54 protein-coding genes (1 of these 54 running past the window's edge) are annotated in these 57671 nt (G+C 69.9%); 22 read left to right on the plus strand and 32 right to left on the minus strand.

Going from position 1 to position 57671, the window contains the following annotated elements; translation table 11 throughout:
• Both Amac_RS53630 and nagZ read right to left on the minus strand, forming a co-directional pair.
• The coding region (locus tag Amac_RS53630; protein ID WP_170322476.1) for a 13E12 repeat family protein at positions 1 to 1018 on the minus strand (1018 nt) is incomplete at its 3' end.
• A 709-nt stretch (positions 1019 to 1727) separates the two neighbouring features.
• Positions 1728 to 2846, minus strand: a complete 1119-nt coding sequence (gene nagZ / locus Amac_RS14180; RefSeq protein WP_246268329.1) for a beta-N-acetylhexosaminidase — start codon at positions 2844 to 2846, stop codon at positions 1728 to 1730.
• On the opposite strand from nagZ, the gene Amac_RS56105 reads away from it, so the two are divergent.
• Complete coding sequence (locus Amac_RS56105; RefSeq protein ID WP_246268330.1) at positions 2812 to 3147, plus strand: hypothetical protein; 336 nt, start codon at positions 2812 to 2814, stop codon at positions 3145 to 3147. The two genes, nagZ and Amac_RS56105, sit on opposite strands and share 35 nt — an antisense overlap.
• Positions 3148 to 3474: 327 nt before the next feature.
• Here the strand turns inward: Amac_RS56105 and ptsP are convergent, their stop codons facing one another.
• Genes ptsP through Amac_RS14210 form a run of 6 tightly spaced genes read right to left on the minus strand, consistent with a single transcriptional unit; the run spans position 3475 to position 7849 of the window.
• Positions 3475 to 5166 carry a phosphoenolpyruvate--protein phosphotransferase gene (ptsP, locus tag Amac_RS14185; RefSeq protein ID WP_155354828.1) on the minus strand — a complete coding sequence of 564 codons (1692 nt, stop codon included), beginning with the start codon at positions 5164 to 5166 and terminating at the stop codon, positions 3475 to 3477.
• A 1-nt stretch (position 5167) separates the two neighbouring features.
• Positions 5168 to 5431, minus strand: coding sequence for an HPr family phosphocarrier protein (locus tag Amac_RS14190; protein ID WP_155354829.1), 264 nt, complete (start codon positions 5429 to 5431; stop codon positions 5168 to 5170).
• Between the two features lie 13 nt (positions 5432 to 5444).
• A complete protein-coding gene (locus Amac_RS14195) occupies positions 5445 to 6095 on the minus strand; it encodes an HAD family hydrolase (RefSeq protein ID WP_246268331.1) in 651 nt (216 codons plus the stop codon).
• On the minus strand, positions 6086 to 6532 hold the full coding sequence (locus tag Amac_RS14200; RefSeq protein ID WP_155354886.1) for a PTS sugar transporter subunit IIA: 447 nt from the start codon (positions 6530 to 6532) through the stop codon (positions 6086 to 6088). Before Amac_RS14200 ends, Amac_RS14195 begins: the two co-directional genes overlap by 10 nt.
• Before the next feature lie 11 nt (positions 6533 to 6543).
• Entirely contained in the window at positions 6544 to 6780 is a 237-nt protein-coding gene (locus Amac_RS14205; RefSeq protein WP_155354830.1) for a PTS sugar transporter subunit IIB, read from the minus strand.
• Between the two features lie 34 nt (positions 6781 to 6814).
• Positions 6815 to 7849: an SIS domain-containing protein gene (locus Amac_RS14210; RefSeq protein ID WP_155354831.1), complete on the minus strand. Its 1035-nt coding sequence runs from the start codon at positions 7847 to 7849 to the stop codon at positions 6815 to 6817.
• Between the two features lie 109 nt (positions 7850 to 7958).
• Between Amac_RS14210 and Amac_RS14215 the strand changes: the two genes are divergently transcribed.
• The 4 genes from Amac_RS14215 to Amac_RS14230 all read left to right on the plus strand — a co-directional run bounded on the left by Amac_RS14215 (position 7959) and on the right by Amac_RS14230 (position 12517).
• On the plus strand, positions 7959 to 8690 hold the full coding sequence (locus tag Amac_RS14215; RefSeq protein WP_155354832.1) for a GntR family transcriptional regulator: 732 nt from the start codon (positions 7959 to 7961) through the stop codon (positions 8688 to 8690).
• 26 nt (positions 8691 to 8716) lie between these two features.
• Complete coding sequence (locus Amac_RS14220) at positions 8717 to 10039, plus strand: PTS transporter subunit EIIC (RefSeq protein WP_155354833.1); 1323 nt, start codon at positions 8717 to 8719, stop codon at positions 10037 to 10039.
• A gap of 35 nt (positions 10040 to 10074) precedes the next feature.
• Positions 10075 to 11868 carry an AfsR/SARP family transcriptional regulator gene (locus Amac_RS57315; protein WP_155354834.1) on the plus strand — a complete coding sequence of 598 codons (1794 nt, stop codon included), beginning with the start codon at positions 10075 to 10077 and terminating at the stop codon, positions 11866 to 11868.
• 193 nt (positions 11869 to 12061) lie between these two features.
• Positions 12062 to 12517, plus strand: a complete 456-nt coding sequence (locus tag Amac_RS14230; protein ID WP_155354835.1) for an Rv3235 family protein — start codon at positions 12062 to 12064, stop codon at positions 12515 to 12517.
• Positions 12518 to 12564: 47 nt separating this feature from the next.
• On the opposite strand, the gene secA is transcribed toward Amac_RS14230, so the two are convergent.
• A complete protein-coding gene (gene secA, locus Amac_RS14235) occupies positions 12565 to 15366 on the minus strand; it encodes a preprotein translocase subunit SecA (RefSeq protein ID WP_155354836.1) in 2802 nt (933 codons plus the stop codon).
• 250 nt (positions 15367 to 15616) lie between these two features.
• Between secA and Amac_RS14240 the strand changes: the two genes are divergently transcribed.
• Positions 15617 to 15934: a hypothetical protein gene (locus tag Amac_RS14240; RefSeq protein WP_155354837.1), complete on the plus strand. Its 318-nt coding sequence runs from the start codon at positions 15617 to 15619 to the stop codon at positions 15932 to 15934.
• 79 nt (positions 15935 to 16013) lie between these two features.
• Positions 16014 to 17354 (plus strand): winged helix-turn-helix domain-containing protein, encoded by a 1341-nt coding sequence (locus tag Amac_RS14245; protein WP_246268332.1) that lies wholly within the window; start codon positions 16014 to 16016, stop codon positions 17352 to 17354.
• A 199-nt stretch (positions 17355 to 17553) separates the two neighbouring features.
• Here the strand turns inward: Amac_RS14245 and Amac_RS14250 are convergent, their stop codons facing one another.
• The 6 genes from Amac_RS14250 to mtrA form a co-directional block, all read right to left on the minus strand.
• Positions 17554 to 18267 (minus strand): response regulator, encoded by a 714-nt coding sequence (locus Amac_RS14250; RefSeq protein WP_155354838.1) that lies wholly within the window; start codon positions 18265 to 18267, stop codon positions 17554 to 17556.
• A 175-nt stretch (positions 18268 to 18442) separates the two neighbouring features.
• Positions 18443 to 19111, minus strand: a complete 669-nt coding sequence (gene hpf / locus Amac_RS14255; protein WP_155354839.1) for a ribosome hibernation-promoting factor, HPF/YfiA family — start codon at positions 19109 to 19111, stop codon at positions 18443 to 18445.
• Positions 19112 to 19656: 545 nt separating this feature from the next.
• A complete protein-coding gene (locus Amac_RS14260) occupies positions 19657 to 20367 on the minus strand; it encodes a ComF family protein (RefSeq protein WP_155354840.1) in 711 nt (236 codons plus the stop codon).
• Positions 20368 to 20400: 33 nt separating this feature from the next.
• Complete coding sequence (locus Amac_RS14265) at positions 20401 to 22161, minus strand: LpqB family beta-propeller domain-containing protein (protein ID WP_155354841.1); 1761 nt, start codon at positions 22159 to 22161, stop codon at positions 20401 to 20403.
• Positions 22151 to 23920: an MtrAB system histidine kinase MtrB gene (gene mtrB / locus Amac_RS14270; protein ID WP_155354842.1), complete on the minus strand. Its 1770-nt coding sequence runs from the start codon at positions 23918 to 23920 to the stop codon at positions 22151 to 22153. Before mtrB ends, Amac_RS14265 begins: the two co-directional genes overlap by 11 nt.
• Before the next feature lie 10 nt (positions 23921 to 23930).
• Positions 23931 to 24608, minus strand: a complete 678-nt coding sequence (mtrA, locus tag Amac_RS14275; RefSeq protein ID WP_061299380.1) for an MtrAB system response regulator MtrA — start codon at positions 24606 to 24608, stop codon at positions 23931 to 23933.
• A gap of 307 nt (positions 24609 to 24915) precedes the next feature.
• On the opposite strand from mtrA, the gene Amac_RS14280 reads away from it, so the two are divergent.
• The 5 genes from Amac_RS14280 to Amac_RS14300 are packed head-to-tail and all read left to right on the plus strand — an operon-like array spanning position 24916 to position 30166.
• Positions 24916 to 26133, plus strand: coding sequence for a DUF7847 domain-containing protein (locus Amac_RS14280; protein WP_155354843.1), 1218 nt, complete (start codon positions 24916 to 24918; stop codon positions 26131 to 26133).
• Positions 26130 to 26750 (plus strand): DUF4129 domain-containing protein, encoded by a 621-nt coding sequence (locus tag Amac_RS14285; protein ID WP_155354844.1) that lies wholly within the window; start codon positions 26130 to 26132, stop codon positions 26748 to 26750. The genes Amac_RS14280 and Amac_RS14285 overlap by 4 nt, the downstream gene beginning before the upstream one ends.
• Positions 26747 to 27871, plus strand: coding sequence for a DUF4350 domain-containing protein (locus tag Amac_RS14290; RefSeq protein ID WP_155354845.1), 1125 nt, complete (start codon positions 26747 to 26749; stop codon positions 27869 to 27871). The genes Amac_RS14285 and Amac_RS14290 overlap by 4 nt, the downstream gene beginning before the upstream one ends.
• Entirely contained in the window at positions 27868 to 28836 is a 969-nt protein-coding gene (locus tag Amac_RS14295) for an AAA family ATPase (protein WP_155354846.1), read from the plus strand. The genes Amac_RS14290 and Amac_RS14295 overlap by 4 nt, the downstream gene beginning before the upstream one ends.
• A gap of 7 nt (positions 28837 to 28843) precedes the next feature.
• Positions 28844 to 30166 (plus strand): DUF58 domain-containing protein, encoded by a 1323-nt coding sequence (locus Amac_RS14300; RefSeq protein ID WP_155354847.1) that lies wholly within the window; start codon positions 28844 to 28846, stop codon positions 30164 to 30166.
• Between the two features lies 1 nt (position 30167).
• On the opposite strand, the gene Amac_RS14305 is transcribed toward Amac_RS14300, so the two are convergent.
• Positions 30168 to 31160, minus strand: coding sequence for a stage II sporulation protein M (locus Amac_RS14305; protein ID WP_155354848.1), 993 nt, complete (start codon positions 31158 to 31160; stop codon positions 30168 to 30170).
• A 27-nt stretch (positions 31161 to 31187) separates the two neighbouring features.
• On the opposite strand from Amac_RS14305, the gene Amac_RS14310 reads away from it, so the two are divergent.
• The gene (locus tag Amac_RS14310) at positions 31188 to 32174 is read left to right on the plus strand and encodes an RDD family protein (RefSeq protein ID WP_246268333.1); all 987 of its coding nucleotides are present in this window, start codon (positions 31188 to 31190) and stop codon (positions 32172 to 32174) included.
• 256 nt (positions 32175 to 32430) lie between these two features.
• Here the strand turns inward: Amac_RS14310 and Amac_RS14315 are convergent, their stop codons facing one another.
• Complete coding sequence (locus tag Amac_RS14315) at positions 32431 to 33843, minus strand: LVIVD repeat-containing protein (RefSeq protein ID WP_155354849.1); 1413 nt, start codon at positions 33841 to 33843, stop codon at positions 32431 to 32433.
• A gap of 228 nt (positions 33844 to 34071) precedes the next feature.
• On the opposite strand from Amac_RS14315, the gene Amac_RS14320 reads away from it, so the two are divergent.
• On the plus strand, positions 34072 to 34740 hold the full coding sequence (locus tag Amac_RS14320) for a DUF305 domain-containing protein (protein WP_246268334.1): 669 nt from the start codon (positions 34072 to 34074) through the stop codon (positions 34738 to 34740).
• Positions 34741 to 34887: 147 nt separating this feature from the next.
• The gene (locus Amac_RS14325) at positions 34888 to 36036 is read left to right on the plus strand and encodes a PLL family lectin (protein WP_155354850.1); all 1149 of its coding nucleotides are present in this window, start codon (positions 34888 to 34890) and stop codon (positions 36034 to 36036) included.
• Positions 36037 to 36130: 94 nt separating this feature from the next.
• On the opposite strand, the gene Amac_RS14330 is transcribed toward Amac_RS14325, so the two are convergent.
• Positions 36131 to 36775: an NADPH-dependent F420 reductase gene (locus tag Amac_RS14330; RefSeq protein ID WP_155354851.1), complete on the minus strand. Its 645-nt coding sequence runs from the start codon at positions 36773 to 36775 to the stop codon at positions 36131 to 36133.
• Between the two features lie 98 nt (positions 36776 to 36873).
• On the opposite strand from Amac_RS14330, the gene Amac_RS14335 reads away from it, so the two are divergent.
• Positions 36874 to 37251, plus strand: coding sequence for a winged helix-turn-helix transcriptional regulator (locus Amac_RS14335; protein WP_174900170.1), 378 nt, complete (start codon positions 36874 to 36876; stop codon positions 37249 to 37251).
• A gap of 50 nt (positions 37252 to 37301) precedes the next feature.
• Here the strand turns inward: Amac_RS14335 and Amac_RS14340 are convergent, their stop codons facing one another.
• Together Amac_RS14340 and Amac_RS14345 are read right to left on the minus strand one after the other, a co-directional pair.
• Positions 37302 to 38588 carry an ArsB/NhaD family transporter gene (locus Amac_RS14340; protein ID WP_155354853.1) on the minus strand — a complete coding sequence of 429 codons (1287 nt, stop codon included), beginning with the start codon at positions 38586 to 38588 and terminating at the stop codon, positions 37302 to 37304.
• 172 nt (positions 38589 to 38760) lie between these two features.
• The gene (locus Amac_RS14345; protein ID WP_246268346.1) at positions 38761 to 39273 is read right to left on the minus strand and encodes a CBS domain-containing protein; all 513 of its coding nucleotides are present in this window, start codon (positions 39271 to 39273) and stop codon (positions 38761 to 38763) included.
• Positions 39274 to 39468: 195 nt separating this feature from the next.
• Here Amac_RS14345 and Amac_RS14350 point away from each other — a divergent pair, with 195 nt between their 5' ends.
• Together Amac_RS14350 and Amac_RS14355 are read left to right on the plus strand one after the other, a co-directional pair.
• Positions 39469 to 40437: a HAMP domain-containing sensor histidine kinase gene (locus Amac_RS14350; protein ID WP_218041063.1), complete on the plus strand. Its 969-nt coding sequence runs from the start codon at positions 39469 to 39471 to the stop codon at positions 40435 to 40437.
• Entirely contained in the window at positions 40434 to 41084 is a 651-nt protein-coding gene (locus Amac_RS14355; RefSeq protein WP_155354855.1) for a response regulator, read from the plus strand. Before Amac_RS14350 ends, Amac_RS14355 begins: the two co-directional genes overlap by 4 nt.
• On the opposite strand, the gene Amac_RS14360 is transcribed toward Amac_RS14355, so the two are convergent.
• Entirely contained in the window at positions 41081 to 42313 is a 1233-nt protein-coding gene (locus tag Amac_RS14360; protein WP_155354856.1) for an adenosylhomocysteinase, read from the minus strand. The genes Amac_RS14355 and Amac_RS14360 overlap by 4 nt on opposite strands.
• A gap of 44 nt (positions 42314 to 42357) precedes the next feature.
• Positions 42358 to 43785: an adenosylhomocysteinase gene (ahcY, locus tag Amac_RS14365; protein WP_155354857.1), complete on the minus strand. Its 1428-nt coding sequence runs from the start codon at positions 43783 to 43785 to the stop codon at positions 42358 to 42360.
• A gap of 105 nt (positions 43786 to 43890) precedes the next feature.
• Here ahcY and Amac_RS14370 point away from each other — a divergent pair, with 105 nt between their 5' ends.
• Positions 43891 to 44223: a MerR family transcriptional regulator gene (locus Amac_RS14370; RefSeq protein WP_155354858.1), complete on the plus strand. Its 333-nt coding sequence runs from the start codon at positions 43891 to 43893 to the stop codon at positions 44221 to 44223.
• Here Amac_RS14370 and Amac_RS14375 read toward each other — a convergent pair.
• The 5 genes from Amac_RS14375 to Amac_RS14395 are packed head-to-tail and all read right to left on the minus strand — an operon-like array spanning position 44206 to position 48201.
• Positions 44206 to 45141, minus strand: coding sequence for a cation diffusion facilitator family transporter (locus tag Amac_RS14375; RefSeq protein WP_155354859.1), 936 nt, complete (start codon positions 45139 to 45141; stop codon positions 44206 to 44208). The genes Amac_RS14370 and Amac_RS14375 overlap by 18 nt on opposite strands.
• A 33-nt stretch (positions 45142 to 45174) precedes the next feature.
• Positions 45175 to 46260 (minus strand): SIS domain-containing protein, encoded by a 1086-nt coding sequence (locus Amac_RS14380; protein WP_155354860.1) that lies wholly within the window; start codon positions 46258 to 46260, stop codon positions 45175 to 45177.
• Positions 46257 to 46430, minus strand: a complete 174-nt coding sequence (locus Amac_RS14385) for a Trm112 family protein (protein ID WP_155348309.1) — start codon at positions 46428 to 46430, stop codon at positions 46257 to 46259. The genes Amac_RS14380 and Amac_RS14385 overlap by 4 nt, the downstream gene beginning before the upstream one ends.
• Positions 46427 to 47779, minus strand: coding sequence for a phosphomannomutase/phosphoglucomutase (locus Amac_RS14390; protein WP_155354861.1), 1353 nt, complete (start codon positions 47777 to 47779; stop codon positions 46427 to 46429). Before Amac_RS14390 ends, Amac_RS14385 begins: the two co-directional genes overlap by 4 nt.
• Before the next feature lie 56 nt (positions 47780 to 47835).
• On the minus strand, positions 47836 to 48201 hold the full coding sequence (locus tag Amac_RS14395) for a DUF3499 domain-containing protein (protein ID WP_155339014.1): 366 nt from the start codon (positions 48199 to 48201) through the stop codon (positions 47836 to 47838).
• Positions 48202 to 48328: 127 nt separating this feature from the next.
• Between Amac_RS14395 and Amac_RS14400 the strand changes: the two genes are divergently transcribed.
• A complete protein-coding gene (locus tag Amac_RS14400) occupies positions 48329 to 48757 on the plus strand; it encodes a metallopeptidase family protein (RefSeq protein ID WP_155354862.1) in 429 nt (142 codons plus the stop codon).
• Here Amac_RS14400 and Amac_RS14405 read toward each other — a convergent pair whose 3' ends face one another.
• From Amac_RS14405 to Amac_RS14425, 5 genes are all read right to left on the minus strand, one after another.
• Positions 48758 to 50170 (minus strand): DUF5719 family protein, encoded by a 1413-nt coding sequence (locus Amac_RS14405; RefSeq protein WP_155354863.1) that lies wholly within the window; start codon positions 50168 to 50170, stop codon positions 48758 to 48760.
• Positions 50167 to 52959 carry a glycosyltransferase family 2 protein gene (locus tag Amac_RS14410; protein ID WP_246268335.1) on the minus strand — a complete coding sequence of 931 codons (2793 nt, stop codon included), beginning with the start codon at positions 52957 to 52959 and terminating at the stop codon, positions 50167 to 50169. The genes Amac_RS14405 and Amac_RS14410 overlap by 4 nt, the downstream gene beginning before the upstream one ends.
• Positions 52960 to 53189: 230 nt before the next feature.
• On the minus strand, positions 53190 to 53432 hold the full coding sequence (locus tag Amac_RS14415; RefSeq protein WP_155339096.1) for a WhiB family transcriptional regulator: 243 nt from the start codon (positions 53430 to 53432) through the stop codon (positions 53190 to 53192).
• A 204-nt stretch (positions 53433 to 53636) separates the two neighbouring features.
• Complete coding sequence (locus Amac_RS14420; RefSeq protein WP_155354864.1) at positions 53637 to 55241, minus strand: MFS transporter; 1605 nt, start codon at positions 55239 to 55241, stop codon at positions 53637 to 53639.
• Between the two features lie 191 nt (positions 55242 to 55432).
• Entirely contained in the window at positions 55433 to 55630 is a 198-nt protein-coding gene (locus Amac_RS14425; protein ID WP_155354865.1) for a hypothetical protein, read from the minus strand.
• On the opposite strand from Amac_RS14425, the gene cofD reads away from it, so the two are divergent.
• Together cofD and Amac_RS14435 are read left to right on the plus strand one after the other, a co-directional pair.
• Positions 55629 to 56582 (plus strand): 2-phospho-L-lactate transferase, encoded by a 954-nt coding sequence (gene cofD / locus Amac_RS14430; RefSeq protein WP_155354866.1) that lies wholly within the window; start codon positions 55629 to 55631, stop codon positions 56580 to 56582. The genes Amac_RS14425 and cofD overlap by 2 nt on opposite strands.
• A gap of 107 nt (positions 56583 to 56689) precedes the next feature.
• Positions 56690 to 57671, plus strand: the 5' portion of a protein-coding gene (locus Amac_RS14435; RefSeq protein ID WP_155354867.1) for a coenzyme F420-0:L-glutamate ligase. Its footprint extends 296 nt past the window's final position; 982 of the gene's 1278 nt are visible here — the first part of the coding sequence; its start codon is at positions 56690 to 56692; its stop codon lies beyond the right edge, outside the window.

Here is a 57671-nt window from a genome sequence, read left to right on the forward strand (position 1 = left end):
GCCGGGCGTAGGCGGCCAGGAACTCGCGCAGGCGGGCGCCGGCCTCCCGGGGCAGCCGGAACTCCCCCTCCACGCCGCCCGTACTGGACGGGCGGACCAGCAGGGAACGGGTGGCGTAGTCGGTTTCGGCGTCATCGGCCAGGGTGCCCGGGTCCAGCAGCTCACGCAGGTACCGCCCGGCCTTGAGAATCTCGGCCGGGGAGGCGCTGTCGGCCAGGTCCAGCAGGATCGGCTCGGCCAGCGCCGCCTGCGCGTCGTCCAGGTGGGTGGTGACCTGGCTGATCGCCTCGGCCGACCCCTCGGCGAGAGTGCCGCGCGCCAGCCGGTCCCGGACGACAGGCAGGCGGGCCAGCTGGGTGGCCAGCCGGATCAGACGAGAGGCACCCGCACCGCTCATCCCCGCCAAGGCGCGCAGCCAGGCACCGGTCGAGGCGTGCCCACCACTGCCGGCACTCCTGGCCTCACCGGTGGCATGGACGCGCCCCACCCGGGCGGCGATCGCCGAGCTCAGCCGGTCCTGGGCGAACAGCAGATCCTCCGTCTCGCCCACGCACAACCCGGCATCCTCCGGCAGGTCGGTCACCGCAATCCGGGACGCGAGCTGCCGGAACTCGGCCACCAGCACCCCCGAACCCACCGACTCGCCCCAGGCCTCCGGCCCCGCCGAGCGGCCAGCGTCAGCCGAGCGGCCAGAGTCGGGGGAACGACCGGCGCCGGCCGAGCGGCCAGGATCGGGGGAACGACCGGCGCCGGCCGAGCGGCCAGGATCGGGGGAACGACCAGAGTCGGGGGAGCGGCCGTGGAGGAACTGCTGCCGTGCGTTCTGCTGCGGAATGTTCTGCTGCCCTGCGTCGCCGTATGTGTCGCTGTGCGCGTCGCCGTATGTGTCGTCGGCGGAACGCTGGGGCGGGACGTAGCCAGGATCCAGCACGGTGCCCTTCAGGAACGCGGGCAGCTCGCGTCCGCGGACGCCCTCCGCGCGGGAGGGATCCAGCACCTCGATCGGAGAACCGAGCATGAAGGCGCCCCCCTTTCGCTTCGGCGGATCCGAACAACCACCCTCACGCTATCCAGCGGCTACGACAAAACCTGGCCTTGATCCACAATAAAACCGCAGGTCAAGCACCCCATGAAAAGATCTACCTACCCACCGGCATCCGAAGATCCATCCGCCACACCCGATCAGGAGCAGCACACCAACCCGCAGACCCTCAACCCGCGAAAAACGACCGGTGCAAGATCCGGACCGCTTCAGCTCCATCGATCCTCGCGATCATGCGCGGCTACGCGATCGGCGCGCTGGGCCCGCTCAACTTCACCAACATGGCTGACGAACCCACTGTGCCCGCGACGACTTTCATGACCCGCTGATCGCTCTCGGTCTCACGATCTGAGAACTCCTTCAGCCCTGGCCACAGCACGGCGGTTATCCCACCCCACTCACCGACCCGCGCCCGCGTAGCCCTGCCCACCCGCTACGGCTCTCGACCACCGCACGGCACCCGATTGATTGCCGTGGAACTCCCACCCGCCCAGCCCTTTGGTTTCCCCTCGGGCTCCGCCCGACCCCGTCATCGCCGTGGCTCCCACACGAAAGAACAGCCAAAGCACGGCGGTTATCCCACCCACACCGCACTCACCGACCCGCGCTCGCGTTGCCTGACCACGGATGATCCGGTGCTCAACCGGCCGGTGTCGAGACAGTCAACCGGGCTGAGTGGAGATGGTCAGCCTTTTGAGGTGAGGTGGGTGGCTTTTTGGCGGTGTTCTGGGGTTTTGATTAGGGAGGGGGCTTTGTTAGGGGGTGGGAAGAAGTTTTTGTTGTAGAGGGAGCGGTTGGATTTCAGTTTGAGGATTCGGCGTACAGATTGGTCTAAGCGGGTTTGGGTTATGCGGCCGGAGTTTATGGCGGTGAGGATGGCTTCGTAGGCTGTGGGGAGGTCGGGGGGCATGAGGAGGATGTCGGCGCCGGCGAGGATGGCGCGGACGGCTACTTCGGAGTCGCCGTATTTTGCGCGGACGCCTTCCATGTTGAGGGCGTCGGTGGAGATGACGCCTTTGAAGCCGAGTTCGTTGCGGAGGAGGCCGGTGAGGATCTTCTTGGAGAGGGTGGCGGGGTCGCCGGAGGAGTCGAGGCGGGGCATGAGGATGTGGGCGGTCATGATGGCGTCGACGCCGGAGCTGATGGCGGCGCGGAAGGGTGGGGCGTCGAGGCGTTCCCATTCGGCGCGGGTGTGGCGGATGACGGGGAGGGCGGTGTGGCTGTCGGTGGCGGTGTCGCCGTGGCCGGGGAAGTGTTTGGCGGTGGCGGCGATGCCGCTGTCGTGGAAGCCCTTGACGGCGGCGCTGACCATGTCAGCGACCAGGTCGGGGTCGGAGCCGTAGGCGCGGGGGCCGATGACGGGGTTCTTCGGGTTGACGTTCACGTCGGCGACGGGGGCGAAGTCCATGGAGATGCCGAGGGCGCGGAGTTCGGTGCCGGTGATCTTGGCGGCGGCGCGGGCGTTGGCGGGGTTGCCGGTTTCGCCGAGAGTCTGGGCGCCGGGGAGTTTGGTGACCAGGTCGCCCAGGCGGGAGACCAGGCCGTTCTCCTGGTCGACGCCGATGAGGAAGGGGACGTCGGGGGAGGCGGCGCGCAGGCCGGCGGTGAGCTGGGCCAGTTGTTTCGCGTCGACGATGTTGCCGGTACCGGGGAAGAGGATCATGCCGCCGAGGTGGAATTTCTTGATCACCTGGGCGGGGGTTCCGACGCCGAAACGGGCCCGGTTTTCCTGGTGGGGGGTGTCGGCGCGGGAGCCGTACAACACGGGCATGAAGAGCTGGCCGACCTTTTCCTCGATCGTCATGCGCTGGATGGCGGCGGAGATGCGCGAGGTGGCCTCGGATTCGGTCGGGGTGATGGACGGGCTGGATAACGCGGCCGACGGGGATGGGCGCGTGGTGCGCCCGGCCGAAGAGTCGCCCGGCGACGAACACGCGACGACCATCGCGAATGTCACACAAATCCCTGCGGAAACGCGCAAACGAGCGAACGTCGCACGCACGGGCATGGAGGTCGAGGCCGCCGTCCATGCGCGTGCGAGGGGAGCCGTCATGCGCCGACCAGGTCGCCCTACCGTGCTGTGCCCAAGCATGTTCTCACCGTAGCCGGACCCACCGACAACCGCCTCTAAGATCTGGTGCGCGCGGCTCCTCCCCCGGGCCCTGTTCCACCCGGAGGAGGAGCCGCACGCGAGTCAACGACCCAAGTCCAGGCTCGATCACAATACCCAGGCCGCAAGGCCTGAGAGGGCCCAACAGCATGAGCATTCTGCCGGGCCGCTCGCCGTTATCCGGCGCCGTTCACGCAGGTGATACTTCTCGCCGCACCGGCGCCAAGAGCGGTACGTCCGAGGTCGCGAGATCCGGTTCGCCAGACCCGGTTCACCAGACCCGGTCACCGACCCCAGTCACCGACCCCAGTCACCGACCAGATCATAAGCCCAGGTCGGCCAGGCCGGGGAGTTCGTTGCGGGCGGCGGATTTGGCGGTGGTGGCGGAGAGGGCGGTGCGGGCGGCGGTGGCGGCGGTGCGGCATTGGGTGACGGTGTGGCGGCTGAGGGCGGCGCGGACCCAGGGGAGGGCGGGGGAGCCCATGGACAGGGAGGTGACGCCGAGGCCGACCAGGACGCAGGCGAGGGTGGGGTCGGCGGCGGCTTCGCCACAGACGCCGCAGGATTTGCCGGTGGTGGCGGCGCCGGTGGCGGTGAGGGCGATCAGGTCCAGGACGGCGGGGTGCCAGGGGTCCTGGAGTTCGGCGACGCCGCTGACCTGGCGGTCGGCGGCGAGGGCGTACTGGGTGAGGTCGTTGGTGCCGATGGAGAAGAAGTCGACGGCGGTGGCGAGGTGGTGGGCGCGGAGCGCGGCGGAGGGGATCTCGATCATGATTCCGGCGTTGGGCAGGCCGGCGTCGTGGCACGCGGACACGAACCAGGAGGCCTCCTCGACGGTGGCGACCATCGGCGCCATGACGTACGCCTGCGCCTGCGTGCCGGCGGCCGCCCGCGCGAGCGCCCGAAGCTGACTTCCCATCATTTCCGGATATTTCCGGAAGAGCCGTAGGCCGCGCTCGCCCAGCGCAGGATTGGGCTCCTCGCCCGACGGCGGCAGGAACGCCAGCGGCTTGTCAGCCCCGGCGTCCAACGTCCGCACCACAACCCGCCCCCCAGGAAAAGCATCGAAAACGGCACGATAAGCCGCCTCCTGCTCCTCCTCCGTCGGCGCCTCCGCACGATCGAGGAAGAGGAACTCGGTCCGGAAAAGCCCGACCCCCTCCGCCCCGTGCGCCAGCGCGGACTCCAGATCCCGCGCTCCCCCGACGTTGGCCAGCAACGGCACCGCGTGCCCGTCCGACGTCGCTCCCGGACCCATGCTCGCCGCCAGCACGGCCTCCCGGGCAGCCGCCGCCCCGAGCAGCGTGTCCACGTCGGCCCGCTCCGGCGAAAGCCGTACAGAACCGGAAGTCCCATCCACGAGCGCCCAGATCCCTTGCGGCAGCGAGGTCGCCCCCGCGCAGCCCACGATGGCGGGCACGCCCATGGCCCGGGCCAGGATGGCGGTGTGGCTGGTCGGCCCGCCTTCCTCGGTCACGAACGCGGCCACCAGATCCTTGTTGAGCAGCGCGGTGTCGGCGGGCGCGAGATCCTTGGCCACCAGCACGTACGGCTCCGCCGCCGATTCCGGCACCCCCGGCATGGGCAACCCGGTCAGCAACGCGATGGTCCGATCCCGAATGTCGTCCAGATCGGCCACCCGCTCCGCCAGATACCCCCCAGCGGCGGCCAGCAGCTCCCGATACCGCCCGAACGCCTCGAAAACCGCGCGCGGCGCGGCCGTGCCCTCGTCGATGAGCTCGGCGACCCCGACTTCGAGCCCGGGATCGCGCGCCATCATGGCCTGCGCGCCCAGCACGTCCTGAGCCGCTCCCCCGGCCTTGGCCCCCCGCGCCTCAAGATCGTCGGCGACCCGCTCCAGCGCGTCCGCGGCCCGCTTCCGCTCGGCCGCCGCCTCCCCGTCATACCGCGAACCGGGCGCGGGTTCCGGAATCGCCCCGACCAGCACGTGTACGGGACCGTACCCGGCCCCCGGACTGACCCCCGAGCCCCGCAACACCACAGAGGTCGTCATGTCAGGTCGCCGACGCTATGGCCGCGAGCTGGTCGAGGACCGAGTCGGCCCCGTCCCCGTCGGCGCTGATGATGATGGTGTCGCCATGCCGGACGTCCAGCGCGAGCACCGACAGGATGCTCTTGGCGTTGACCGGGGTCCCGCCGCTGCCCATTTTCACGACGGTCACGTCCATCGGCGCTTTCGTCGCGGTCTGGACGAACGTCGCGGCGGGGCGGGCGTGCAGGCCCACCTCGGATTCGACGGTTACCTTGCGCTCGGCCACGGAAACTCCTCTACTACGCGGGCGGTCCAGACCACCCGGTTATTGGCCATTTCACACCAGTGAGATCGGCCACGACCAGATCTGCATGCGCCAATTCGCCGGGATGATGGGTGGTCGCGAGTCCCACGCATGTCATACCCGCCGCTCTCGCCGCGGCAATCCCGGCGAGCGAGTCCTCGAAAACCACGCAGTCGGCGGGTTCCACCCCTAACCGAGCGGCCGCCGTCAGGTACGCCTCCGGGTCCGGTTTCCCGGCCGTCACGTCCTCGGCGGTGACTATGGTCCGGACCAGGTCGTACACCCCGAGCCAGCGCAGCCGGTCTTCGGCCCACCAGCGGCGCGCGGAGGTGACCAGCGCGGTCGGCGCGCCGGAGGCGGCGACCGCGTGGACGAACTCGGCCGCGCCAGGCACGACCTCAACCTCGGGCAAGCCGGGCAGCGCCAGGTAAGAGTTGATCTCAACCATCAGCGCGTGCATGTCGTAACCCGGCAACATCTCGCCCAGCACGTCGGGCCCTCGGCGGCCCATGAACCCGCGCAGCACGTTCTCGTCGTGCTCGACGCCATGGCTGTCCAGCAGCATGCCCCAGACGACGAGGCTGCGCGCCTCGGAGTTGATCAGCGTGCCGTCCAGGTCGAACAGCGCCGCGGGCCTCATCCCCATTGGAACAGCTCATCTCCGGCATGTACGGGACCCGCAGCCACCCGCAGGACCGACGAGGCGGGCGCGTCCAGCGCCACCACGGGACAGATCGGCGAGCGGCCACCCGCTTCGATGGCCGCCGGATTCCAGGACACCACCGGCTGCCCGGCCGGCACCAGGTCGCCTTCGTCGGCCAGCAACTCGAAGCCCGCCCCCTTCAGCTGGACCGTGTCGATCCCCAGGTGCACCAGCACGCCGCGCCCGTCCGCGCCCACGATCACGTACGCGTGCGGGTGCAGTTTCACGATCGTCCCGGAGATGGGGGCGAGCGCCAGACCGGGCTCGCGCGCCGGGTCGATGGCCGCGCCCGGACCCATCATGGCCTGCGAGAACACCGGATCCGGCACGGCGGACAGGCTGATCGCCGCACCCGCCATCGGGGCCAGCACAGGTGTCAACAAGATCCCCCTCAGCCGATGATGTCCTCGATGTCGCTGGCGATCGTGTCGGCCTCCGGACCCACGATGACCTGGATGATGTTGCCCGCCGACATCACCCCGTGCGCGCCCGCGGCCTTGAGCGCGGCCTGATCCACCTTGGCGGCGTCCCGAACCTCGGTGCGCAACCGGGTGATGCAGGGGTCGATCTCGATGATGTTGTCCACCCCACCGAGACCGGCGATGATCGCCCGCGCGTCTGCCGCCATGGTCAGCCTCCTCGTTACGGATCCGTGACTCACCCTAATCGGTCTGGGTGACCTTGTTCAGGCCCCGCGGAGCGTCCGGATCGATCCCGAGCCTGCGCGCCAGCGCCTCGGTGAGCAGCTGCCCGGGGACGATGAGGCCGAGCGGCGCGACCCACTCCGGCAGGTCGGGCCCGTGCAGCGACGCCGTCGAGACGGCCGCCAGCCGGGCCCCGCCCCCAACCCCGAACGAGGCCGCGCCCGCTCCGGTCACCCGCTCGGCCAGCGCGATCGTCCCGGGCAGGGTCGGCCCGTCCTGGGCGGCGACCAGAATGGCCGGCGTGTCCTCGTCCACCACCGCGATCGGCCCGTGCAGCAGATCGGCGTAGGAGAGCCCCATGGCGTGCAGGTAGCAGGCCTCCTTGAGCTTCAGCGCCAGTTCCAGCGCCGTGGAGAAGGCGAGTCCCCGTCCCGACACCACGACACCCGGTTTGTCCGCCAGGCCTTCCACGAGCGCGTCGAGATCGCCGGGATTGTCGATGAGCTTGTCCACCGCGTCCGGCACCCGGTCCAGGTCGGCCGCGTTCACGTCCGCCCCCAGGCCCAGCGCGAGCACCGCCATCGCGGCCAGCTGGGTGGTGTAGGTCTTGGTGGCCGGAACCGCCTTCTCCTCCCCCGCGACCGTGCACAGCGCCAGATCGGCGGCGAGCGCCAGCGGGCTCTCCGGCCCGCCGTTGGTGATCGCCACCGTCCGCGCCCCGCAGTCCCTGGCCCACTCCAGCGTCTCCACGATCTCCTCGGTACGCCCCGACTGGGAGACCGCCACCGCGAGCACCCCGTCCAGGTCCAGCCGCCGCCGGTAGGTGGTGGCGATCGACGGCGCCGCCAGGGCGGACAGGCGCCCGGCGTGCGCCTCGATGAGGTATCGGCCGTAGACTGCGGCGTTGTCGGATGTCCCCCGGGCGATGAACAGCAGCTGACGGGTTTGTTCCCCCAGTCGCCGTACCTCCCCGACCTGCGGCAGCAGGGCGTCCAGTGTGGCCCGGAGCGCGGCGGGCTGTTCGGCTATCTCGCTACGCATTTTCGTCGTCATCTGGTGCTCATCCCGTTATAGGTCCGTACGTTGACAGAGAATTCGGGCCTGTGGTCTAGTCCGGACTAGACCAGTAGGAACCCTACCTAATACGAGAGGGGAGGCAACAGTGGCCCAGATCGATCCCGACAGCCCGGTGCCCAAGTACTTCCAGCTGCGCGAGATCCTGCTGGACCTGATCGAGAGCAACGAACTCCCGATCGGCGCGGCGATCCCGTCCGAACGTGAGCTATGCCAGCGTTTCGGCCTCTCCCGAATGACCGTACGCCAGGCGGTCGATCACCTGGTCTCCGAGGGGCGCCTGCATCGTGTCCCCGGCAAGGGCACCTTCGTCGCCCGGCCGAAGATCGAGCTGGCGCTCCAGCTCACCTCCTTCAGCGACGACATGCGCGCCCGGGGCCTGGAGCCCGGCTCCCGCGACCTGGATCGCCGGGTGGTCAGGGCCAGCGCCCATCTGGCCCGCGAGCTCGGCATCCAGCCCGGCGACGCGGTGCACTTCATCGAGCGCCTGCGCACGGCGGACGGGGAACCGCTGTGCGTCGAACGCGCGCACATCCCGGTGGCGCTCGCCCCCGACCTGGACGCCTACGACCTGTCCGGCCGCTCCCTCTACGCGCTGCTCGAATCGCGGTACGGACTCGTGCTGGACGCCGGAGAGCTGACCATCGACGGCGGCATCGCCGATCCGAGCGACGCCGACCTGCTCAAGCTGCCTCGCGGCGGCGCCGTGCTGCTCCTGGCCCGGCGTTCGTATGCCGGTGGGGCATGCGCGGAACTCGGGGTATCGACCTATCGTGCCGACCGCTACCAGCTCCGCACCCTCCTGGAGCCGAGGCGCTAACCTCCCCTCTCCCTGGAGGATCACATATGAGTTCCACCGTGATGAGCGTGCTCCAGCGCCTCGGCCGGTCGCTGATGTTGCCGATCGCCGTGCTGCCCGCCGCGGCGCTGCTGCTGCGCTTCGGCCAGCCCGACATGCTGGGCTCCAACGGCGCGGAGCCGGGCGGCTTAGCCGACGTGGCCGGGTTCGGCTGGATGGCGAACGTGGCGAAGGTGCTGGCCAACGCCGGGGACGTGCTGTTCGGCGCGCTGCCGCTGCTGTTCGCGATCGGGGTCGCGATCGGCTTCGCCCGCAAGTCGGACGGCTCCACGGCGGTGGCCGCGCTGGTGGGATATCTCATCTTCGACCGGGTCTCCAAGGGCCTGTTCTTCGACGCGCCGGCGGCGGATGTCGTACATCAGCGGGTGGCGCAGCAGGTCGTGGGGGCGGACGGCAAGCCGGTCGAAGCGATCAACTGGGCGGCGGGGAATCCGACGGGAGTGCTCGGCGGCATCGTCATCGGCCTGGTGGCGGCGCTGCTCTGGCAGCGGTACTACCGGATCAAGCTGCCGGCCTGGCTGGCGTTCTTCGGCGGGCGCCGGTTCGTCCCGATCGTCACCGCGTTCGCGGGCGTGCTGCTGGGCGTCGTGTTCGGCCTGGTGTGGCCGCCTATCGGGGAGGTGATGAACAACTTCGGCTCCTGGCTGGCCGACCACAACGAGGTCGGCGCCGGGGTGTACGGCACCGCCAACCGCCTGCTCATCCCGCTCGGCCTGCACCACATCATCAACTCCATCGTCTGGTTCCAGGTGCCGGGCTGCGCGGTCAACGGCACCCAGTTCACCGGCGACCTGACCTGCTACCTGCAGGGCGCGGACGGCGCGGGCTCCTTCATGACCGGTTTCTTCCCGGTGATGATGTTCGGCCTGCCGGCCGCCGCGATCGCCATCTGGCGGGCCGCCCCGCCGCACCGCCGGACGGCGGTCGGCGGCATCATGATCTCCGCCGCGCTGGTCTCGTTCGTCACCGGCATCACCGAGCCGATCGAGTTCGCGTTCATCTTCGTCGCGCCGGTGCTGTTCGTGGTGCACGCGCTGCTGACGGGCCTGTCCATGGCGCTGCTGGCGGCGCTGGACGCGCGGCTCGGCTTCGGCTTCTCGGCCGGGGCCACGGACGCGCTGCTGAACATCGGCAAGGGCAACACGCACAACTTCTGGCTGGTCATGCTGGTCGGGGTGATCTACGCGGCGGTCTACTACGTGGTCTTCAGCTTCCTGATCAGGCGGCTGAACATCATGACCCCCGGCCGGGAGCCGGAACCGGACGTGGATTCCGGCGAAAGCACCGAAACGACACAGTCCCGGGCCTAGCTTCTTCGCATACAGTGAGCCGCGGGGGTGGGTCCATGTTGACGATCCGGTTACTCGGACGCCCGGCCATCGAACGTGACGGCGTGGCGATCCGGCCGCCGCGCGGGCGCAAAGCGTGGGCCCTGCTCACCTACCTGCTGCTGACCGAACGCCCGCAGAGCCGCAGGCACCTCTCCGAACTGCTGTTCGCAGACGCCGACGATCCGCTGGGCGCGCTCCGCTGGACGCTGGCCGAACTCCGCAGAACCCTCAACATTCCCGACGTGCTGACCAGCGACCCGGTGATCACGGCGTTCGGCGACAACGTGATCGTGGATGTGAATCTCGTCACCCGCGACGACACCGATCCCGCCCCGCTGCTGAAGGCGGGCGGCGAGCTGCTCGAAGACATGAACCTGGCCTCCAGCTCGGCGTTCGAGTCCTGGCTGCTGGTGGAACGGCACCGCGTGTCGGCCCGGATCGAGGCGCGCTGCCGCCAGGTCGCCGTCTCGCTGCTGGCCGCGGGACAGGCCAGGGACGCCATCGGGTACGCGGCCCGGGCGGTTGCCCGCAATCCGCTCGAAGAGGGCAACCACGAGCTGCTGGTCCGGAGCCTGGCCGCCACCGGAGACCGGGTCGCCGCGCTGCGGCAGGTCGTGGTCTGCGAGGACATCCTGCGGCGGGAACTCGGCCTGGAAAGCTCCGCGGCGCTGCGCGAGGCGGCGACCGTGAGCACGGGAAACGCGGTGGCCCCGCCGCTGAGCGGCCGGGCGGCCGGATCGAGCCAGCTCGACGCGGGCCGGGCCGCCATCGTGGCCGGGGCCGTGGACGCGGGGCTGCAGTGCCTGCGCCGGGCCGTGACCGAGGCGTCCCGCTACGGCGACCCCGGCCTGCAGGGCCGGGCGCTGGCCGCCCTCGGGGCCGCGCTGATCCACGCGGTTCGAGGCCGGGACGAGGAAGGCTCGATCGCGCTGCATGAGGCGATCCAGCTGACCACCCTGACGGGCGACCGGGCGACGGCGGCGCGGGCCTACCGGGAGCTCGGCTTCGTGGAGGTGCAGGCGGGGCGGCGGGACACCGCCGAGGAGTGGCTGACCAAGGCCCAGGCGGCGGCCGAGACCGACGCCGAGTTCGCCGCGCTGCTCGGGCTGCGCGGGATGAACGCCTCCGACTTCGGCGACTACCCGGCGGCGTTCGGCTATCTGATCGAGTCGGTCGAGCGGGCTGCCCGCTGCGCGGACCACCGGCAGGAAGCCTGGTCGCTATCCATCCTGGCCCGCGCCCACCTGCTGCGCGAGGAGAAGAACGAGGCCGCCGCGGCACTCCAGCGATCGCTGGAGCTGATCTTCCAGCAGCGCTGGATGGCGTTCCTGCCCTGGCCGCAGACATTCCGGGCCCAGCTCGATCTCGACGCCGGGAACCTGGACGCGGCCGGGGACACGCTCGAACACGCCTGGGAGCTGGCGTGCCAGCTCGGCGATCCGTGCTGGGAGGGCATGGCCGCGCGCGGGCTCGGCCTGCTCAACGCGAGCCGCGCCGACTACGCGACGGCGCTGAAATGGCAGGACGAGGCGGCGTTCCGGTGCATCCGGGTGCCGGACCGCTACCAGTGGGTCCACGCGTACGCGCTGGACGCCGCGGTCACCACCGCGCTGAAGCACGAGGACGTGGCACGGGCGACCCCGATGCTGGACACCCTGGCGACCCTGGCCGCCCACTGTGACATGCGGGAATTCGTGGTGCGCGCGCACGTGCACCGGTGGCGCCTCGGGGACGGCGCCGCGCTGGGGACCGCGCGGCTGCTGAGCGCGAGCATCGACAATCCGGCGCTGGAGGACCTGCTGCGCTGATCGGTTGCGGTCGGCCGGTTCCCCGAAGCTGGTGCTCAGAAAGCGGGGAGCTTTGGTGGATCTTCGTGGCGACTGCGGGCGAATCGCCGTACCGACGGCTGCCGGGATCCGGAGAAGTTGGCGCGGGCATATTTCGCCGGGTGGGCCGGAATCTCTTGTAGGGGTCTGATTGTCCGACCCCCTCGGAGACTCGATGCCCCAGCCGATCCCCCTCCCCCGGCTCGTGCCCGTCCCCCCAGCCGACCCGCCGTACGACGAGCAGCCGCGAACCACCGGATCCCTGGCCCTGGCGCCCCAGCCCGTACGGGACCGGCGGCCGCTGGCGATCGGGACATCCGGCTCCATCCCCGACGAACGACGCCTGCGCGGCCTCGGCCAGGCGCTCGCCGAGATCCTCGCCGGTCGGAGACCACCCGAGACCATCCAGGACCGCATGTCCGAGCGCGCCTACACCGAACTGATCCGAGCCGGAAAGATGATCGAAACCCCGCGCGCGCCGATGGTCGGCGTCCCCCACGTGCAGTCCCCTCGCCCCGGAGCGGTGGAAATGTGCCTGCTCGTACACTGCGGCCCCCGCAGCCGCGCCCTCGCCATCCGCCTGGAGAAGTTCGGCGCCCAGTGGCTGATCACCGACTTCGAAACCGCCTGAGACGACGAAAGCCCGCGCCACCAGGGCGCGGGCTCCGTCAGAATCGTTCAGGCGTTCGCGTGCTTCGGGTCTCCGTGGCAGCGCTTGTACTTCTTGCCGGATCCGCACGGGCACGGCGCGTTACGCTCCACGTTCCCGTAGGCGGCCCGCTGCTCCGGCGTCGACCGCACCCGGTTGACCTCGACCTCGCCGCTCTCCCCGGGAGCGGAGTAGATCATCTCCGCGGGACGGGAGGGCCGGCGCAGCGCCCTGGAGATGATCGAGCTGGCTTCGGCGACGGCCGCGTCGCCCTCGCCCTCCTCGTAGCTGATCGGGTTCTCCTGAACCTGGATCTGCACGCTGAACAGCCAGCGGACCGACTCCTCCTTGATGCCGTCGAGCATCGCGGCGAACATCTCGTAGCCCTCGCGCTGATACTCGATCAGCGGGTCCTTCTGGGCATAGGCGCGCATGCCGATGCCCTCCTGGAGGTAGTCCATCTCGTAGAGGTGCTCGCGCCACTTCCGGTCGATGACCGAGAGCACGACCGTGCGCTCCACCTCGCGGATGACCTTGGTGCCGAACTCCTCCTCGCGCAGGTCGTAGGCGCTGAGCGCGTCCACCTTCATCTTCTCGGCGATGAAGGCGCCGTCCAGGTCGGCCTTGGAACCCCCGGCCTCCTCGATCAGCTCGGCGGCCGTGACCTTGACCGGGTAGAGCTCGCCGAACGCCTTCCACAGCTTGTCGAGGTCCCACTCCTCGGCGAAGCCCTCGGAGGTGGCGGCCTTGACGTAGTCGTCCACCACCTCGCCGATGAAGGTGCGGACCTGCTCGTGCAGGTCGGCGCCCTCCAGCACGCGCTGGCGCTCGGCGTAGATCACCTTGCGCTGGCGGTTCATGACCTCGTCGTACTTGAGGACGTTCTTGCGGATCTCGAAGTTCTGCTGCTCGACCTGGTGCTGGGCGGAGGCGATGGCCTTGGAGACGATGCCCGACTCGATCGGCTGGTCCTCGGGGATGTTCAGCCTGGTCATGATCATCTCGACCCGGGCCGAGTTGAACAGCCGCATCAGGTCGTCCTCGAGGGACAGGTAGAAGCGGGACTCGCCGGGGTCGCCCTGCCGGCCGGACCGGCCGCGGAGCTGGTTGTCGATGCGGCGCGACTCGTGCCGCTCGGTGCCCAGCACGTAGAGGCCGCCGATGGAGACGACCTCCTCGTGCTCGGCCTTGACGGCCTCCTTGGCCTTCTCCAGCGCCTCGGGCCACGCCTTCTCGTACTCCTCCGGAGTCTCCACCGGGTCCAGGCCGCGCTGGCGCAGCTCCAGGTCGGCGCGGAACTCGGGGTTGCCGCCGAGCATGATGTCGGTGCCTCGACCGGCCATGTTGGTGGCCACCGTGACCGCGGCCTTGCGGCCCGCCTCGGCGATGATCGCGGCCTCGCGGGCGTGGTTCTTCGCGTTCAGCACCTCGTGGCGCACGCCCTGGCGCTTCAGCATCCGGGACAGGCGCTCGGACTTCTCCACGCTGGTGGTGCCGACCAGGACCGGCTGGCCCTTCTCGAACCGGGTCTTGATGTCGTCCACGCAGGCCTGGAACTTGGCGTCCTCGCTCTTGTAGACGACGTCGGCCTGGTCCTTGCGGATCATCGGCATGTTGGTCGGGACCGGGACCACGCCCAGCTTGTAGGTCTGGTGGAACTCGTTCGCCTCGGTGGCGGCGGTGCCGGTCATGCCGGCCAACTTGCCGTACAACCGGAAGTAGTTCTGGAGGGTGATGGTGGCCAGGGTCTGGTTCTCGTCCTTGACCTTGACGCTTTCCTTGGCCTCGATGGCCTGGTGCATGCCCTCGTTGTAGCGGCGGCCGTGCAGCACGCGGCCGGTGAACTCGTCGACGATCAGGACCTCGCCGTCGACGACGATGTAGTCCTTGTCCTTCTTGAACAGTTCCTTGGCCTTGAGGGCGTTGTTGAGGAACTGCACCAGATGGGTGTGCTCGGGCTTATAAAGGTTGTCGATGCCGAGGATGTCCTCGACCTTCTCGACGCCCGCCTCCAGGATGCCGACGGTGCGCTTCTTCTCGTCGACCACGTAGTCGCCGGTGCTGTCCTGGCCGTCCTTGCCCTCGGTGCCCCGGCGCAGCCTCGGCACGATCTTGGAGAACTCGGCATACCACTTGCCGGACTGCTCGCCGGGGCCGGAGATGATCAGCGGGGTCCGCGCCTCGTCGATGAGGATGGAGTCGACCTCGTCGACGATCGCGTAGTGGTGCCCGCGCTGCACGCACTCCTCGCTGGACTGGGCCATGTTGTCACGCAGGTAGTCGAAGCCGAACTCGTTGTTCGTCCCATACGTGATGTCCGCGCCATACTGCTTGCGGCGCTCGTCGGGGGGCATGTTGGCCAGGATCACGCCGACCTCGAGGCCGAGGAAGCGGTGCACCCGGCCCATGGTCTCGGCGTCGCGCTTGGCCAGGTAGTCGTTGACCGTGACGACGTGCACGCCCTTGCCGGCGATGGCGTTGAGGTAGGCCGGCAACGTACAGGTCAGGGTCTTGCCCTCACCGGTGCGCATCTCGGAGATGTTGCCCATATGGAGGTTGGCGCCACCCATGAGCTGCACGTCGAAGTGCCGCTGGCCGAGCACCCGGCGGGCGGCCTCGCGCACGGTGGCGAACGCCTCGGGAAGCAGATCGTCAAGAGACTCGCCGGCCGCGTGCCGCTGCTTGTAGTCCGCGGTCAGCTCGCGCAGCTCGGCGTCGGTAAGGCTCTTGAAATCTTCTTCAATGGAATTGACCTGCTCGGCGAGGCGCTTGAGCTTACGCAGAGTCTTGCCTTCGCCGGCGCGAAGAATCTTGTCGAGAATGGCTGCCACGGTTAGTAAAGCTCCTCGCAGGTCTACCCCGGCTCATCCACCGGGGTTGAGGACAAGACATACTTCCCCGAAGCCATCGTAGGCGGTTCCACCACCGGACACAGCCACCCGACACAGCCGTCTGACGCCGGGTAGAGGAAGAGCGGAGGTCCCAGGGGCGCACCGAGGGGGCATGTCGCTAGGCTCAACCCTGACAAACGTACGAGCGAGGCTCCGTGTTCCGGCGGGGCGGGTCAGGTAGGTAGCGGATATGGCAGAAACTGCGCACCAGGGCAGTCACGGGGGCAGCGCCAAATCGTGGCTCGCCGTCTCCGTCATCCTGATCGGGTTCACCGTCGGCGGGGTGGCGCTGACCGGGCTCGGCGGGAACTCGGGCCCCAACTGGCTGTTCGTCTGGGTCGGCGTGGGCATCTGCGCGGTCGGCGGTCTGCTGGCGCTGATCTTCGACATCTTCTCCGACGTCATCGTGGACGCGCCCCGGGCGCTGGCGGCGCAGGAACACCACTCGCCGCACGAGGCCCGACTGGAGCAGGCTGAGCTTGAGCGTAAGGCCCTCGAGGCCAACTGATCCCTATAAATCCGGATTTGTCGGGTGAGCCGAAACCGGTGTAGCCGTTTTGTCGGTGGCGGGTTCTACCATCGGGCCTGTGACGGAATCGACGGTGCACAAGGCAGGGCCTGAGACAGTTCCCAGCATGGTGCCCGAGACGGCGCCCGACGCGGGGCATTCGTCCGGGTCTGAGCCGGTCCATCGGGCAGGGCCCACGACAGTTCCCGCGACGGGACATCCGACCGGGCTCGAGACGGTGCACGATCTGACGGCCGACGAGGCCCGGCGGCTCATCCTTCGCGCCCAGGGTTTCCTGGGCGCGGAAGGCCGCCGCGGCGGCGCCCCCGCGATGTTGCGCCGCCTCGGCGCGGTCCAGCTGGACACGATCTCGGTGCTGGCCCGCTCCCACGAACTGGTCGCCTACGCCCGCCTCGGCGCGATCGGCCGCGACACGGTCGAACGCGCCTACTGGAGCGGCGACGCCTTCGAATACTGGTGCCACGCCGCCTGCGTCCTCCCCCTCGAACACTGGCCGCTGTACGGCTTTCGCCGCCGCGCCTACCGCGATCGCGGCGTGCGCTGGCACGAGGTGCCCGCCACCATCGACAAGGTCCTCGACAGGGTCCGCGCCGAGGGCCCGGTGACCACCACCGACATCGGCGGCGCCAAGAACGGCGGCCCCTGGTGGGACTGGTCCGACTCGAAGATCTCCATCGAGTTCCTGCTCGACATCGGCGAGGTCGTCTGCGTCAAACGCGTCGGCTGGCGCCGCGTCTATGACCTGGCCGAACGTGTCGTCCCCGCGCACCTGCGCGAGACCGAACTCACCGACGCCGAAGCCGTGACCCGCCTGACCCGCGTCGCGGGCGAGTCCCTGGCCGTCGCCACCCGCGCCGACCTCGTCGACTACACCCGGGTCAAGGGCGAACACGCCGCCCACCTCGACCAGGCCCTCCAGAGCGGCGCCTCCGGCCTGGTCCCCGTCCACGTCTCCGGCTGGCCTCCCGCCCGCACCCGCGGCACCCCCGTGACCATGACCGGCCTCCCCGCCGCCCGCAGCCGCACCCCCAACGCCTGGGCCGACCCCGCCGCCCTCGCCGCGGGAGACCCCCGGGGCCGCCACCGCACGACCCCGCTCTCCCCCTTCGACTCCCTCATCTGGGACCGCGCCCGCACCGAACGCGTCTTCGGCATGACCCACCGCCTGGAGGCCTACGTCCCCAAACCCAAACGCATCCACGGCTACTTCGCGATGCCGATCCTCTCCGCCGGCAAACTCATCGCCCGCGTCGACCCCGCCCGCGAAGGCGACACCCTCATCGCCCGCCAGGTCACCCTGGAACCCGGCACCAAATCCCTGGACGCCGTCCACGCGGCCCTAACCGAAGCAGCCACCTGGGTCAACTGCACTCAAATCCGCATCGATCGGGTGACCTGAACCGGTTATCGCCCCTGCGCGAACAGCGAATCCACGATCGGGCCGATCCCCCGAGTCGAATCAAGCGCCTGCTGCCGTTCAGCGTCGGTCATCCTCGGACCCGGCTCAGCGTCGGTCATCCTCGGACGCGGCGGGAGTTCCACCAGCAGTCCGAGACGACGCGCCCGCGCACGAAGCTCCGCGACGCGCGCGGCGGGCGTCAGGTGATCTCCAGGAGGCGTTCGCGGACTGCGTAGACGACGGCTTCCATGCGGGAGTGGAGTTGGAGTTTCTCCAGGATGTTGCGGACGTGGTTCTTGACGGTGTTCTCGGAGATGAACAGGTCCTTGGCGATTTCGCGGTTGTTCATGCCCTTGGCGACCAGGCGGAGGACTTCCATCTCGCGTTCGGTGAGGCGGGGGACCGGGAGCTGCGGGGGGCGTTCGGCTTCCTTGCGGCTGATGCTGGCGAACTCGGTGATGAGCTTGGTCGCCATGGCGGGGTTGATGAAGGACTGGCCGCCGTGCACGCCGCGGACCGCGTCGGGGACCTCGTCGATCTGCACGTCCTTGAGCAGGTAGCCGGTGGCGCCAGCCTTGAACGCCTCGAAGAGGTCCTCCTCCTCGTCGCTGGCGGTGAGCATGATGATCCGGGCGGACGGCATGCTCTCCTTGATGCCCCGGGCGGCCTGGATGCCGTCCTTGCGGGGCATGCGCACGTCCATCAGGATCACGTCGGGCAGCAGGCGTTCGGCGAGTTCGGCCGCCTCCTGGCCGTCGCTCGCCTCCCCGACGACCTCGATGTCATCCTCCGCGGCCAGCGCCAGCTCCAGGCTGCGCCGGATCAACGCGTGATCGTCGACTATCAGGACACGGATCGGTTCGTTACGACCAGCAGAGCGGGCCACCTCGTCCCGCTCGCCGCGCTCACTCACAGCTCCTCCTCGTGGGGGGCCAAGGTCGCTGGATCGCCATCATGGCACGGCTTCCAGCCCTGGCGAGGATCTTCATTATCGATCTTCGTCGGTACCGCTGAGCGCCCGGCGCCCCGCACCATCAACGATGATGTGGGGCGCCGAGTTCCTGCATGAAGGGTAGGCGGGATCGGGGTCAGCTTTCGACGAGCCGCAGCACGCCGTAGTCGTAACCACGGCGCCGGTAGACGACGCTGGGCTGCCCGCCCTCCTTGTCGCGGAACAGGAAGAAGTCATGGCCGACCAACTCCATCTCCAGGAGCGCCTGGTCGATGGTGATCGGGTCGGCCTGGTGGAACTTCTCCCGGACGACAAGCGGGCCGTCGCCGTCCTGTTCGATCGGGATGATCGGCTCGGTATAGCCGTTGCGCTTCTGCGGTGGGACGTACTCGTACTGGGGCTCTGGCTCGGGTACACGAATCCGCGTCGAGTCGGATTCCTGGTTGACGTCGGCCAGCGCCGCGGTGAGCTCGGCCACCGAGGGCGGGCAGTTCTTTCCGTGATGGATCTTGCGCCGGTCGCTGATCCGGCGCAGCCGTGACTCGAGCTTGCCGAGAGCGATGTCGAGGGCGGAGAACCGGTCGTCCGCGGCCGCCTCGGCCCGGATCGCCGGGCCCTTGCAGTGGATGGTGAGTTCCACTCGCTCTCGCTGATCCGCCATCCGCGGATTCCGCTCCTTGGACACTTCCACGTCCACGCGGATGAGTTTGTTGTCCAGACGCTCGATTCTGGCCAGCTTGGTCGTCACATGATCACGGAAACGGTCACTCACTCCGGTGTGCCGTCCCTTGACGATGATGTCCACGCAAAAGCCCCCCTTCGCCTCTCGACTGACATGAAGGAGCACCCGTCCGGCCGACCTGGTCTTCGTCCCCACATCCGCCTGCTGAGGGGTTCGCGGCTCTGTGCCACTACTGCCCTTCTCTCCTGGCGGGGGCCATCTGGACCCCCGGGAAGGCAGGACTTACCTCTAAGCCGCACCGTGATCGGTCGACCAAGAGTCGCCTTACGTGGACCGTTTTGCCTGCGGCTGGCATCGGCTAGCCAGACCGAAACCCGGGTCACCCCCACGGTTGTGGGGAGGATGAGAATCGGTCCAGTGCAACCACGGACCCGAACGGGTGCCATGTCCTGAACGCTAGTCGCTACGGGGCCGAATGTCAGCCGTGCACTCGCGTGGAAGATCACGGTCGGTGATTTTCCCCGGTGGCGGGCGGGGTCAGGCGCTGCCGAGTCCGTGGGGGTCGCCTCCTCTATGTGAACGCCTGTCGATCAGGCTGACCTGGGGGGCTGCCGTGGTCACACCATGGAGGTGTGACCATCGGGCCGGACCGTTATTTAACTGTTTCTTTACCTAGGGTCACGGACCAAATTTTGATCATCCCGGGCGTGTCGCGTTGCGGTCACCCGCTTCCTCGTGGCTGCGACCGTCACCGCGATGGGCACCCGCACCCCCGCCGCGCGCAATGCCGCCGCGGCGGCCGCCAGCGTCGCCCCCGTCGTCACCACATCATCGACCAGCACGGCCGTCGGGCACCCAGACGGCCGTACCCGACCTGATGAGACCACGTACCCACCGGCGAGGTTCGCGGCCCGCTCGGGCGCGCTCAGCCCCGCCTGATCGGCCACCCGCCGCCGCTGCCGCAGCACCGGCGCGAGCGTGACCGGCCACCCGGACCCCCGCAGATCCCGTACGGCCACCGCCGCCATCCCCCGCACCGGATCATGCCCCCGGCGGCGGGTCACGGCCGGGGAACTCGGCACGGGCACCAACTCCAGCGCACGGCGCGACTCACCCAGCGCGGCGGCGACGCTCGCCGCCAGACAGCCACCTAACTGTGGCCCTAGCGCTACCCTCCCGCGCTCCTTGAAAGCGAGCAGCAACCGCCGCACCGCCCCCGCATACTCCGCCGCGGCCCAGCACTCCGGCAGCCCGGGCGGCGGATTCTCGGGGGGCCGAGGCGACGGCACGCCGCGCAGCAGCGCCGTACAGACCGGGCAGACCAGGAAGCCCGCGCGGCCGCATCCGGCGCAGCGCGGCGGCAGGATCAGGTCGAGCACCCGCCCACCCTCCCGGACGGCACCGACAGAACCTCAGCCCAGCGGATACAGCACGTAGGTCACGCCCGACTTGACGGGGGCGTTCCACTTCGTGCCGTCCCAGCGGCGGAGCGCGCCGTTCTCGTCGGCCGCGAGGATGGTGCCCGGCGCGGCCGTGATCGAGTTGATCCGGTTGTCCACCGTGGGCGTGTCCGGGGCGTCGCCGCCGGAGATCGAGTAGACGAGCAGCGACTGCTGCTTGGCCTTCTCGGTGAGGACCAGCACCGTGCCGTCGTCCTGCCAGGCGATGTCGAGGATGGTCCGGCCCTCCTCCGGCGGGATCAGCGTCTCCAGGCCGCCGACCCGGTAGTCGCCCATCCGGACGATGATCCCGATGTCCACCTGCTCGCCGGCGCCGTGGTCGGAGATGACCGCGGCCCTGACCCCGTCCCTGGCCACCCGGAACGCCTTCACGTTCGCGGTTTCCAGACCGGGCGCGGTGACCGGGATGGCCTGCCCGTTCACGCCCCGCCAGACCCTGGAGCCCAGGGCATCCTCCGGGCCGACCTTCTCGACCGACCAGACCTCGCCGTATCGATCCCAGGACGGCGGGGTCAACTTGCCCTCGCCGCTGATCCAGCGCTGCCACTGGCTGCCCTCGGCCAGGTCGGCCACCCAGATCCCGGGTTCCGGGCGCAGCGCGGCCACCCGGCCGTAGGGGAGCTCGGCCATGGCCGGATGGTGGAAGGCCTGGTTGGGCTCCCCGGCCGCGCCGAGCACCGGCGCCGGCGGCTCGTTGTTCTTGGTCTCCTTGACCAGCGTGCCGTCCAGCACGTAGTAGCCGGGCGGCTCCTTGGCCAGCACGGACGGATCGAACTCGCCGAAGTCGCCGCGCTGGAAGCGCACCGCGCCGCCGGGGAACGGCTCCCCGTTGACCGTCACAACGATCGGCATCTGCGGGGCGACCGCGGTGAACGTCCAGGCCAGCTGGGCCTTCACCGCGCGCAGGCGTTCGGGGGCGGAAGCCAGCTCGCCCAGCTGCGCGCTGAAGTCCATCACCACCGCGTTGTCCTCGACCCGGATGTCGCGCAGTTCGGTGCCGGGCGGGAAGGTGTTCCGCACGCCGTCGGAGAGCGGCTTGCTCGGCCCGAGCAGCAGCCGCTCGATCAGCGACTCGGGGAAGCCCCGGACCGGGTCGATGGGCAGCCGCACCCGATCGGAGACCAGGCCCTGGCCGGCGAGGTCGGGGTAGTAGAGGGTGACCGTGCGGTAGGCCCGGGAAAGGTCATCGGGCCGGAGCAGCAGCGCCGCGGGAGCCGCCGAGATCCGCCACTGCCCGTCCAGCTTCACCAGCGAGATCGGGTCCCAGGCGTTGTTCTCGGTGTCGGCGGGCGAGGCCAGATAGCGCCCCTCCGGGTCGATGGTGGCGATCTGCTTGCCCGTGATCGGCACCGCGTATTCCTTGGCGTCCGGGTCGGGCACCTCGGCCGGGGTGAACTTGCAGTCGCAGATGATCGTGTTGGCCTTCGCCGGATTCCATTTCGCCCGCGCCTCCGGGGTAAGGTACGTCCTGGCGATCGCCCGGCTGGTGTCGTCGAACCCGGCCATGGCCGCCTGGAAGCCCTGCACGATCTCCACCGGGGTGGCGTCGGGCTTGGGCTCGGTGGCGATGACCCGCACGTAGGGCTGGCTCAGCGGGTCGCTGCCGCCGTCCTCCTTCTCCACCGTGGTGGGATTGCCGCTGGACGGCACGATCGTGCACGCCGACAGCGCGCCCAGCGCGACAAGACCGGCCAGATAGCGTCTAGTCGACATCGAACACCCCCGACTCGCCCGCCGCGGCCGACAGCACGGGCGTGGCCTGCCCTCGCCAGGTGCGCCGCATCTCCACCTCGGGCGGCACCAGCGGCAGCGGCGAGCCTTTCAGCTCGCTGCCCGCGAGCCGGGGCAGCGACAGCCGGAACTGGGTGCCCTCCCCGGGCGAGCCCCACGCCTGCAGCCAGCCGCCGTGCAGGATCGCGTCCTCGCGGGAGATGGCGAGCCCGAGCCCGGTGCCGCCGATGGTCCTGGCCCGGGACGGGTCGGCCCGCCAGAACCGGTCGAAGACCATGTTCTCCTCGCCGTGCCGCAACCCCACGCCGTGGTCGCGGACGGCCACCGCCACCGCGTCCCGGTCGGCGCCGAGGGCGACCACGATGTCCTTGCCCTCGCCGTGCTCGATCGCGTTGAACAGCAGGTTGCGCAGGATGCGCTCGACCCGGCGGCTGTCGCACTCGGCCATGCACGGCTCGTTGGGCAGCCGCAGCTCGAACCGGGTGGCGTGCCGCTCGGCCAGCGCCTCGGAGTCGCCGACCGCGCGCAGCACCACGTCGCGCATGTCCACCGGCTCCAGGTCGAGGGTGGCCGCGCCGGCGTCGTAGCGGCTGATCTCCAGCAGGTCGGCCAGCATCGACTCGAAGCGTTCCAGCTGGGCCTGCATCAGCTCGGCCGAGCGGGCCGCCATCGGGTCGAAGTCCTCGCGGGCCTCGTACAGCAGGTCGGCGGCCATCCGTACGGTGGTCAGCGGGGTGCGCAGCTCGTGCGAGACGTCGGACACGAACTGGCGCTGCACCTGGGAGAGCTCCTCCAGCTGGTGGATCTTGAGGGCCAGGTTGCTGGCCATCTCGTTGAAGGAGGTGGCCAGCCGGGCCAGGTCGTCCTCGCCGCGGACTTTGAGGCGTTCCTCCAGGCGGCCGGAGGCCAGGCGTTCGGCGGCCTGGCGGGCCAGCCGTACGGGGGTGACGACCTGGCGGGTGACCAGCGATGCGATCGCGGCGAGCAGCAGGACCAGGCCGGCGCCCACGATGATCAGCAGCTGGAGCACCGAGGAGAGCGTCTCCTCCTCTTCCTGCAGCGGGAACAGGTGGTAGATCTCGTACGTGCCGTCCGGGCTGAACACCAGCGAGCCGACCACGAAGCCGATCTGGTTGGGCTCGGCGTGGTCCAGGTAGCGCAGCGTGGCGGGCTGCCGCCAGGAGAGCGTGGTGGAGCCGCTCTTCTGCAGGTCGCGGCGGAGCCGTTCGGGCACGCTGGCCACGTCGATGTTGCCGGTGGCGCGGTCCTGCCCGACCCGGCTCTTGTTCAGGATGATCACGTCGTACCGGGAGCCGGCGCGTTCGGCCAGGGCCCGGGCGGCGAGCTCGACCGGGGTGCTGACGGCGGTGTCCTGGTCGCCGCCCTTGGGCGGCACGTCGTTCTGCGAGACGGTGAAGTATCCGGCCACGCTGGACACGTTGGCCTTGGCCTCCGCGGTCGCCGCCCGGGTCCGGCCGGCGATCATCGCGTCGGTGATCGACTGGAACAGGAACACGCCCAGCACGGCCACCACGACCATCGAGACGACCAGCGTGCTGGTCACCACCCGCAGCTGGAGCGAGCGCCGGTAGGCGCCGCGCAGCCGCCCGGCCAGCCGCCGGGCGCGCCGCCGCACCCCGCGCGCGATCTGCCGTAAGGTGCGCCGCGGCCGCTTGCCACGCGCTTTCAGGGCGGAACCCGAGGGTTTCCGCCCTGACGCCGACGCCGAGGGGGGAGGCATGGCGGTTCGGCTACGCGGGGCCGGCCTTGTATCCCACGCCCCGGACCGTCACCACGATCTCCGGATGCTCGGGATCCTTCTCGATCTTCGCCCGCAGCCGCTGCACGTGCACGTTGACCAGGCGGGTGTCGGCCGCGTGCCGGTAACCCCAGACCTGTTCGAGCAGGACCTCCCGGGTGAATACCTGCCGCGGCTTGCGCGCCAGCGCGACCAGCAGGTCGAACTCCAGCGGGGTCAGGTTGATGGTCTCTTCGAACCGCTTCACCGAGTGCCCGGCGACGTCGATGGTGATGTCGCCGATCTGCAGGATCTCCGGCGTCGGCTCGTCGGTACGGCGCAGCCGCGCCCGCACCCGCGCCACCAGCTCCTTCGGCTTGAACGGCTTGACGATGTAGTCGTCGGCGCCGGATTCCAGGCCGAGCACCACGTCGATGGTGTCGCTCTTGGCGGTGAGCATGACGATGGGCACGCCCGACTCGGCCCTGATCCGGCGGCAGACGTCGATGCCGTCGGCGCCGGGCAGCATCAGGTCGAGCAGGACCAGATCCGGGCGGGTGTCGCGGAAGGCGTCGAGCGCCTTGTCGCCGTCGGACACGAACGACGGCTCAAACCCTTCTCCGCGCAACACGATGCCGAGCATCTCGGCGAGAGCGGCGTCGTCGTCGACGACCAGCACGCGTCCTTTCATGGCCCCTCATTCGTTCTTAGCGCAGGTTTGGGAGGTATTGGGTGGGGTTTCGGGTTTCTGGGAAGGTTACCCGCGACCACCCCATGGGTGATACACGACCATGACAAAGGATGGAGTTTAGGGGCTTGTGGTGGAACGCGCGATGATCTGACCCGATTCTGACCTGTATAAGGCCAGCGTCGCGGGAACTCCATAGTGCGGTCACGTTCCAAGTCTGCGCTTCGTCAGCGCGTTTCTGCCATCCCAGGTTCATGGTTTCCCCAGACGGAGGACTCCGGGTAGCCGTACATCATGCCAGGATTGGGACATGACAGACGGTCCCCCTGAGAACCCGCCGCCCGGGTGGGCAGCTCAGCAGCCCCCCGCGTACGGCGCGCCCGGCCCGGGTTCCTGGGCGGCCCCCGGTCAGCAGCCTCCGTTCCCGCCTCCGCCGCCGGGGTACGGTCCGCACCAGCAGATGCCGTACAACCCTTATGGCGCGCCGCCCGCGCCGAAGCCGGGAATCATCCCGCTGCGCCCGCTGACCCTGGGCGACATGTACAACGGCGCGGTGGCGGCCATTCGCGCCAACCCGAAGGCGACGCTCGGGCTCGCCGCGGTCGTGGTGACGGTGACCCAGCTGGTGGCGTTCGCGATCCAGGCGGCCACCGCCGAGGCGACGCTCAACCTGCTCACTATCAACGAGAGCACCGTGACGGACGACCCGGACGCGATCCTGGGGTCGCTGGCCGGGCTGCTCGGCGGGGCGGTGCTCACCCTGATCGTGTCCGTGATCTCCATGGTGGTGCTGACCGGGATCCTGACCAGCGTGGTCGGGCGGTCGGTGTTCGGCGAGTCGATCTCCATCGGCCAGGCCTGGCGGCAGACGGCGGGGCGGGTGCTGCCGCTGCTGGGGCTCGGCCTGCTGCAGACTCTCATGGTGTTCGGCATCATCGTGGTCCCGTTCCTGCTGATCGGCGTAATGGCCGGCACCTTCCTGGGGGCAGGGGCGGTGGTGTTGTTCTTCCTGCTCCTCGTCGGCGGCGTCATCGGCGCGGTGTTCCTCTACACCAAGATGAGCCTGGCCGGGGCGGCCATCGTGCTGGAGCGGATCGGCGTGTTCGCCGCCATCGGCCGGTCGTTCCGGCTGGTCCGGGGCGACTTCTGGCGGGTGTTCGGCATCCTGCTGCTGACCGCGATCGTCGCCGGCCTCGTCCAGGGCGCGATCGGCGCGCCGTTCCAGATCGCCGGAACCATAATCGGAGGGGACGCGGAGACCCTTCAGGAGGTGACCTCCGGCTTCTACCTGTCGATGGCGCTGGCCACCGTCGGGGCCATCATCGGCGGTGTGCTCGCCAGCCCGTTCTCGGCCGCCGTCAACACCCTGCTCTACGCCGACCGCCGGATGCGGGCGGAGGCGTTCGACCTGGTCCTGCAGACCGAGGCGCTGGAACGGCAGCGCGGCGGCATGCCCACCGGGCCGCAGGACCTCTGGCATCCGTCGTACGGCTCCGGTTACCGTCCGCCGGGCCCCTGGCAGCCGTGACCGGCTGGGACGTCCCGGTCGATCTCGGCCGGGAGGCCGCCAGGGAGGCGGCGATCCGCGAACTGGCCGACCCGGCCTACCCGAAGGAGTCCTGGACGGACCGGCTGCTCGGCTGGGCCGCGGAGTGGATCGACAACCTGCTCAGGGCGGCCGGACAGGTGCCGGGCGGCTGGCTCGCGCTGGTCGTGCTGGCCCTGATCGTGGTCGGCCTGGCCGTCCTGCTGCTGCGCACCGCGACCCGGGCGACCAGGGCGGCGTCCGGCGCGGCCGTGCTCTACGACGAGCGGATCAGGTCGGCCGCCGAGCACCGGGCCGCCGCCGACCAGCACGCGCAGCGGCAGGAGTGGGCCGCCGCCGTCCGGGAGCGGCTCCGCGCCATCGCCCGCGACCTGGAGGAACGCACGATCGTGGCACCGCAGCCCGGGCGCACCGCCGACGAGTTCGCCGCCGAGGCCGGGGCCGCGCTGCCCGAGTTCCAGGCCGACCTGGCCGCGGCCGCGCGCCACTTCGACGACGTCACCTACGGCGAGGCGCCCGGCACGCAAGGCGGATACGCCCTGCTGGCCGCGCTGGACGAGCGGCTGCAGCGGGCCCGGCCGATGCTGGTGGCCGGATGAGCGTCCCCACCACGCCGCGGATCCGGGATCGGTGGCGGACCTGGCGCGGCGTGCTCGGCACGCTGCTGCTCATCACGGCCTTCGCCGTGCTGATGGTGGGCGTGTCCACGCCACGCCCCGGCGGTTACCTGGACGCGGAGGGCACCGGGCCCGGCGGGACGCGCGCGCTCGCCGAGATCCTGGCCGATCAGGGCGTCCGGGTCGAGCAGGTGCGCACCCTGGCGGAGGCCAGGAGCATCGCGACGCCGGACTCGCTGGTGGTGCTGGCCCGCCCCGAATACCTGATGGACGACGACCTGCTGGACCGGATCGACGAGCTGCCCGGCGACCGGCTGCTCATCGCGCCGTTCGCCACGGTCCTCGACGAGCTGGCCCCCGGCGTCACCGAAGGATCGTACGAGGAGATACACAGCCGGGAACCCGGCTGCGGAATGCGCGAGGCCGTCCAGGCCGGAAACGCCCGCATGGGCGGCTCCTACTACCAGGTGACCGGCCCGGACGCCCGCTGCTACGGCGGCACCCTGATCCGGTTCCGGCCGAACGGCAGGACCACCACGATCGTCGGCTCCGGCGAGTTCCTCACCAACGGCAGGCTGATCGAGGACGGCAACGCGGCCCTGGCCGTGAACCTGGTCGGCACCCGCACCCACGTCACCTGGTTCGCCCCCCGGATCCCGCTGGGCAACGAGCCGCCCGCGACCCTGGAGGAGCTGCTCCCCGAGCAGCTCACCTGGCTGGTCTGGACCCTGATCGTGGCGGTCGGGCTGATCGCGATCGCGCAGGGCCGCAGGCTCGGTCCGGTGGTGACAGAGAAGCTGCCGGTCATCGTGCGCGCCGCGGAGACCGCGGAGGGCCGGGGCCGCCTCTACCGGGCGCGCCGGGCCCGCGACCGGGCCGGGCACGCGCTCCGCGCCGCCACTCTGGACCGGATCGTGCCCCGGCTGGGACTCGCTCCGGGCAGCGCGGCGGACACGATCGTTTCGGCGATAGCCGTACGGATCGGGCAGGATGCCGGACAGATCCGGTCGATCCTCTACGGCCCGGCGCCCGCCGACGACGCGCAGCTGGTCGCGCTGGCCCGGCATCTGGACACCATCGAAAGGCAGGTAAGAGACTCGTGACGAGGCCTCCCGAAAAGACACCTGACGCCTCCCGGGAGGCGCTGGCCGCGCTCCGCGCGGAGGTCGCCAAGGCGGTGGTCGGCCAGGACGCCGTCGTCACCGGCCTGGTGATCGCGCTGCTCTGCCGGGGGCACGTGCTCCTGGAGGGCGTGCCCGGCGTGGCCAAGACCCTGCTGGTGCGTACGCTGGCCGCGGCCCTCTCCCTCGACTTCAAGCGGGTGCAGTTCACCCCCGACCTGATGCCGGGCGACATCACCGGATCGCTGGTCTACGACGCCAAGACGGCCGCGTTCGAGTTCCACGACGGCCCGGTCTTCACCCACCTGCTGCTGGCCGACGAGATCAACAGAACCCCGCCCAAGACGCAGGCGGCGCTGCTGGAGGCGATGGAGGAGCGCCAGGTGAGCGTGGAGGGCTCGGCCCGCATGCTGCCCGACCCGTTCATCGTGGCCGCCACCCAGAACCCGATCGAATACGAGGGCACCTACCAGCTGCCCGAGGCCCAGCTGGACCGGTTCCTGCTCAAGCTGACCGTACCGGTGCCGCCCCGGGATCAGGAGATCGCGGTGCTGGACCGGCACGCCCGCGGCTTCGACCCGCGCGACCTGACCGAGATCAAGCCGGTGGCCTCGGCCGCGGACCTGGAGGCCGGGCGGGTGGCGGTCAGCCAGGTGCACGTCTCCCCCGAGGTGCTCGGCTACATCGTGGACATCGCCAGGGCCACCCGGCAGTCGCCGTCGCTCCAGCTGGGCGTCTCGCCGCGTGGCGCGACCGCGCTGCTGGCCGCCGCGCGGGCCTGGGGCTGGCTGTCGGGCCGGACCTACGTGACGCCGGACGACGTGAAGGCGCTGGCCAGGCCCGCGCTCCGGCACCGGATCCAGCTGCGTCCTGAGGCGGAGCTGGAGGGCGCCACGCCGGACGGCCTGCTGGACGGCGTGCTCGCCGCCGTCCCCGTGCCCCGGTGAGCCCGGCGTGGCACTGACCGGCAGGGCTGGGCTGATCGCGCTCGCGGGCGCGGTCCTGGTGGTGCTCGCGCCCCAGCCGGGACTGGTCTTCGCGCTGCTGCTCGGGCTGCTGGCCGTGCTGATCGGCGTCGACCTGGCGCTGGCCGGGAGCGTGCGCGCGCTGCGCTTCCAGCGGCAGGGCGACAACGCGCTCCGGCTCGGCGACTCGGCCGAGGTCACCCTGCTGGTGGAGAACCCGGGCACCCGGCGGGTGCGCGGGCGGCTGCGGGACGCCTGGGCGCCGAGCGTGCGGGCGACCCCCCGGGAGCAGCCGGTGGACGTGCCGCCCGGCGAGCGGCGCAGGATCGTGTTCCGGCTGAGCCCGCTGCGGCGCGGCGACCACCAGGCGGTGGCGGTCACCGTGCGGGCGTTCGGCCCGCTCGGCATCGCCGCCCGGCAGGGCTCGCACCAGGTGCCGTGGTCGGTCCGGGTGCTGCCGCCGTTCCTGAGCCGCCGCCACCTGCCGTCCCGGCTGGCCAAGCTGCGCGAGCTGGACGGGCGGCACCCGGCGCTGGTCCGCGGCCAGGGCACCGAATTCGACTCGCTCCGGGAGTACGTGGCCGGCGACGACGTGCGCTCGATCGACTGGCGGGCCACCGCGCGCCGCCACGACGTGGTGGTGCGCACTTGGCGGCCCGAGCGGGACCGGCGGGTGCTGATCGTGCTGGACACCGGGCGCACCTCGGCGGGCCGGGTCGGCGTCGATCCGACCTCGGGCGACCCGACCGGGTGGCCCCGGCTGGACTGGTCCATGGACGCGGCGCTGCTGCTGGCCGCGCTGGCCGCCAAGGCCGGGGACCGGGTGGACTTCCTGGCCCACGACCGGGCGGTGCGGGCCTGGGTGTCCGGCGCGTCCCGGACCGAGACGCTGTCGGCGCTGGTGAACGCGATGGCGCCGCTGGAGGCGGAGCTGGTCGAGGCGGACGCGCCCGGCATGGTCGCGGCGGTGCTCACCCGGGCCCGGCGGCGCTGCCTGGTGGTGCTGCTCACCGACCTGAACGCGGCGGCGCTGGAGGAGGGGCTGCTGCCGGTGCTGCCGCAGCTGTCGGCGCGGCATCAGGTGCTGGTCGCGGCGGTGGCCGATCCCCGGGTGGCCGAGCTGACGGCCGGGCGGGACGGCGCGGAGCAGGTCTACGACGCCGCGGCGGCGGAGAAGCTGCGCGGCGAGCGGCGGCGCATCACCGCGCGGCTGCGCCGCCACGGCGTGGAGGTGGTGGACGCGCTGCCCGAGGACGCGGCGCCCGCGCTCGCCGACGCCTATCTGGCGTTGAAGGCGGCCGGGCGGTTGTAGGTCAGCTCGCGGGGGCGTAGTCGGGGGCATTGTCGATGTCGCCGGTCTCGCCCGCGCGTGCGGCGCGGCGGCCGTAGACGATCACGTAGCTCAGGAACGCGGCCTCGGCCAGCACGCCGATGCCGATCCTGGCCCAGGTGGGCAGCGGGGACGGGGTCACCAGCGCCTCGATCAGACCGGCCACCAGCAGCACCGCGAACAGGCCGACCACCAGGGTCATCACCGCGCGGCCCTGCTCGGCCAGGACCTGGCTGCGCGGGCGGGGCCCCGGCGAGACCACCGCCCAGCCGACCCGCATGCCGGCCGCGGCCGCCAGCAGCACGGCGGTCAGCTCCAGCAGGCCGTGCGGGGTGATCAGGCCGAAGAAGACGTCGCCGCGGCCCGCGTCGATCATCAGGCCGCCCGTGACGCCCACGTTGGCGGCGTTGGAGTACAGGATCTGCGGGATGGGCAGGCCCAGCACGGCGGCCGAGATGATGCACTGCGCGGCCACCCAGGCGTTGTTCAGCCAGACGTGGGTGGCGAACGAGCCGGCCGGGTTCTCGCTGTAGTAGTTCGCGAAGTCGTGCTCGACCAGCTGCTTGATCTCCTCCGGGGTGCCCACGGCGGCGCGCACCTCCGGATTGCCGGCCACCCAGGCCGCGAACAGCATCGCGACCGCGGTGAACACCACCGCCGTCGCCAGCCACCACCGCCACGTCCGGTACGTCACGACGGGGAACGACACCGTCCAGAACTTCACGAACTCCCGCCACGCGGGCGCGTGCGCGCCGGTCACCACCGCGCGGGCCCGGGCCACCAGCGCCGACAGCCGCCCGATCAGCATCGGGTCCCGGGACGCCGACCGCACGATGGACAGGTGGGTGGCGACCCGCTGGTAGAGCTCGACCAGTTCGTCGATCTCCGCGCCGTCCAGCTCGCGCCGCCGCTGCACCAGCCGCTCCAGCCGGTTCCAGGTGGGCTGGTGCGCGGTTACGAATGCGTCGATGTCCACAATGTGGAGCCTAGTAGGGTTCGGGATGTGTCCGAAGTTGTGACCGGCGATGCCGTCGTCGTCGACGTTCAGATCGCCCAGCTGCCGATCCGGGCCGGGGCGCGTCTCATCGACGCGGCCATCCAGGCTGTGCTGCTGGTGGGGGCCGCCGTCCTGCTCGGCTTCCTCTGGGGCGACACCGGGTTCGACGACTCGATCATGAACGCGGTCGTCATCCTGTTCCTGGTGCTGCTGCTGGTCGGCTACCCGCTGATCTTCGAGTCGCTGACGCTGGGGCGCACGCCGGGGAAGATGGCCCTGGGCTTGCGGGTGGTGTCCGACGACGGCGGGCCGCAGCGGTTCCGGCAGGGGTTGTTCCGGGCGCTGTCCGGCACGGTGGAGATCTTCGCGTTCGGCGCCGCGCCCGCGGTGATCTGCTCGTTGCTGAACCCCCGGGGGAAGCGGCTCGGCGACCTCTTCGCCGGGACCATCGTGATCGCCGAACGCGGGCCGCGCCGGGACGGGCCCGCGCCGGAGATGCCGCCGCCGCTGGCCGGGTGGGCGGCCACGCTGGAGCTGTCGCAGCTGACCGAGGAGGCGGCGGCGATGGCGCGGCAGTATCTGGCGCGGTGGCACCAGCTCACCGCGTTCGCGCAATATGAGATGGGGATGCGCATCGCGGCCCAGGTCGCGGCCGTGGTCTCGCCGCCGCCTCCGCCGGGCGTGCCGCCGCACGCGTACCTGGCCGCCGTCCTGGCCGAGCGCCGCCGCCGCGAGTCGGTACGGCTCGAGCAGGCCAGACAGGCGGTCACCCCGATGCCTCCCCCGATGTACCAGACGCCATATCCGACGCCGTTCACCGAGCCTGCCCAGGCCCCTTACCCGCCTTATCCGGCCCACCAGGGCTACCCCGGTTATCCGGGCTATCAGCCCCCGCCCCCCGGAATGCCCCCATCGGGACCGCCCGTTCCGCTGCGGCCACCAGACGAGGTCACGCCCGGGCCGACCCCGGGGGGATTCGCGCCGCCCGTCTGAGAACGGGATGTTTAGCCCCATATCGCGGGGTAGCTGTGACGATCGCAGGCAACGGGGCACGCCTGCAGTGGGGTTGGGCGGGTACAGCTGGCGCGAGAGGGAGAGACACGCCGGCCGTACCCGCCCGTTTCACGCCGCGCCCAGGTGACTGGCCGAAAATGAGCGAGGCGCGAGTCCTTGACTCGTGTCGTACCCGCGGATCCCGCGCGCGGAACGACCCCCGCCCTTCCGGGCGAGGGCCGTCCCCATGGCTGATCTACCAGTGCCCGTGGCCGTGGCCGCCGCGCTCCTTGTAGGTGTCCTGCGTCTGGACGTTGAAGATGTCGAACTTCACGTCCTTCGCACCCTTGGTACGACGGTCGTTGATCTTCAGAACGTCGAATCCGCGAGTGAACTCGGACCCGTAGATGTAACCGTTGTAGTAGTAGGCCGACCAGTAACCGTCGCCCAGGTTGGCGCCGGGACCGCGCTCGAAGTAGCCGATCTCGTGCGGGTTGCTCGAGTCGCTGAAGTCCCAGATCGAGATGCCGCCCTGGTACCAGGCCTGGACCATGATGTCGCGTCCGTCGACCGGGATGAGCGAGCCGTTGTGAGCCACGCAGTTCTCGGTGTCCGCCTGGTAGCGCGAGATCTTGAAGTAGCTCTTGAAGGTCATCTTGTTGTCCCGGGAGACATCGAAGATGGCGTCCGCCCCACGGTTCGGCCCGATGGCCTCATTGCAGGTCGCGGCGCCGCCGCCGCCGAGCTCGTCGGTGAAGATGACCTTGTCGCCCCGGTTGTTGAACGTCGCCGAGTGCCAGAACGCGAAGTTCTCGTCATCGCGTACGACGTCCAGGACGCGCGGGGCTTCGGGGTTGCGGATGTCCATCAGGATGCCCTCACCCATGCACGCACCCGCCGCGAGGCCCTTGTCCGGGAACGCGGTGATGTCGTGACAGCCGGTGGTCGCCGAGGTCCGCTCCGGGTACGGCAGGGTCTCGCCGGGGTTACCGCCGTCGGGGAACAGGTTGGGCGTGGCGACGACGCTCGCGTTCTGCGGGTCACGCAGCGGGACCTTGATGATCGAGATCAGGTCATGCGGCGGCTGGCAGTCCGGGAACGACGCCGACGGGCTGTAGGAGGAGATGTACAGGTAGACGTTCTTCCGGTCCTTGCCCGGAACGAGCGTGTGGGTGTGCGAACCGCAGTTGGTCTCGATCGACTTGACGTAGCGCGGGTTGGCCTTGTCGCTGATGTCGAAGACCCGGATGCCCTCCCACGACTCCTTGATCGCGGCCGACTGGGCCACGCTGGTGCAGGAGTCGTCGCTGCGGGAGGAGTCGACGGAGCCGAACAGGAGGTTGCCGTAGACGGAGACGTCCATCTGCGACCCGGGACACAGCACCGAACTGACCAGCTTCGGCTTCTTCGGGTGCTTGATGTCGTAGATGGTAAATCCGCCATAGTTACCGACGTACGCGTAGTCGCCCTGGAAGGCGATGTCGGAGTTGATCGTGGTGAGCAGGGAGTCGGGTCGCGGCAGGTTGGCGACGTGTTCGACGTTATCGCTCATGGCGATAGCGCCTGGGGGCAAGATGTCAGCGGCCTGGGCCGGTGTCGTGGAGAGCACTAACGCTCCAGCGGCACCGAGCACGGCGAGCAGACGCCCCGCCCTGCGGAGGGGGGACATTGAGGGAACCTCCGGGTAAAAGGATGCCAAACACCCCTGATCGTTTCTTTACCGGAGCTGTCAGGCAAGCCGTCAGGATGTCACAAATAACTGACGATCTGTCGCCTTTACTGTCACAACCCCCGGGCCATAGGTTCCAGGGAATACGCGAGAGGGGGACGAGTGCGCACAACTCTCCTCGTCATGACCAGACACAATCGCTCCGCGACCATAGCCGTAAGGACCGAAATGCGCAGAGCTCCCCTCGTCATCACGACCGCTGTACCCCCCGTGCGCATGGCCAGAGCTCTACTGATCACCTTGGCGGCCGCCCTGCTCACCGCCTGCTCGGCTCCGGCCGACCCGCCCAACGTCATCACCGACGCCCCGGTCATCGTCCCCGGCAAACCCGGCGAGGTCGCCGCCACCCTCACCCCCGGCCAGACCTTCGCCCCCGTCCCCTCCCCCACGATCAACGCCACCGACGTCCGCTACGTCCAAGACATGATCGTCCACCACCGCCAGGCCCTGGAGATGGCCGCGCTGGCCCCCGACCGCGCCCAGTCCCCCCGCCTGAAGTCCCTGGCCGACCGCATCTACGACGCCCAGGGCCCCGAAATCCAGACCATGACCACCTGGCTCGAAGAAGAGGGCCTCCGCGAACCCGACCACCACGCCGACCACTCCACGATGCCCGGCATGGCCACCCCCGCCCAGCTCACCGACCTCCGCAACGCCAAGGGCGAACCCTTCGACACCCTCTTCGTCACCCTGATGATCGCCCACCACAAGGGCGCCATCACCATGGCCGAAACCCAATTGATCAACGGCTCCCACGACCGCGTCCTCACCTGGGCCCAGGACGTCGTCGCCGAACAAAGCGCCGAAATCACCCGCCTCCAACGCCTACTCGGCTAGCCGCACCGCCCACGCCGAGTCCCATCTCGCGTCGAGTACGACCTGACCAGCCTGCGCCTATACCTCGGCTATACCAGCATTTCCGATGCTCATCGTCGGCATGACCGGGATGACCCGGTCGCGCGGACGAAAGGTCGAGTAATGCACATGTTGGTACGCAGGACCGCAAGGGTCCTCCTAGGGCTCAGCCTTATCCTCGGAGGCGCCGGGACGTTGTCGAGCCCGGCGAACGCCGCTCCCGGTCCCAATCTTCAGACGGGCGCCGCGATAGGCGTCAACGCCGACGGCCGCCTGGAGGCGTTCGCGGTCAGCACTGGGGCGATGTGGCACATCGCGCAGCTGCCGACAGGCGGTTGGGGCATCTGGGACCTCATCCGTGACGCGCCCTCCGGCGTGGCTTTCGAGGCGCATCGCCCGGCGGTCGCCCGGAACAAGGGGGGATGGCTGGAAGTCTTCGCCGTAGGCAGCAATGGGGTGATGTACCACTCCTACCAGGCGAGTGGAAGGGTCGGCGGCTGGAGCCCCTGGTACAGCATGGGCGCCCCCAGCGGGCACAGCTTCGGTTTCGCGCGGGTCACGGTCGGCACCAACCGGGATGGCCGGCTGGAGGTCTTCGCCCTCGGCTCCAACCTTGAGCTGTGGCATGCCTGGCAGCTCACGGCCGGCGGCGCCTGGAGCGGCTGGGCGAGCCTGGGCGGACAGTTCCCAAGAGAAACCCTTCCGGCCGTGGGCATGAACGCGGACGGGCGGCTGGAGGTGTTCGTCATCGGCGGAGACGGCCGGCTCTGGCACCTCTGGCAGCTCTCGGCCGGCGGCGGCTGGAGTGGCTGGCTCAACGAGGGTGGGAGCCTCCGGGGAGGGGCGAACACCGGTCCCGCCGTCGGCACCAACCAAGACGGACGGCTGGAGGTGTTCGCGACCGACACCAACGGGCAGGTCGTACACAAGTGGCAGGGGTTCTCGGGCGGCTGGAGCGGCTGGGCCGGCGGCCTGGGCGGTGGCTCGTTCCCCGTCGTCGAGCAGAACCTCGGCGGCCGGTTGGAGGTCTTCGCCAACGTCGGCTCCCACATCTCCCATGCCTGGCAGGTCGCCCCCAACAGCGGCTGGCACGGCTTCGACAGGATCGGCGCTCAGGTCAATCCGTACAACTCGCCGAGCGCCGGCCGCAACGCCGACGGCCGGTTGGAGGTCTTCGCCCATGTGGGCCTGACCCCCAGCCGCGCCGGCATCGTCCATTCCTGGCAGCTGACGCCGGGCGGCGCGTGGTCGGGCTGGATCCCCCTCGAGGGCGCCTGAGGTAACCCGGTGAGGGCGTTCACATCCGTCGTCGCCGACCCGACGGTGAACGCCCTCACTCTGCTTTGTGCCCGCGCCGCTGTCGCAATGCTCGTCACACGGAGATGACCGATGACGGGACGCGCGGGATGGCGGAGTTTGGGTCGGCGCCGCCGAATGCCAGCCCGATCACGAAACCCGCGACCTCCTCCAGCTGGCGGGCACGAGCCAGCGACCCCAGCACGGCCGGCACCCCGCCGACATCGCGCACGAGCTCGCTGACGACGTCCAGCGCCGCCGGATCGTCGCCGCAGATCGCCACCGTCACGGCTGCGCCTGGAGATCTTGTCCACTGCTCGGCGGCGAAGAGGTGGAACGCCTTGACGACATGGGCTCCTGGAGACAGCCTGGCGATCCGCTCCGCCATCGCCTCCCCGGGGCCGGTGACCAGCACACCGACCCCATGCTCGACGGCATTCGTGGGATCGATCAACGGCGTCCCCGCCAGCAGGCCCTCGCCCGCGCCCGCGCTTCGCAGCATGTCCTCGACGCCTTCCCACAACACGGCGAGCAGCACCGCATCGCGCCCGGTGACCGCCGCACGGGGCGGGACAGCACGCACCCCTCCCCCCAGCCGCTCAGCGAGCTCCTGCGCCTTGGCCTGCGACCGCCCGGCGACCACCAGCTCATGCCCCGCCCGTACCCAGCCCGCACCCAGTCCCGCCGCCAGCGTTCCCGTGCCCAGGATCCCGATTCGCATGGTCTTCCCCTCTCTCGCGACAATCGCCTGACCGCTACGGTAGAGAAGGCATTACGCACCAATCGGTGCATGTCACCCGCGCGATAATGGCCGACAAGATGAGTGATCACTGCTACGAACTGGTCGCCGACTGCCGCCTCCGCGCGGCCACCGACCTCTTCGCCCACACCTGGGACCCCGTTGTCCTCGCGACTCTTAGCCTGGGCCCACGCCGCCGCCGCGAGCTACGCGCCGCGATCGGCGGCATCAGCGACAAGGTCCTCACCGAGGCCCTGCACCGCCTCCTCGCCAACGGCCTGATCAACCGCCACGCCCACGCCGAGGCCCCACCTCGCGTCGAGTACGCCCTGACCAGCTTGGGCCAAAGCCTGGTCGACGGCCCGATGCGGGCACTCGCGGTCTGGACGACCGAACACGGCGACGAACTCCTCGACGCCCAGGAAAGCGCGGCACGAACGAGATCCACTCACGGCTGACCATCTGGATCAGCCGGATCGGCGGCGTGACGCTCGGCACCTGACGACGACTAGCTGAAATAGCGCAGCCAGACGTACACCCAGGCCATCAGCGTGCTCAGGACGGTCACCAGGATGCCGTACTTGGTGAATTGCCAGAAGCTGATGCGGTGGCCGGCTCGGGCGGCGATCCCGAGGGCGACGACGTTGGCGCTCGCCGCGACCGCGGTGCCGTTGCCGCCGAAGTCGGCGCCGAGGGCGAAGGCCCACCACAGGGCCTGGCCGGTCTGCGGGTCGGGGGTTTGCGCGACCATTCCCTCGACGATGGGCGCCATCGTCGCGACGTACGGAATGTTGTCGAAGAAGGCGCCCAGCACGCTGGAACCGAACAGCAGGCTCGTGGCCGCGACGAAGTAGTTGTCGCCGAGCGCGTCGATGGCCCAGGTGCCGATCGTGGCGATGACGCCGGTGTGCACCAGCGCCGCGACCATCACGAACAGGCCCATGAAGAAGACCAGGGTGGGCCATTCGACCTCGCTCAGGACATCCGAGGTGTCGACGCGGGACACCAGCAGCATCACCCCGGCGCCCACCAGGGCGACGATCGAGGGTTCCAGGTGCAGGACGGCGTGCAGCCCGAATCCGACGACGACACCGCCGAGCACGATCAGGCATCGCGCCAGCAGGCGCGGGTCGGTGATGGCCCGGCGTTCCTGCAGCGCCATCACCGACGCCACATGCTCGGGGTTGTACTGGAACGAGTTGCGGAACAGCACCCGGGTGAACAGGACGAACACCACGAACACGACGACCACGATGGGCGCCATGTGGATGAGGAAGTCGTTGAACGTCAACCCGGCCCGGCTGCCGATGATGATGTTGGGCGGATCGCCGATGAGCGTCGCCGCGCCACCGATGTTGGAGGCCAGAACCTCAGCGATCAGGTACGGCTGAGCCGGGATGCGCAGCCGATTGCAGACCACCACCGTGACCGGCGCGACAAGCATGATCGTGGTGACATTGTCGAGAATGGGCGAAGCGATCGCCGTGATCCCCATCAACATGACCATCAGCCGGTACGGCCTGCCCTTGGACTTCTTGGCCGCCCAGATGGCGAGATAGTCGAACACCCCCGTCTGCTTGATGATCCCCACGATGATCATCATGCCGAACAGCAGAAAGATGACGTTCCAGTCGATGCCCTCGTGCTCGGAGAAGAACACCTCCTTCCCCGGGATCAGCCCCAGCACGGCCATCGCGCCCGCGGCGATGAGGGCCGTCTTGACCTTGTCCGCCTTCTCGGTGGCGATGAAGAAGAACGCCACGCAGAAGATCCCGAGAGCGATGACGGCACTCATCGGCCACGCCCCGGCGGTCCGGCCCGTCCGGTGCCCGAGAGCGGCGGCCTGGGCGTGCGGGAAATGGGCATGCGGGAGCGGTACACGGAAATCTCCTCCGGTCGAGGGCATACGGTCGCGTCAATGGCCGAGGAGAACTCAAAGGCCGAGGAGAGCGGGAAGGGGGAGCCGGTCAGTCTTCGAGGCCGGACAACGCCAGATTGGTGAGCAGCAGCTCCAGGGTGATCGCCCCGGCCAGCGCGCCGTCCCGGTCGACCACCGCCACCAGCGGGCTGTGCAGCCGCGCCATGAGGGCGGCCACCTCAAGCAGGTTCGCGTCCGCGGGCACGATCACCGGCCGGGCCGGCTGGCGCGGCAGGCAGTCACCCACCGTCAGCTCGGCCAGCTCCCGCCAGAACTCGTCGGCATGAGCCTCGTCGATCGTCCGGGCCAGCCCGGGATCCTCCTGGTACGGCACGGGAACCGCCAGGCGCAGCACCTGGGTCCCCGGCAGCACGGCCCGGGGCCTGGCCTTGTCATCCACGACGATCAGCCCCGGCAACCGGCCCAGCGCCATCACCCGGATGGCTTTCACGACCGAGTCGCCGACGGTCACCGTCGGGAGGCTCACAGCGATATCGCGTGCTTGCATGGCATCATCCAGTGCGGTCGCGGCGTCGTCGCCGGGCAGGGTCGTACAGGTCATATCCACGTCGAGGACGCCTCCGTTCCTGAAGCGATGGTGAATCAGGGCCCCGATCCGTCTTCAGTCTTCGCGAAGTCAGCGGCCGCCACCATCGGTCCCAGCACCCATCTCTGGGGGGTATGACATGCAGAGGACCTGCGGAGATGGGAGGCAGCCCGCATGGACAGCGGGACGCCGCGGCGAAAGGCTGGTGATATGAGCGACCGGACCCCTGCCCAAGCGCTGTTCTGGCGGCTGTTCGTGATCAACGGGCTGGTGTTCGCGGCGGGAACGCTCGTGCTCGCCCTGTCCCCGGCCACGGTGTCCTCGCCGATCCTGCTGACCGAGGTGCCGGTCCTGACGGTCGGGCTGGCGCTGATCCTGGCCGCCAACGCGCTGCTGCTGCGTACCAGCCTGGCCCCGCTGGACGCGCTGGCCACGCTGATGCAGCGGGTGGATCTGCTGCGAACCGGGGACAGGATGGCCGACAGCGGCAACAGCGACCTCACCCACCTGATCCACACCTTCAACGCGATGCTCGACCGGCTGGAGGCCGAACGCAGCGCCAGCAGCGCGCACGCCCTGGCCGCGCAGGAGGGGGAGCGGCAGCGCATCGCCCGCGAGCTGCACGACGAGATCGGCCAGAGCCTGACCGTGGTGCTGCTGGGCCTGAAGCGGGCGGTCGACCGCGCGCCCGACAGCCTCCGCGAGGAGCTGCACGCCGCCCAGGAGACGGTCCGCGCCAGCCTCGACGAGGTACGGCAGGTCGCCCGCCGCCTCCGCCCCGGCGTCCTGGAAGATCTCGGCCTGCACAGCGCGATGAGCTCCCTGAGCAGCGACTTCTCGCAGGTCAGCGGGATTTCGGTGACCCGCGAGGTGGATAGCGACCTGCCCGCCCTCGGGGCGGACGCCGAACTCGTGCTCTACCGGATCGCCCAGGAAAGCCTCACGAATGTGGCCAGACACGCCCACGCCACCCGGGTCGAGCTGTCGCTCACCGCGGACCCCGGCGCGGTGACACTGCGCATCCGCGACAACGGACGCGGAAACGTACGCCAGGACGGCGCCGGGATCCGGGGCATGCGCGAACGCGCCCTGCTCATCCACGCCCGTCTGACGATCGACTCCCCACCCGGCGGCGGCACCGAGGTGCGCCTGGTCATCCCTGCGGAGCGAGGCCTGTGAACAAGACACGGATCCTGCTGGCCGACGACCACGCCCTGGTGCGCCACGGGCTGCGGCTGATCATCGACGCCGAACCCGATCTGATGGTGGTCGCCGAGGCGGCCGACGGCGCGGAAGCCGTCGAAGCCGCCGCCCCCGACCAGGTCGACCTGGCCATCCTGGACATCGCCATGCCGCGCATGACCGGCATCCAGGCGGCCCGCGAGATCTCCCGCCGCGCGCCCGGCATCCGCATCCTGATGCTTTCCATGTACGACAACGAGCAGTACTTCTTCGAGTCGCTCAAGGCGGGAGCCTCGGGCTACGTGCTCAAGTCGGTCGCCGACCGCGATCTTCTGGAGGCCTGCCGGGCCGCCATCCGGGGCGAGCCCTTCCTCTACCCCGGCGCGATCACCGCGCTCATCCGTGACTACCTGCAGCGCGCCCGCCAGGGCGACCGCCTGCCGGAGAGCATCCTGACCCCCCGGGAAGAGGAGATCGTCAAGCTGATCGCCGAAGGCAATTCGGCCAAGGAGATCGCCCAGACCCTCGTCATCAGCGTAAAGACGGTCGACCGGCACCGCGCGAACATCCTGCAGAAGCTCGGCATGCGCGACCGCCTCGAACTGACCCGCTACGCCATCCGCTCCGGCCTGGTCGAGCCCTAGCTGCCGAGTCGCCAGGAATGCAGGTAGGACTCCTGCTCGGGGGTGAGGGTGTCGATGGTGATTCCGGTGGCGGCGAGTTTCAGGCCGGCCACCTGGGTGTCGATCTCGGTGGGGACGTCGTACACGCCGGGTGCGAGGCGGGAGTGTTCGCCCGTCAGCCAGGCGACGGCGAGGGCCTGGGCGGAGAACGACATGTCCATGACGGCGGCGGGGTGGCCTTCGGCGGCGGCCAGGTTGACGAGGCGGCCTTCGGCGAGCAGGAGGAGGCGGCGGCCGTTCAAGAGGTATTCATCCATGTTGGGACGGATTCCAGGGTGCACCTCCGACGCGAGGTCGGCGAGGGCGCGGACGTCGATCTCGACGTCGAAATGCCCGGCGTTGGCCAGGATCGTGCCGTCCTTCATCTCGACGAGGTGTTCGGCGCGGATCACGTCCCGGTTGCCGGTGACGGTGATGAAGACGTCGCCGATGGCGGCGGCCCCGGCCATGGATCGCACCTCGTAGCCCTGCATGGAGGCGTCCAGGGCCTTCACCGGGTCGATCTCGGTGACGATCACCCGGGCGCCCAGACCTTTGGCGCGCTCCGCGACGCCGCGGCCGCAGTAGCCGAACCCGGCGACCACCACCGTACGCCCCGCCAAAAGCGCATTCGTCGCCCGCATGATGCCGTCGAACGTCGACTGCCCGGTGCCATACCGGTTGTCGAACATGCGCTTGGTACGGGTGTCGTTGACGGCCACCATCGGAAACTTCAGCGCGTTCTCCGCGGCCATCTGGCGAAGCCGGATGATCCCGGTCGTGGTCTCCTCGCAACCGCCGAGCACCGGGATCTCGGTCCGCTCGGTGTGCAGGATGTTGACCAGATCGCAGCCGTCATCGAGCACCAGATCCGGCAAAATGTCCAGCGCGCGATGGATGTGCCGATAGTAGGTATCCCGATCCACCCCGGCACGGGCGTGCACGGCGATGCCATAGTCACCGAGCGCGACCGCCACGTCATCCTGCGTGGACAGTGGATTGGAGGCGGCGAGCGCGATCTCCGCACCCCCCGCCCGCAGCGCGCCCATCAGCACCGCGGTCTCCGCCGTCACGTGCAGGCAGGCCGCGATCCGTACGCCCTCGAAAGGACGCTCCCCGGCGAACCGCGCCCCGACCGCCGTCAGCACCGGCATCGACCGCGAGGCCCAGCCGATCCGCCGTTCCCCGGCCTCGGCCAGCGATCCGTCCACGACTCCCCCGTTCGAGGGGCCCCGCGAAGGGGCCCCTCAACGTTCTAGTACCGGTAGTGATCCGGCTTGTACGGACCCTCGACATCCACCCCGATGTACTCGGCCTGCTTCTTGGTGAGCGTGGTCAGCTTCACCCCGAGCGCGTCCAGGTGCAGCCGGGCGACCTTCTCGTCCAGGTGCTTGGGCAGCACGTAGACCCCGATCGGGTACTGCTCGGTCTTGGTGAACAGCTCGATCTGGGCGATCACCTGGTTGGTGAAGGAGTTGGACATCACGAACGACGGGTGGCCGGTCGCGCAGCCCAGGTTCATCAGGCGGCCCTCGGCGAGCACGATGATCTGGTGGCCGTCGGGGAAGGTCCAGGTGTGCACCTGGGGCTTGACCTCCTCCTTCACGATGCCCGGGATGCGGGCCAGACCGGCCATGTCGATCTCGTTGTCGAAGTGGCCGATGTTGGAGACGATCGCGTTGTGCTTCATCTCGGCCATGTGGTCGGCGGTGATGATGCCGAAGTTGCCGGTCGTGGTGACGAAGATGTCGGCGCTGCCGACCACGTCCTCCAGGGTGGTGACCTGGTAGCCGTCCATCGCCGCCTGGAGGGCGCAGATGGGGTCGATCTCGGTGACGATGACCCGGGCGCCCTGGCCGCGCAGCGCCTCCGCGCAGCCCTTGCCGACGTCGCCGTAGCCGCAGATCACGGCCACCTTGCCGCCGATGAGCACGTCCGTGGCCCGGTTGAGGCCGTCCAGCACCGAGTGGCGGGTGCCGTACTTGTTGTCGAACTTGGACTTGGTCACCGAGTCGTTGACGTTGATGGCCGGGAAGAGCAGCTGGCCGTTGTTGAACATCTCGTACAGCCGGTGCACGCCGGTGGTGGTCTCCTCGGTGACGCCCTTGATCTCGGCGGCGATGGCCGTCCACCGCTTGGCGTCGGTCACGGTGCGGCGGAGCAGGTCGAGGATGATGCCCCACTCCTCGGGGTCGTCCTCGCTCGCGGTCGGCACGGCGCCGGCCTTCTCGAACTCGGCGCCCTTGTGCACGAGCAGGGTGGCGTCGCCGCCGTCGTCCAGGATCATGTTGGGCCCGGTGCCGTCCGGCCAGGCGAGCGCCTGCTCGGTGCACCACCAGTACTCTTCCAGCGTCTCGCCCTTCCAGGCGAAGACGGGCACGCCCTTGGGCTCCTCGGGGGTGCCCTCGGGGCCGACCACGACGGCGGCGGCGGCGTGGTCCTGGGTGGAGAAGATGTTGCACGAGACCCAGCGCACGTCGGCGCCGAGCGCGACCAGCGTCTCGATCAGGACGGCGGTCTGGATGGTCATGTGCAGCGAGCCCATGATCTTCGCGCCGCGCAGGGGCTGGCTGGCGGCGAACTCGCTGCGGGTCGCCATCAGGCCCGGCATCTCGTGCTCAGCGAGTCGGATCTCCTTGCGGCCGAAGCCGGCAAGCGAAAGGTCGGCGACCTTGAAGTCCATCTGGGGTGTCCCCTCTCGTAACGACATCTGCGAGTTTAAGGGGCCGATCGACCCTCTCGCCTACTCGGAGGGCCGAACCTCACACAAGAATGTAAGAATAGGCGGATGCGGATAACCGAAGCGGCGGCGCGGCTGGGGATGTCCCCGCGCATGCTCCGCTACCGAGAAGCGCTCGGATTGCTGCCGCCGGTCCGCGAGAAGGGGTCGCACCGGCGGTTCGGCGAGGAGGAGCTGGCGGCCGTCACGCAGGCGGTCGAGCTGGAACGGCGCTTCGACGTGTCCCCCGCGGAGCTGGCCTTCGCGCTCCGGACGCTGTCGGAGCCGGCGGTGGCCCAGGCCGTACGCGATCTGGGCCTGCGGATCGGGCGGATCCAGGCACCGCGGCGGGCCCTGGACTTCGAGAAGGAGAAGGCGCTGCGGCTACTCCGCGGCCGGTAGCTTGCCGTTGGCGCGGTCGAGGTCGGGCTCCAGGTAGATCACCCGGGCGATCGGGACCTGGGCGCGGATGCGCTGCTCGGCCTCGTCGATGCCGCGCGCCACCTCGGCCGCGGTGTCGTCGTGGTCCACGGCGATCTTGGCGGCAACCAGCAGCTCCTCGGGGCCGAGGTGCAGCGTGCGCATGTGGATGATCCTGGTCACTTCGGGCGCGCTCTCCAGCGCGGCGCGGATCTGCTGCTCCATCTCGGGGCCCGCACCCTCACCGATCAGCAGCGACTTGGTCTCCAGGGCCAGGATCACCGCGATGATGGCCAGCAGCACGCCGATCATGAGGGTGCCGATGCCGTCCCAGGTCCCGTCCCCGGTGATGACCGCCATCGCCACGCCGAACAGCGCGAAGATCAGGCCGAGTAGCGCGCCCAGGTCCTCCAGCAGCACCACCGGCAGCTCGGGCGACTTGGACCTGCGGATGAACGACACCCACGACTGCGTGCCGCGCACGTGGTTGGACTCCACGATGGCGGTGCGGAACGAGAACGTCTCCGCGATGATCGCGAAGATCAGCACCCCGAACGCCCACTGCGGCGAGGTGATCTCCTCCGGGTGCGAGATCTTGTGATAGCCCTCGTACAGCGAGAAGACCGCGCCGATGGTGAACAGCACCACCGCGACCACGAAGGCGTAGAAGTAGCGCTCCCGGCCGTAGCCGAAGGGGTGTGCCGGGGTGCGGTCACGGGCCGCGCGCCTCCCGCCCACCAGGAGCAGCGCCTGGTTGCCCGAGTCGGCGACCGAGTGCACCGATTCCGCCAGCATCGACGACGAACCCGTGAACAGGAACGCCACGAATTTGGCCACCGCGATGGCCGCATTGGCGGCCAACGCCGCGATGATCGCCTTGGTTCCGCCACCCGCGCTCACTCAACACTCCTCAAGAACTCGACCAAGGCGATCCTATTGGCCAATTCTTGCCCTCAGTTCGGCTATCGCCGAGACAGGGGCCGGATCGATGCCGTAACCGAGGGAAAGATAGACGGCCGCGTAGTCGCCCAGGCCGATCACCGTGGCCAGGCGTTCCAGCGCATGGCCGGGTTCCGCGGCGATTTCGGAGACGTGCACGCCGCGGTCCTGCGCGAGCCGTACGGCCAGCTGGCGGGCTTTGGCGGCCTGCGGATGTTCCTCCGCGTCGCGGAAAACAAGCAGCCGCAGCGAGCGGGACGGCTCGTCGGCGAAGATGTCACGCTGGGCGATCGGGCCGTCGAAGGCGGCGACCTGGTTGTGCCCGGCCTCGGGGAGCTCCCCCCAGAGGGCGGGATAGCGCGCGGTCTCGTTGAGCCGGGTGGCCAGCCGGTGCGCGGCGACGGCCATCAGCCGGGACGAGCCCCAGATCATCGGGATCGTCTCGGCGATCTCGTCGGCGAGCGTCTTGCCGGGGTTGATGAACGACTCGCTGGACGGGCGGCACCGGTGCGCCACATCCTCCAGCCGTTTGGCCACCGACTCGAACAGATCGACACCCGCGTCCACCAGGCCGAGCGAGGCCGCGGCGGTGAGCAGCGGGACGGCATAACCCCACAGGCCCTGCCCGGGGGATGTCGGCACGAAAGGCGCGTTCCGGCGTGTAACCAATGCCTGCAGGGACGAGGCTTTACTTCCGACGGCCAGCAGGCGGCAGCCACGCCGCGCGGCCTCGGCGGCGACCGCCAGGGTCTCCTCGTCGTCACCGGCCGCCATCACCAGGTCGGCCGCGCCCACCCACCCGGGCAGCCGGTAGCCCCGGACGGTCGTGATCGGCACCGACGAGCCATACCCGCAGACCGCGTCCAGCACGTCCCCGGCGAGCCCGGCGGCGCCCATCCCGGCCACCACGATCGCCCGTGGCCGCCCCTCGGACGCGATCGTGTCCACACCGGCCTCCACGGCGGCCCGGTGCGCGGTGCGGATCTGGGCGGCCGAGGAGGCGACCGAGACCAGCATGCCCGGGCTATCCCCTCCGGCCAGGTATGCCTGGTCGTCGAGCTGCTCAGGCTGCCAGTTCATGCCTTGCGGGCCTCGTCCACGAGGAGCACCGGAATGTCGTCACGCACCGGATAGACCAGCCCGCAGGATTCGGAGGTGCACGCCAGCTCGTCGCTGTCGGCGGACGCCCGGAGCGGGGACTTGCACGAGGGGCAGGCCAGGATGTCCAGCAGCCAGTCGTCGATCTTCAAATCCCTTGTACCTCTCTCAGAACCTCGTCGCGCACCGCAGCCATCGAGGCCGCGTCCGCGCCTTCGGCGTTCAGCCGGAGCAGCGGCTCGGTGTTGGACGCGCGCAAGTTGAACCACCAGTCGGGGCCGGTCACGGTGAGACCGTCCAGCTCATCGAACGTAACACCGTCGCGGACCTGGAATACCGCGCGCACCTGGGCGATCGCGGCGGCCTGGTCCGCCACCGTGCTGTTGATCTCGCCGGAGGCCGCGTACCGGGCATAGCCGGCGAGCACCTCCGACAGCGGGCGGTCCTGCTCGCCGAGCGCGGCCAGCACGTGCAGCGCGGCCAGCAGGCCCGAGTCGGCGAACCAGAAGTCCCGGAAGTAGTAGTGCGCCGAGTGCTCGCCGCCGAAGACCGCGCCGGTCCTGGCCATCTCGGCCTTGATGAAGGAGTGCCCGACCCGGGTGCGGACCGGAATCCCGCCGTGCTCGCGCACGATCTCCGGCACCCCGGTCGAGGTGATCAGGTTGTGGATGATCGCCGAACCCGGGTATTTGGCCAGCTCGCGGGCGGCGACCAGGGCGGTGATCGTGGACGGTGAGACCGATTCGCCGCGCTCGTCGATCACCCAGCAGCGGTCGGCGTCGCCGTCGAAGGCGAGCCCGATGTCGGCGCCCTGGTCGATCACGGCCTGCTGCAGGTCGCGCAGGTTCTCCGGCTGCAGCGGGTTGGCCTCGTGATTGGGGAAGTCGCCGTCGAGTTCGAAGTAGAGCGGGCTGAGCGCGATCGGCAGCCCGGCGAACACCTCGGGGACGGTCAGCCCGCCCATGCCGTTGCCCGCGTCCGCCACCACCCGGAGCGGCCGGATGCCGGCCAGGTCCACCAGGGATCTGAGATAGCCGGCGTAACCGGCCAGCAGGTTCTTCTCCGTGACGCTGCCGGTCGGGTCGCCGAGCGGGCGGCCCAGCAGCTCGGCGGCCCGGTCCCTGATCTCGGTGAGGCCGGTGTCGCCGCCGATCGGCACCGCGCCCGCGCGGCACATCTTCATGCCGTTGTAGCGGGCCGGGTTGTGGCTGGCGGTGAACATCACGCCGGGCAGGTCCAGGCTGCCGCTGGCGTAGTAGAGCAGATCGGTGGAGCCGAGCCCGGCGTTGATCACATCCGCGCCCCTGGCGGTCGCGCCGCGCGCGAAGGCGGCGGCCAGCGGCCGGGAGGAGTCCCGCATGTCATGGGCGATCACCAGCGACGTCGCCCCGGTGACCTCGGTGAAAGCGGCCCCCACGGCTTCGGCGATCTCCTCGTCCAGTTCGCCGGGAACCACGCCGCGCACATCGTACGCCTTGAAGATCGTGGCGAGGTCGCCCACTCAAGCCCCTAAGAAATTCGCGAGTACTACGGTTCGAGCCTATCGGGCCGAACCGGTCAGCGTTCGCGGTTAGGTTGGGCGGACTTGAGCACGCGGAGGTGACCGCGGCGGCCCACCTCGACCGCCTGCCCGGTCGGCTCCCCGGCGGCGGGCGCGGGTCGCGCCGCCTCGCGCACGGCGTTGGCGAGGGCCTCCAGGTCGTCTCCACTCGGGGCGCCCGGCTCGTACGGCAGCCGCACCACCTCCCAGCCTCGGGGCGCGGTGAGCCGCTCGGCGTGTTCCGCGCACAGGTCATAGCAGTGCGGCTCGACGTACGTCGCCAGCGGGCCCAGAACTGCGGTCGAGTCGGCGTACACGTACGTGAGCGTGAAGACGGCAGGCTGCCTGCAGGCGGTACGGGAACAGCTGCGGACGGGGCTCACGGAGGGACCGTATCCGGTCCGCGTGCACATTGCCACCACCCCGCGCCTCTTAACGAGCGTGTCGCCACAATCCGGACACCTACGGAGGCCGTCCGTGACCTTTCCGTGGCTCAAATAAGCTGGCCGGATGAGTCCTCGACGACGCGACCGCCACGGCCGGGGCATGCGTGGCCCGCTGGCCCCCTCACACGTGCCGATCGCCAAGTCACGCGGCGAGCGTTTCGACGACCTCGTGCTGGACGCGGTGGACCGGTTGCGGGTGCGCTGGTCCCGGGAGCTGTCCGCGGTGGAGTTCGGGGTGGAGGAGGTGCCCCAGGCGAGCGAGCTGATCGACGGCCCTGGGCGGCTGGCCTCCGATCCCATCCCGTTCGGGCGGGCCGAACCGGCGGCGCGCGGCGAACCGGCCATGATCGTGGTCTACCGGCGGCCGATGGAGGCGCGCGCCCGGGATCGCGAGCATCTGGCCGGTCTGGTGCACTCGGTGGTCGTGGAACAGGTCGCCAACCTGCTTGGCCTCACCCCGGAGGTGGTGGATCCGGGGTACGACGACAGCTGATCACGGCAATACGGTTCGCGGTGAATCGGTGGTCGGCGGGACCAAGGCCCAGGTTCTGGCCATCTGGAGCGGCTGGGCAGTGACGAGCTGGCCTGAGGAGGTCTTCTCCTCGATCACCCGGCCGCCGTAGACCGGCCCCGAGCCCGGCTGCGGGGTGATCACGACGCTGAAGCCCTTCTCGTCGCCGGCCAGTTTGATCTCGCGGGTGCGCCCGGCCGGGATCGCGACCTCGGTGGGAGCCGGGGGCGCGCCCTCCTTCGGGAGGAGCTGGACCTGGACGCTGGCGGCTTCGAAGGGCGCGGACAGGATCAGGCGCGAGGTCTGGGTCTTGCCCGCCCTGCCGTCGGCGACGACGCTGCCGAGGTCGATGGAGGGCGCCCCGGCGGTGAACGCGACGTCCCGCAGGTCGCCGGTGCCAGTGATCTCCAGTCCGGCCACGATCGGGACCTGCGAGGTCAGCACGAGCGCGGCCGGCTGGCCGCCGATGCCCGTGGACAGGTCCATGGTGGTGGTCGAGCCGGCGGGCACGCTGACGTCCTCGCGGTTCTTCAGGGCGTACGAGCCGTCTTTGAGCACGGCCTTGACCTGGACGACGGTGTCCTGCTCGCCGGGGACGGTGATGTACAGCTTGCGCTGGCCCGCGCTGCCGGGCATGCCGGGGACGACCACGCGGGTCGCGGGCTCACCGGCCAGGGGCAGCCAGTCGGCGCCCTTGCCGCGGCCGAGCAGGACCTCCACGGCGGCGGTCACCCGGCCCCGGGTAGCGATCACGTGCAGGCCCATGACCAGGGGTGAGGTGGTCACGTCGCGGAGTTTGACCGTCCGGTGCTCGCCGGGTTTCAGGACCATGCCGGTGGACTGTTCGGTGACGACCAGGCCCTCGCCCGCGTACACGACGAAGGAGACGTCGGCGGGGGCGGCCTCCACGTTGGACAGGTGCAGGGTGAGGTCGGCGGCGGCCGGGCCGGGGCCGACGAACCAGGCGCTGGCGCCCGGCTCGACGCAGCGCACGCCGGACAGGCCGCGGGCGTCGCCGGTCAGCGTCCTGCTGATCCGGGCCGCCTCCAATCCTGAGGCCATCGCGCCGGTGGCGACCACCCGGATCGGGTCGGCGTCCTTGGCGGCGGTCTTCTGCCAGAGCCGCCCGGCTTCGGAGAGGGTGACGGGTTTGTCGCCGTCCAGGACCTCGGCCTTGCCGGAGCCGCGCGGGCCCGGCGGGGTCACCGCGCTGATGGTCGCGCCGCCCGGGTCGGGGCAGACGGTGGAGACCGACTCGATCGCGGCCTTGACCGGCTGGACGGGCGCGATCCTGGCGGGGGCGGGGCGGCTGACGAACGCGCCGCCGTACACGGCGGCCAGCGCGATCAGGACCAGGGCCAGCAGGCCGAAGCGGTTCTCGATCAGGCGTCTCACACCAGCACCCGCTCTCCGGCGACCTGCTCCTCGAACTGGACCTCCGGCTCGACGGGGCGGGCGCCCGGCGCGGCCAGGATGAGCACCAGCACGACCAGGCCGCCCTGCGCCCACAGCCAGCCGCGCTGGAAGGAGTCCAGCGGTGGAGGCGGCGCAGGCGGCGCCACCGGGACCACCATCCGCCACAATCCCAATGATTTGGACAGGATGACCCGGGTCAGCGCCGGTTCCGAGTCGAGGGCGCGGCGCAGCAGCGGGTCGATGGGCGCGGGCACGGTCACGAACAGCACGCCCCGGGCGGCGAGCGCCCTCGCGTCCTGCCCACCCCGGCCGGAGGCCAGCCCGGCGACGGCGGCCGTGACCTCCTGGTCGGCGGCTGCGGCGTCGGATTCGCCGATGAGCAGGCTGCGGCCGCGCAGCAGCGTGTACGACAACGCGCCGCCCGAGGATCGCAGCACCAGCGTGCCCTCCCCGTCAGCGGACTTGGCGGCGGCCAGGGACGGCAGCGGGTCCCGGATGTTCCAGGTCAGCGGGCCGCGCGCGCCCACGTAGATCCACAGCCCGGCGGCGGCCAGCGGGGTCGCGAACGCCACCAGCGAGATCAGCAGCGCGCCGAACCTGCGCCAGCCGCCGGCCTTGCGGAACTCGGCGACCCGGTGCGCGGCCAGCGCGGTGCACACCAGCAGGCCGGTGGCGGCGAACGCCAGCGGCACGCCCGGCCACGCCGACAGGCGGCTGACCACGGTGGCCACCAGCACACCGAAGATCGCCACACCCCAGCCGACGGCGACGATCAGCTGGTGGCGGCGGAGCAGCAGCGCGCCCAGGGCGACCGCGAGCAGGCCTGCCGTGGTCCACAGCGGTGGAGTGCCCGGTCCGCCCGGGTTGAGGGTGAGGAGGGCTTCCGGGGGCAGGCGGGGGTCCGCTGGCAGGGGGAGCCCGGCTTCCTGGAGGATTCTGGTTGGATTCGCGGCGAATGTGGCCAGCCACGGGAACAGCAGCAGGATCGGGACCGCCAGGCTGATCGCCAGCGAGACGCCGACACCGCGCCGTACGCCGCCGAAGGAGAGGGCCGCCAGAGCGCCTAGAACGAACACGAAGCCGTACAAGAGCGGGACGAAGGCTGTTCCAACCGCCAGCAGCAGGCCGAGCCCCCAGGCGGCTCTGCGGGCCGGGCGGCCCTCGTCGGAGAGCACCCGGGTGGCCAGGGACGCGTAGGCGGGCAGCAGCACGATCACCACGGCCGAGCCGATCCGCCCTTCGGCCACGACTCCGGTCGCCACCGGGAGCAGCGCATAGGTGGCGGCCAGCCAGACCCTCGCCGGGACGTACGGAATGATGCGGCGTGTCGCCGCATACGCGGAAAATCCCGCCAGTGGGACGCAGCCGAGCAGCAGCACCGCGACGGCCAGCCAGATCTTTCCGAAGAACAGGGTGGACAGCGCCGCGAGGACCGCCACGTAGGGAGCTTGCTCCCCTTCCAGGTAGAGATCCCACAGATCGGACGCGCCACCCACCACCGGGACCAGCGCGCCCCCGCCGAGCAGGCCGCCGGTGGCCATCCGCCAGTGCGCGGCCACCGTGACGGCGGCCAGGAGCAGGCAGAGCCGTACCCCCGGATTGCCGAACACCCTGCGCAGCACGCTGCCGTCGTCGTTGAGCAGTTCCTCGCCCTCCTCCTCGGGGGAGGCGGCGACCGCGTGGTGGCGTCCGGCGGAGTCCATCGGACCCGCGCCCGCGAGCTGGCCGCGGATCATGTCGAAGATCCGGCGAATGGCCGCGCTCGGCGGGGTGAACAGGGGTTTGACGAGGGCGTAGCCCTGCTTCCGGTTCCGTTTCCTGGCTTTGCGAGCGCGTCGCAGCTTGCCGGGATGGAAGAGCACCGAGCCGAGCGCGACGATCTCGTCCAGCGCGTGCGCGGGCTGCTTGGCCAGCAGGAAAAGCACGGTTCTGAGCAGGGAGCCGAAAGTGTTCCTGAGCATCGACCAGAGCATCGCCAGGAACGGCAGGTTGATCATGATCACGAACAGGGCGTAGCGGCGGGCCAGGCGGCGCGGGTGGTCGTCGCTGGCCGCGATCCGGCGACGGCGGCGGCTGGACGCCTCCGCGTGGTACGCCATGGCGCTGGTCACCGCCAGCACCCGGTGCCCGGCCGCGCGGGCCCGCCAGCAGAAGTCCAGGTCGTCGCGGAACAGCGGCAGCTTCGGGTCCAGGCCGGACAGTTCATCCCAGACGTCGCGGCGGATGAGCATCCCGGCGGTGGACACCGAGAGCACGTCCCTGATGCCGCTGGTGTCGTGGTCGTGCTGGCCCTGGTCGTACTCGCGCGGTTCGAGGCCGGTCTCCCTGCGGCCCGACCTGGCGACCGTGACGCCGATCTCCAGGAGGAGCTTGCGGTCCAGCCAGTCGCGGAGTTTCGGACCGAGGATGACGGCTTTCTGGTCCTGGTCGGCCGCCCAGAGCAGGGTCTCCAGGGCGCGCGGGTCGGGGGCGCAGTCGTCGTGGATGAGCCAGATCCACTCGGTGCCCTGCACGGCGGGCGGGAGGCGGCGCATGACGTCGTGAACGGCTTCGGCGAAGCCGGTCGAGCGGGGCATGCTGACGACCGCGTTGGGGCCGAACGCCTGGGTGAGAAGCTTGGCGCTGTCGTCGCGGCTGCCGTTGTCGACGCCGACCATCCGGTCCGGCCGATAGGTCTGGCCCAGCACCGCCGAAAGCGTCTCTCTGAGCCAGCGTGCGCCGTCATGCGCGACGACGATGGCGGTGACCGAATGCACCGGGGTTTGCACGGGGGTCCTTGGGATGTTTCGGGCGATTTATCCGGAAATTTCCGGAAATGTTCGGGGGTTTGTCCTGCTTTGCGGGCCTACCTTATGCCAACCCTGGTTCGGCCCGTGGCCCGAAGAACCCGAAAGGCCCTGGAACCCGTGGAGTCCAGGAAGCCCGCGGGGGCCACTGGTTCGTGACCCCCGCGTCATGCATTGCCTTCGTGCTTCGATCAGACTTCGATCATGTTCAATCAGACGGCCTGACGCTTGATGCGCCGTCGCTCCCGCTCCGACAGCCCGCCCCAGATACCGAATCGCTCGTCGTGTTCCAATGCGTATTCAAGGCACTCCGCGCGCACTTCGCACGCTCGGCACACCTTCTTAGCCTCTCGGGTGGAGCCGCCCTTCTCTGGAAAGAACGCCTCCGGATCGGTCTGAGCGCACAGCGCGCGCTCCTGCCAACCCAGATCTTCACCGTCGAGCGCCTGTGCCATGACCGGTTCGGTCACTGCACACCTCCCTGTCGCCCGCCCGTCACCAACAGCACCTGGTGCCCCCCTATGGACGCCGTCCTCATACCCACCTTGAGGAAGGCGTAACAACACAGCTGTAATTACACGCGTGTCTCAGGTGTGGCGTCAAGCGGCATACCGATACCCGGGGAAAGACATGCTTGCCCCGGTATCTGGCGGTCTAGATCAGTGGTCTCGGCGGTCGGAACCGTACCAATGCGGGTTGCCATCGGCCCCCTGAGCTGCTTGTTCTCTACTCACACCTTCCTCGGGCTTTGCCTGCTGGCGCTCCGGCTTGTAGATCGCGGTGGGGTCCAGCAATTCGTTGCCGGGCAGCGGATCGTTCAGCGGATCGCCCTGGTAACGCGCTCGCTCGGGCCCGCTGAGCGGATCGCCCAGATAACGGCCAAGGTCCGGGCTGCTGAGTGGATCACCCTGATAACGCGAAAGATCGGGACTACTGAGGGGATCGCCCCCGTAACGGATGGTCTGCTCGGGCCCGTTGAGCGGGTCCCCCTGGAACCGATCCTGCTGGTACGGCTCACGCGTCTGCGGATGCCCGAGCGGGCTGTTGTACACCGGCTGCGCGGGCTGCTGAACCGCCTGCGGGAGCGCCTGCTGAACCGGCTGCTGCTGAACCGGCTGCGGCTGCTGAGGCGCCGTGGGGGCCTGCTGGTAGGACTGCGCCTGCTGGTACGCCTGGGCGAGCTGCTGCTCCCGCAGGTCGCCCTCGTAGGACGGCTCGTACGCCTGCTGCGCGAACTGCGGCCCCGAATACCCCGAGAACGGCGACCCTCCGTAATTGCTCTGATTCGCCGGGTATGCCGCGGGATTCTGGTAGACCGGCTCGTTGTACACCGGCTCCTGATACACGGGCTCGTTGTACACGGGGGCGTTGTAGGTGGTTTCGCTGTAGGTCGGCTCGTTGTAGGTCACCGGCGGGAAGGACGGCGAGTCCCCGGCGTACCCGTGCTGGTCGAACACCGGCCCCTGCGGCGGCGCCTGCTGGGGAGCCTGCTGCGGGGCCGCGTTCACAGGCGGCCGGTACGGCTCCCCGAAACCGTTCCCAGAAGGCTGAACGACTTCGTGCCGGGACGCGTATCCCTGATCGTAGACCGGGGCCGCATAGGCGTCCTGGGTGCGATCGGCGGGATCGTCGTACACCAGGCCGGGCTGTGCGGGATGTTGTTGGTGCGGCGCGGCGGACAACGCGGAGGGGACGGAGGGATCCTGAACGGGACCAGCGGGAACGGGAGCGCCATTGGGCTCCGGGGACGGGTACGAGCCGTAACCCTGGAAGCCGTCGTTCTGGTAGCCGCCGAAGAACGGCTCCTCGTTCCTGCCCTGAACTCTCGCCGGCTTGGCGACCGCGGGAGCGAGCGTGCTGAGCACGTACACCGCGGCCACGGCCATCAGCGCGATCTCGGGCAGCGCGGTCAGCAGGACCAAGATCTTGCTCCCGAAGCTCAACTCGCCGAACAGCATCAGCACCGCGCCGAGCAGACCGAACGCCACCGCGATCGCGAGCGACCCCGCGGCGATCAGGCCGATCAGCCGGCTCCTCGGCGTCGGCGCGCCGAACCGGGTCGTCAACACCACGGCGCCCACCGCCAAGGCCGCTCTGGTGGCCGAGCTGAGCGTCTGCAGCACGGTCCCCGAGACCAAGCCGAACGGCTCTCCGGACCCGCCTGTCACGAACGTCAGAAGGCCGAATAACACGCCCGAGCACACCACCGCGAGCATGATCCAAGCGGCGGGCTCACGCAGCCTCGCCGGTTCAACCTTGATCACAGTGACCCCCTGATAGCCAACGGCATGCAAAGGGCATACCAAGACGAGTTTCGCACATGCCTGACTTTGCCGTCGGCTGACCCACCAAGCTCATGTATCCCCCGAGTGTCGTATGCCTCACAAATCCCGACATGTCATCGCAGGTGGAGCGGGTGGTGGGGTGGGCTGTGCGGATGCCGGCGAGCATGCCCTCACGCCGTCCGCACGCGGGTGGCGGGGGCGGTGCGGATGCCGGTGGGTATGCCCTCGCGTCGTCCGCACAGCGGTGCCGGGGTGGCGGGGGCGGTGGGGATATCGGTGGGCATGCTCTCGTGTCGTCCACGCCGTGGTGCCGGGGTGACGGGCCGGGCGATGGGGATGTCGGTGGGCGGTGCGAGGATGGCTGTCATGCGTATCGTGTCCCTCGCGGGCGGCATCGGCGGGGCCCGATTCCTCCGCGGCCTCCAGGCGGCAGCTCCCGACGCCGAGATCACCGTGATCGGCAACACCGGCGACGACATCACCCTCTTCGGACTCCGGGTCTGCCCCGACCTCGACACGGTGATGTACACGCTGGGCGGCGGCATCAACGAGGACCAGGGCTGGGGCCGGGCCGCTGAAACGTTCACCGTCAAGGAGGAGCTCGCCGCCTACGGCATGGAACCCCAGTGGTTCGGCCTGGGCGACCGCGACTTCGCCACCCACATCATCCGCAGCCAGATGCTCGCCGCCGGATACCCGCTCTCCCAGGTCACCGAGGCCCTCTGCGCCCGCTGGCGCCCCGGCGTGCGCCTGCTCCCGATGTCCGACGACCGCACCGAGACCCACGTCGTCATCACCGACGACACCGGCCGCCACGCCGTGCACTTCCAGGAATGGTGGGTCCGCCTACGCGCCTCCGTCCCCGCCGAGGAGATCGTCCTGGTCGGCGCCGCCGACGCCAAACCGGCCCCCGGCGTCCTGGACGCCATCGAAGCCGCCGACGTGGTCATCCTGCCCCCGTCCAACCCCGTCGTCAGCATCGGCACCATCCTCCAGATCCCCGGCATCCGCCCCGCCCTGGAAAGAAAGCCCGTCGTCGGCGTCTCCCCCATCATCAACGGCTCCCCCGTCCGCGGCATGGCCGACGCCTGCCTCACCGCCATCGGCCGCGAAACCACCGCCCAATCCGTCCTCGACCTGTACGGCACCCCCCTCCTCAACGGCTGGCTAGTAGCCGAAGAAGACGCCTCCACCACCCACCCCGACATAACAGTCGAACCCCACCCCCTCCTCATGACCACCCCCGAAACCACCCGCACCCTCGCCCAAGCCGCCCTAACCCTCGCCCTCAACCTGGCCAACAAGCCCACCCACCCGTGACCAGAGGCCCACATGCCGATCACACAGGGCGAACATTGACACGACAGGGCCAGGGCGAGCGACGGGCAACCAGCGTCGCCGACATATGCGGATTTTGAGGAGAAGCAATGATTCAGATTGAGGGCATTGAGGGTCTGCCGGAGGTTGGGGCGGGGGATGACATCGCCGAGTTGGTGGCCCGGTCTGGGGTGAAGGTCGCCGATGGGGACATTTTGGTGGTCACGTCGAAGATTGTGAGTAAGGCAGAAGGGCGGGTGCGGCAGGGGGAGAGCCGGGCTGAGTCCATTGAGGAAGAGACACAGCGGGTGGTGGCGCGGCGCGGGGATCTGGTTATCGCGGAGACGCGGCAGGGTTTTGTGATGGCTGCCGCTGGGGTGGACGCGTCCAATACCGAGCCTGGGACGATCCTTCTGCTTCCGGAAGACGCCGACGCCTCAGCCCAGCGGATTCGGGCGGGGATCCGCGAGCGCCTGGGGGCCGATGTCGGCGTGATCGTCTCCGACACCTTCGGGCGGCCTTGGCGTCAGGGCCTGACCGACCTGGCGATCGGTGCGGCCGGAGTCCGCCCGCTCGAGGACCACCGCGGCCAGTCGGATACCTACGGCAATCCCCTCAACGCCACCGTCACCGCCCTGATCGACGAGATCGCCGCCGCCGCCGAACTGGCCAAAGGAAAGCTCGCCGGGATCCCGATCGCGATCGTCCGCGGCCTCCCCCACCTAATCACCGAAGACGACGGCCCCGGCGTCACCGCCCTCCTCCGCCCCGCCGGCGATGACCTGTTCCGCCACGGCTCCGCCGACGTCGTCTACGCCCGCCGTACCATCCGCGACTTCGCCCCCACCCCCGTGGACCCCGCCGCGGTCCACCGCGCCGTGGCCGCCGCCATCTCCGCCCCCGCCCCCCACCACACCACCCCCTGGCGATTCGTCCTCCTCGAAAACCCCACCACCCGCACCGCCCTCCTGGACGCGATGCGCGAAGCCTGGACCACCGACCTCCGCGCCGACGGCTTCACCGAATCCTCGATAGCCAAACGCCTCCGCCGCGGCGACGTCCTGCGAAACGCCCCCTACCTGGCGGTCCCCT

Origin of the sequence: Acrocarpospora macrocephala (assembly GCF_009687865.1) — a bacterium.
In the GTDB taxonomy this organism is placed as follows: Bacteria; Actinomycetota; Actinomycetes; order Streptosporangiales; family Streptosporangiaceae; genus Acrocarpospora; species Acrocarpospora macrocephala.

Coding starts and splice junctions, on each gene's coding strand:
- Amac_RS14240 (WP_155354837.1), top strand. CDS start 15,617: ATGGCAGAAACTGCGCACCAGGGCAGTCACGGGGGCAGCGCCAAATCG.
- ptsP (WP_155354828.1), bottom strand. CDS start 5,166: ATGACGACCTCTGTGGTGTTGCGGGGCTCGGGGGTCAGTCCGGGGGCC.
- Amac_RS14315 (WP_155354849.1), bottom strand. CDS start 33,843: ATGTCCCCCCTCCGCAGGGCGGGGCGTCTGCTCGCCGTGCTCGGTGCC.
- Amac_RS14230 (WP_155354835.1), top strand. CDS start 12,062: ATGCCCCAGCCGATCCCCCTCCCCCGGCTCGTGCCCGTCCCCCCAGCC.
- Amac_RS14280 (WP_155354843.1), top strand. CDS start 24,916: ATGACAGACGGTCCCCCTGAGAACCCGCCGCCCGGGTGGGCAGCTCAG.
- Amac_RS14220 (WP_155354833.1), top strand. CDS start 8,717: ATGAGTTCCACCGTGATGAGCGTGCTCCAGCGCCTCGGCCGGTCGCTG.
- Amac_RS14350 (WP_218041063.1), top strand. CDS start 39,469: ATGAGCGACCGGACCCCTGCCCAAGCGCTGTTCTGGCGGCTGTTCGTG.
- ahcY (WP_155354857.1), bottom strand. CDS start 43,785: ATGGACTTCAAGGTCGCCGACCTTTCGCTTGCCGGCTTCGGCCGCAAG.
- Amac_RS14265 (WP_155354841.1), bottom strand. CDS start 22,161: ATGTCGACTAGACGCTATCTGGCCGGTCTTGTCGCGCTGGGCGCGCTG.
- Amac_RS56105 (WP_246268330.1), top strand. CDS start 2,812: ATGAAGAGCTGGCCGACCTTTTCCTCGATCGTCATGCGCTGGATGGCG.
- Amac_RS14380 (WP_155354860.1), bottom strand. CDS start 46,260: ATGAACTGGCAGCCTGAGCAGCTCGACGACCAGGCATACCTGGCCGGA.
- Amac_RS14290 (WP_155354845.1), top strand. CDS start 26,747: ATGAGCGTCCCCACCACGCCGCGGATCCGGGATCGGTGGCGGACCTGG.
- Amac_RS14370 (WP_155354858.1), top strand. CDS start 43,891: ATGCGGATAACCGAAGCGGCGGCGCGGCTGGGGATGTCCCCGCGCATG.
- nagZ (WP_246268329.1), bottom strand. CDS start 2,846: ATGACGATCGAGGAAAAGGTCGGCCAGCTCTTCATGCCCGTGTTGTAC.
- Amac_RS14400 (WP_155354862.1), top strand. CDS start 48,329: ATGAGTCCTCGACGACGCGACCGCCACGGCCGGGGCATGCGTGGCCCG.
- mtrA (WP_061299380.1), bottom strand. CDS start 24,608: ATGAAAGGACGCGTGCTGGTCGTCGACGACGACGCCGCTCTCGCCGAG.
- Amac_RS57315 (WP_155354834.1), top strand. CDS start 10,075: ATGTTGACGATCCGGTTACTCGGACGCCCGGCCATCGAACGTGACGGC.
- Amac_RS14330 (WP_155354851.1), bottom strand. CDS start 36,775: ATGCGAATCGGGATCCTGGGCACGGGAACGCTGGCGGCGGGACTGGGT.
- Amac_RS14325 (WP_155354850.1), top strand. CDS start 34,888: ATGTTGGTACGCAGGACCGCAAGGGTCCTCCTAGGGCTCAGCCTTATC.
- Amac_RS14335 (WP_174900170.1), top strand. CDS start 36,874: ATGAGTGATCACTGCTACGAACTGGTCGCCGACTGCCGCCTCCGCGCG.
- Amac_RS14205 (WP_155354830.1), bottom strand. CDS start 6,780: ATGGCGGCAGACGCGCGGGCGATCATCGCCGGTCTCGGTGGGGTGGAC.
- cofD (WP_155354866.1), top strand. CDS start 55,629: ATGCGTATCGTGTCCCTCGCGGGCGGCATCGGCGGGGCCCGATTCCTC.
- Amac_RS14425 (WP_155354865.1), bottom strand. CDS start 55,630: ATGACAGCCATCCTCGCACCGCCCACCGACATCCCCATCGCCCGGCCC.
- Amac_RS14210 (WP_155354831.1), bottom strand. CDS start 7,849: ATGACGACGAAAATGCGTAGCGAGATAGCCGAACAGCCCGCCGCGCTC.
- mtrB (WP_155354842.1), bottom strand. CDS start 23,920: ATGCCTCCCCCCTCGGCGTCGGCGTCAGGGCGGAAACCCTCGGGTTCC.
- Amac_RS14340 (WP_155354853.1), bottom strand. CDS start 38,588: ATGAGTGCCGTCATCGCTCTCGGGATCTTCTGCGTGGCGTTCTTCTTC.
- Amac_RS14195 (WP_246268331.1), bottom strand. CDS start 6,095: ATGGGGATGAGGCCCGCGGCGCTGTTCGACCTGGACGGCACGCTGATC.
- Amac_RS14320 (WP_246268334.1), top strand. CDS start 34,072: ATGCGCAGAGCTCCCCTCGTCATCACGACCGCTGTACCCCCCGTGCGC.
- Amac_RS14345 (WP_246268346.1), bottom strand. CDS start 39,273: ATGACCTGTACGACCCTGCCCGGCGACGACGCCGCGACCGCACTGGAT.
- Amac_RS14415 (WP_155339096.1), bottom strand. CDS start 53,432: ATGGCACAGGCGCTCGACGGTGAAGATCTGGGTTGGCAGGAGCGCGCG.